The sequence below is a fragment of the Actinacidiphila sp. bgisy160 genome, from assembly GCF_057707815.1.
Genome location: NZ_JBYIQW010000005.1, coordinates 166,978 through 211,639 on the forward strand (window position 1 = coordinate 166,978; position 44,662 = coordinate 211,639).

The window sequence follows — 44,662 nt, forward strand, 5'->3', positions numbered from 1 at the left end:
GCGGCGCATGTCACCGGACGGCGTGGCGAGTCCCACGCCCCCGGAGACGGGGAAGCCCGGGAAGGGCCCCCGCGGGTAGGGGAGGGTCCGGTAACGGTCCTCGTTGAACATGCTGCCCCCAGGTCGGGCCTTCGGCAGGGACGGAGCGGTTGCGTGCCGAAGAGAAGGTAAAGCTACTGGGCGGTTCGGAGGCCTGTCAGCGGGGAACGCTCACAAATTTCGCACAGGATGTCGGATCCTCCCGGGATCCTGTGTTCAGCCGCCCTCTGCCCTCATCATGACGCGTCGTAGCAGGTCGGAGAGGTACCGGCGTTCGCCGGCGTCGAGCGCGCCCAGCAGCCGGTACTCCTCGTGGCCGAGGACGTCCATGGCGCCGAGCCAGATGGCGCGGCCGTCGTCGGTGAGCTCGACGTCGACGCGCCGGCGGTCGGCGGTGGAGTGGGTGCGCCGGACGTGGCCGCGCGCCTCCAGCGTGTCGAGGCGTCCGGTGACCGAGGCGGGGGCCAGGTCGAGGTCCGCGGCGAGTTCGGACGGGGCGGCGCGGCCGCCGCGGCCGGCGAGGGCGTGCAGGGTGTCGAACTCGTGCCGCTGCAGGCCGAAGTCGACCAGCGACTGCTCGCGGACCTTGCGCAGGTGGCTGGTGACGAGCTTCATGCGGGTGACGGCGCCCTCGATGTCGGGGTCGAGGTCCGGGAGAACGGGCAGCCAGCGCTCCACGTGCCCGTCGGTCCAGTCCCGTTCCACCGTGACGCCCTCGGTGTTCGTGTCGGTGTCGGTATCGGCGTCCGCTTCCATGGCCGAATCCTACGGCGGGATATATTTCGGTGGCGAATGATTCGGTGCCGAAATACATTGCGGTGCCATGACGCCCACACATCCCCTCCGGCTCCATGGCTTCCGGCTGCTGTTCGCCGGACGCACGCTGTCCCTGCTCGGCGACGGGGTCGTACCCGCCGCGCTGGTCATCGCCGTGACCCGGGCGACCGGTGACGTCTCGGCCCTCGCCCTCGTCCTGGGCTGCGCGATGGTGCCGAGGCTGCTGCTCCTGCCGTTCGGCGGGGTGGTGGCGGACCGCTTCGACGCCCGTCGCGTGGCGCTCGCCACCGACCTCGTACGCTGCGCCGCCCAGCTCTTCGTCGGGCTCGAACTGCTGGGCGGCGACCCGTCGCTGGCCCCGATCGCGCTGGCCGAGGCGGTGGGGGGCACCGCCTCGGCGTTCGCGATGCCGGCCCAGTCGCCGCTGGTCGCCGGCACGGTGACCGAAGGGGCGGCGCGACAGCGGGCCAACGCCCTGATGGGCGTGGCGAACAGCGCGACCCGGCTGTGCGGCCCCGCGCTCGCCGCGGCTCTGATCTGGGCCGCCGGCCCCGGGCCGGCCTTCGTGCTGGACGCGGCCTCCTTCGCGGTGAGCGCCGCGCTCCTGGCAGCGCTGCGGGTCGAGCGGACGCCGCTGCCGCGCGCGTCGATGCTCGCCGACCTCAAAGAGGGCTGGAGCGAGGTCCGTTCCCGGGACTGGTACTGGACGAGCCTGGTCGCGCACGCCACATGGAACGGCTCCGCCGCGGTCCTGACCACTCTCGGCCCGGCCGTCGCGATCCACCGGCTCGGCGGCGAGGGCGTGTGGTTCTGGGTGCTGGAGGCCGGGGCGATCGGCCTGGTCCTCGGCTCCCTGCTGGCCGCGCGAGCGCGGCCCCGGCGCCCCGTGCTCGTCGCCAACCTGGGCCTGGCGACGTACGCGCTGCCGCTGGCCCTGCTGGCCCTCGCCGCCCCGGCCCCGCTGCTCATCGCGGCGTACGGGCTGGCGCTGACCGCGCTCGGCTATCTCAACCCGGTCTGGGAGACGGTCGTCCAGCAGCAGGTGCCGCCGGGGGCGCTGGCCCGGGTGACGTCGTACGACTGGCTGCTGTCGCTGGCCGCGATGCCGGCGGGCTACGCGCTGGCCCCGCTCGCCGAGCGGCTGTGGGGCCCGGCGGTCCCGCTGGCGGTTTCCGCGGCGCTGGTGGCCGCCGCCTGCCTGGCGACGGCGGTGGTGCCGGGGGTGCGGACGATCGGCACGGCCCGCGCGGATCCGGCCGCGCCCGCCCCGGCCACCGGCCGGACGGCGAAGGGCTGACGGCCCAGAGGGGGCGGCGCAGAGGGAACGGCCGGGGCGGTGGCGCACCCGCCCCACGGCCCTTGTGTGTCAAGGAACTTCTCGCTTGAACATGTTCAAAAACAGGTCTACAGTCATCGGCAACGGGTTTTGAACACGTTCGAAAAGGGTGGGACCCATGGACCTCACGGTCGTCGCGTACGTCATCTACCTGCTCATCAGCGTCGCGCTGACGGTGTGGGTGGCCCGGACCCTCAGCCGGGCCGGCAAGGTCTTCCTCGAAGACGTGCTCCACGGCAACGAGAAGCTGGCGGAAGCCGTCAACCACCTCCTGGTGGTCGGCTTCTACCTCGTGAACCTCGGCTTCGTGGCGCTGTACCTGAAGAACGCGGATCCGGTCGGGGACGCCCGCGAGCTCTTCGAGGCGCTGTCGGTCAAGCTCGGTGTCGTCCTGCTCGTCCTCGGGGTGCTGCACCTGGGCAACGTGTACGTCCTCAACAAGATCCGCCGCCGGGGCGTCATGGACCGCGAGCAGATCCCGCCCGTCCGCCCGCAGGGCTGGACCGCCCCCGCGCAGCCCGGAGCGTGACGGCGATGGACCGCACCCCAGTGACCGGGGCCGCTCCGGCGGCTCCGGTGCCGGTCCGCCAGCTGACCGTCCTGTACGACCCGGACTGCTCGCTCTGCTCCTTCGTCCGCCGCTGGCTCGAACGCCAGCGGCAGATGGTGCGGCTGGACCTCGTCCCGGCCGGCTCCGACGAGGCCCGGCGCCGCTTCCCGGAACTGGACCACGCCTCGACCCTGCGCGAGATCACCGTCGTCGGGGACTCGGGTCAGGTCTACCGGGACGACGCCGCCTGGCTGGTCTGCCTGTGGGCCCTGGCCGAGTACCGGCCGATGGCGCACCGCCTCAGCACCCGTGCCGGCGCGCCCGTCGCCCGGGCAGCCGTGCTCGCCGCCGCCCGATACCGCGAGGCGCAGTGGGGCCGCGGGGCCGCCGCGACGGGCTGGGGCGGCCGGGTGTACCACGGCGCCGAGGGCTGGTCCTACGACCCCAGGGAGGGCTGGACGCACACCACCCCGCGCACCGCCCCGCACACCGCCCCGGACGCCTGCGCGGACGGCTGCGCCCCGCCCGGCTAGGCTCACGGACGTGGAAGAAGCACCCCCTGGCACGACCCCCGGCACCCCCCGGCCCCCCAAGAGCGAGCAGACGCGCGCCCTGATCCTCGAAACGGCCATGCGGCTGTTCGAGGAACGGGGCTACGACAAGACGACGATGCGCGCCATCGCCAAGGAGGCCGGGGTCTCGGTCGGCAACGCCTACTACTACTTCGCGGGGAAGGAACACCTCGTCCAGGGCTTCTACGACCGCCTCGCCGCCGAACACGCGGCCGCTGTCAAGGGCCTCCTGGACGGCGGCGGGGACCGGGACCTGGCGACGCGGCTGCTCACGGTGATGACCGCCTGGATCGACGTGGCCCGTCCCTACCACCAGTTCGCCGCGCAGTTCTTCAAGAACGCCGCCGACCCGGCGAGCCCGCTCAGCCCCTTCTCCCCAGAGTCGCACCCGGCCCGCGACGCCGCCATCTCCATCCACGAACAGGTGCTCTCCGGCTCCGACATCAAGGTCGACGCGGAACTCGCCGAGGTGCTGCCCGAACTGATGTGGATGTACCAGATGGGCATCGTCGTCTACTGGGTCTTCGACCACTCCCCCGACACCGAGCGCACCCGCCGGCTGGTCGCGCGCACCGCGCCGCTGGGCGCGCGGATCCTCAGGCTCTCCCGTTACCGACTGCTGCGGCCGATCGTGCGGGAGATCCGCGAACTGCTCTCGGAGTTCCTCTTCCGGCGCTGAGCCGGCCCACCGCCCCCGCCGTGCGCGGCCCGCCCCGTCAGCCCACGGCGGGCTCGGCCAGCACCGCCCAGACCGTCTTGCCGTACCGGCCGCGCTCCCGGACGCCCCAGGTGTCCGAGAGCGCCTGCACCAGCCGCAGCCCGCGCCCCGACTCGTCGCCGTCCCCCGCGTCGCGCGGCACGGGACGGGCCTGGGCCCCGCCGTCGGAGACCTCCACGACACACGAGCCGTCGGAGTGGACGGTCACCGCCACCTCGAACTCCCGCTCCAGCAGCGGGCTGTGCCGTACGGCGTTGGTCGCCAGCTCCGACACGACCAGGACGACGGACTCGACGGTCTCGCCCTCCTGCTCCCAGCCCTCGAGGTGGTCACGTACCCGGTGCCGGGCCAGCCCGACGGACGTCGGGTGCCGGGGCAGCCGGAACGCACTGCGCCTCAACAGGTCACTCTCCCCATGAGCGAACGCCCCCCTTCCGTTGCGCCATCCCTTACCAGTTTCGACGCGGGGAATGCGCTCCGTGTCAGATTGTTCGCACTCGGTGAGAACTTTCCGGCCAAATTCAGGCGCGCGGTGAGGCGAGGGTCACGATCGTGATGTCCGAGGGCGCACCCACACGGACCGGCGGGCCCCAGGCCCCCGCGCCCCGGGTCACGTACAGCTGGGTGTCACCGTACGCTTCCAGACCGGCCACCGTCGGATTGGCCAGCTCCGCGAGGTAGTTGCCCGGCCACAGCTGCCCGCCGTGGGTGTGCCCGGACAACTGCAGGTCGACGTGGTGCCGGACCGCCTCGTGGATGGTCACCGGCTGGTGGGCGAGGAGCACGACCGCTCGCGAGGTGTCGCGGCCGCCGAGCGCCTTGGTGTGGTCGGGGGCGTGGCCGTGGTCCGCGCCGCTGATGTCGTTGACCCCGGCCAGGTCGAAGCCGGCGAGTTCGGTGCGGGCGTTCTCCAGCGGGTGGACGCCCAGGTCGCGCACGAAGTCGATCCAGGGCGCGGCCCCGGAGAAGTACTCGTGGTTGCCGGTGACGAAATAGCTCCCGTCCCGCGCCCGGAGCCGGGCCAGCGGCTCGGCCGCGGCGCCCAGATCCGGCACCGAGCCGTCGACCAGGTCGCCGACGATGGTCACGAGGTCAGGGCGGGCCCCGTTGATCGTGTCCACGATCCGCTGGGTGTGCGCCCTGCCGAGGATCGGGCCGAGGTGGATGTCGCTCACCACGGCGATCCGGTAGCCGTCCGCGCTCGCGGGGAGCTTGGCGAGCGGCACGGTGACGTACTTCAGGCGCGGACCTCGCAGCACGCCGTACGTGCCCTGGCCGACCGTCACCCCCGCGGCGACGGCCGCCGCGGCGCCGACCGTACGGGCCACGAACAGCCGCCTCGTCGGCTCGGCGGACGCGGGCTCCGCCGGCGGCTCCGACGAGGTCACGGGCTCCGCGGTCTCCCCGGCGGCCCCGGCCGGCTCGGCGGCCCCGGCCGGCTCGAAGGCCCTGGACGGTTCGAAGGCCCTGGACGGCTCGGCGGCCCGCGCAGCACGGGACCGCTCCCTGCGCTCCAGCGCGCCCCGCAGCAGCGGCCGTACGGCCTCGCCGGCCAGCACCGCCAGCGTGAGGTAGAGCAGCGCCGCCAGCCACAGGAAGCCCGGCCAGGCCACCCACCGCTCGGCCGCCGACGGCAGCGCCCGCCCGCCCGCCAGGGCGCCCACGCTCAGCAGTGGCAGAACGACCGCCAGGACCGTCCCCGTCCGGCGCCACCAGCCGCCCGCCGCGGACACGTCACGGACCAGCCGGCGCCACAGGTAGTAGTGCACCCCGCCGAAGAGGGCCAGGACGGCCGCGACGACGGCGACCGCCACGAGGATCACCGGGTCGCCCGCAAGGCTCTCAGGCCGCGCACGCCGATGACGCCGATCGCGGTGCCGAGCACGAGCGAGGTGACCGCCAGCGTGAGGTGCACCCAGAAGTACGGGGTGGGCGAGCCGTGGTCACCGCCCTCGAAGGCGAGCCCGCCGGCGTCCTTCCACAGATTCTTGACGAACGTCGTCCATACGATCCAGCTCCACACCCCGAAGGCGGTCAGGAACCAGGACACGGGGCGGCTGAGCTTCATGCGACCAGTATGCGGGCCGCCGCGCGGTCCCCTGCGCCGGGGTCGCTCCCGGCCCCGGCATCACGGGCCGCCGCCCAAGACGCCCCTGGACACCGCACGGTTGCGCATCGGGGACGTGGGATCGGTCACGGCCCCGATCCGCCCACCACGCCTGCCGCAGGCCCCGGGCGGCCTGTAACTTCTCATCGTGCCGAACTCCTCCCCCCGCGCCGCGCGCCGTTCCGCCCTGGTGCTGTCCGCCCTCGCACTCGCCGGCGGTACGGCCCTGACCACCGCACCTGTCGCGCACGCGAAGACCCCGTCCCCGTCCGCCACGCCGACGCCGCCCGCGCAGATGTCGACGGTCGGCGGGGAACGGCTGGGACAACCGGGCACCCAGATCAGCCCGCTGACCGGCGCTCCCGCCCTGCCGCAGAAGCTCACCTCACGGTCGTGGATCGTCTCCGACGCAGAGACAGGGCAGGTGCTGGCCGCCCACAACGCGCACTGGAAGCTGCCGCCCGCCAGCACGCTCAAGATGCTGTTCGCGGACACGGTGCTGCCGAAGCTGGACAAGTCGCAGACCCACAAGGTGCTCCCCTCCGACCTCGACGGCGTCGGCGCGGGCAGCAGCCTCGTGGGCGTCAAGGAGAACCTGACCTACACCGTCCACGACCTGTGGCTCGGTGTCTTCCTCCGCTCCGGGAACGACGCCGTCCACGTCCTGTCCTCCATGAACGGCGGCGTGGACGCGACCGTCCTGGAGATGCAGCGCAAGGCCGAGGACCTGCAGGCGGACGACACCACCGTCATCTCCCCGGACGGCTACGACATGCCCGGCCAGGTCTCCTCGGCGTACGACCTGACCCTCTTCGCCCGCGCCGGCCTGCAGAACGCGGACTTCCGCGAGTACTGCTCGACGGTGCGCGCCAAGTTCCCCGGCGGGTGGAAGACGGTCAAGGGGAAGAACGGCAAGAAGAGCACGAAGAAGCGCAAGACCTTCGAGATACAGAACACCAACCGGCTGCTCTCCGGCGACTACGACCTCTCCACCTACCAGGGCATCGCGGGCGTGAAGAACGGCTACACCACCAACGCGGGCAACACCTTCACCGGTGTGGCGCAGCGCGGCGACCGCACGCTGCTGGTGACCGTCATGCACCCCGGCGACGGCCACAACATGGCCTACAAGGAGGCCGCGAAGCTGCTCGACTGGGGCTTCAAGGCGGACGGGATGGTCACCCCCGTCGGCACCCTGGTGCCCCCGAAGTCCGCCATCGCGTCGGCCTCCCCCTCGCCCTCCGCCTCCCCCACCAAGCAGGCGCGGCAGCAGGCAGCCGCGGCCGCCTCCTCCGGTGGCGGCGGGGCGTGGACCGCCCTCGCGCTCGCCGGGGGCTCCGCCCTGGTCGTCGCCGCCCTGGCCTTCCTCGTCCGGCGCCGCTGGCCGCTGCCGCAGCGGACGGCCAAGGCCACCATCCCCGCCCCGGCCAAGCCTAATGACGACGCGTCCGCGAAGCCGATGGAAGCCGTGGAGGCCGTGGAGGCCGTGGAGGCCGTGGAGGCCGTGGAGGCCGTGAAGGCCGTGAAGGCGGACACGGACGCGGACGCCGCGAATACGGACGGCGAGAAGACCGACGCCGCGAAGTCCGAGGCGGGGGCCGGGCCGAAGGAGGCCACGGCGGACCGCCCGGTCTGACCGCCGGGGGACGTGGCCTGATCCGCCACGTCCCGCTTCGCCGGCCGGCGGCGCCCCAGTACGGTCGGCCCGAGCCGGAAGACCGTTCCCGTCGGTCCTGCGGCCAGACTGCGGCCGGTGGCTCCCGCCACCGGCCGCAGTCGTGTCGTGCCACGCGCACATGCCCCCGGCCAGGGGGCGCTCGACGGCGCACGTGCGGCTCGTGCGCCCACCCCGCTGCGACCGCCCCCTGCCGCGCGGGCGCCCCGACCAAGTACCCAGGAACCACGAACCGGTACGGGAAGGGAGCACGCCATGGGCATGTTGTCGGTCATCGGGCTCGTCCTGGGCCTCGTCGCGGTCGCCTACTGTCTCCGCTCGGCCTTCCGGGCCAAGACCCCCGCCGGACGCGCCGGCTGGATCATCGCCGCCCCGGCGGCCGTGCTCACCGGGGTCTACCTGGTGGGCTACATCCTCGTCACCGTGCTGGTGCTGGCCGCGGCGTGGTTCACCGTCGCGCATTTCCTGCGCTGAACCGCTGAGCCGATGAGTTCCGGACGGCCCGACGGTCCACCTCCGCGTACACCCGACACCGGAGGAGACCACGATGACCGCCACCGCCACGACCGCCCCGTCCCACGACCGCAGCCGCGCCGACACCGCCGTGTGGGCGCTCCAGATCCTGCTCGGCCTCTTCTTCGCGATCGCCAGCGCGACGCCGAAGCTCGTCGCGCACTCCTCGGCCGTCGAGAGCTTCGACGTCATCGGCTACGGCAGCTGGTTCATGTACCTCATCGGGGCGCTGGAGCTCGCTGGTGCCATCGGCCTCGTCGTCCCGCGCCTGGCCGGGATCGCGGCGGTGGCCTTCATCGGCCTGATGGTCGGCGCGTTCACCTTCCAGGTCGTCTACTTCGACGGGCGGAACGCGGCCACGCCGATCGTCATCGCGGCCCTGCTGGGCGTCATCGCCTGGCGTCGTCTGCGCCGCGCGTGACCGCGTACGCCACGAAGTCCGCCCACGCGCCGGGCGTGAAGGTCAGCCGAGCCCCGGCCCGGTCCTTGGAGTCCCGCACCAGGACCGCGCCGGGGCCGAACGCGACCTCGACGCAGTTGCCTCCGCCGGTGTCGCTGTAGGTGGACGTGAACCACGTCAGCTCGCCGGTCATGGCCGCAGCTCCTCCGCAAGCTTCCCGATGAACGCTTCCGACTCCTCCGGGCCGAGCGCCCGCCGGAGGATCATGGCATGCCGCTGAGCGATGATGCTGACCTTCTCCGAATCCGAGTGCAGCACACCGGTCTCGTGTCCCTCGACGTAGGCGAGGTGGAGGTGTTCCGCCGTCTCCAGCAGGACGAAGGGGCCGTTGAGGCCCGGATGCGCCCCGCCGAAGGGCATCGCCTGGATGTTCACGTTGCGACGGGCCCCGGCCTCCAGCAGACGCTCCAGCTGGCGGACGTGCGCCTCCCCGCTGCTCACCGGGTAGCGCAGCGCCGCCTCCCCGATGGTGAAGCTGAACGCCCGTGTCTGCTTGTCCAGTAGGGCCTGCCGCGCCATGCGCGCGGCCACGCGCTCCTCAATGGTCTCGTCGTCCAACGGGGGCCAATGGGTGCGGAACAGCGCGAGCGCGGTCTCCTCGGTCTGGAGCAACCCCGGGATGAACTGGGGCTCGTACGTGTTCAGGGCGATCGCCTCGGCCTCGTAGCGCATGAAGTCGCGGGCGTACGACAGGAACCGCTCGGGTTTGAGGAACGCCTCCGCCGCCGTGAGCTTGCCCTGCGCCCCGCACAGCCCGTCGGCGACCTGGAGCAGCCGCTGCGTCGGGCGGCGCCGCCCCTGCTCCATCGACTTGACGGTCTCGTAGCCGTACCCCGCCTCGTCGGCCAACTGCTCGCGCGTGACGCCCGCGTGTTCGCGCCAGAGCTTGACCTGGTTGCCGCAGTACCGCCACGCCATCGGGGGCGGGGACACATCACTGGCCACTGGGGTACAACCACCCTCCGTACTCGCGCCGCTACTTCCGACGGTACGCCGCGACCTGCACTTTTGAGCCATGAACGAGACAACTCCCCCTGCCGAGTGGTGGTTTTCGCGCCACCCGCGCAGCGTCGGCCGGGCGCGGGCCAGGCTGCGGGAACAGGCCCTGGTGTGGGGCCTGCCCGCCGAGGCGACGGACACCGCGGTCCTGCTGCTCAGCGAGCTGATGAGCAACGCCGTCCGTCACGCACGGGCCCCGCGGGACCGGAGGATCGCCGCGCGGGCCGCCCTGGGCCCGGGGATCCTGCGGGTGGAGGTCTGCGACGCCGGCGAGGACCCGCCCGTACCGCGGCAGGCGTCGGAGACGGACGAGTCGGGACGCGGGCTGGCGCTCGTGGAGATACTGGCCGACGCCTGGAACGTTCAACCTCGGCCGTACGGCATCGGTAAAACGGTCTGGTTCGAACTCAGAGTGACAAAACCCTGCGTAAACAGTAGTGACCAGTGGCCGGATCCCGACGTAAGGTTCGCGCCATGGACAGTGACCTGGGACTCCTGAACGTCATCGACGTCGAGGCGACGTGCTGGGACGGCGAGCCGCCGCAGGGCTCCGCGAGCGAGATCATCGAGATCGGGCTGACCGTCGTGGACCTCGTCGCGGGTGAGCGCGTCGCCCGCCACCGCGTCCTCGTGCGGCCGGCGCGCTCCGCCGTGAGTCCCTTCTGCACCCAACTGACCGGTCTGACGCAGGCCGAGGTGGACTCCGGCCTGGACTTCGCGGACGCCTGCAAGCTGCTCGCCGTCGAGCACCGGGCGGGGTCGCGTCCGTGGGCGAGCTGGGGCGACTACGACCGCCACCAGTTCAACCGGCAGTGCCGGGCCACCGACACGACGTATCCCTTCGGCAGCCGGCACACCAACGTCAAGACGCTCTTCACCCAGGCCCACCGCCTCACCAAGCGCCCCGGCATGGCCGAGGCGCTCCGGCTTGTCGGGCTGCCCCTGGAAGGCCGCCACCACCGCGGCGAGGACGACGCGTGGAACGTCGCCGCCCTCGTCGTCGACCTGACGCGCCGGGGCGCCTGGCCGACGACACCGGCCTTCTGACGGCGGGGACGCTCCCCGGCGTCAGGCGGTCTCCGGCCGCTCGGGCCGCCCACGCTCCGGCTCGGGCGGCCCGGCCGGCTCGTCCTCACCACGGGCGGCGAGTTCCGCGCTGTGCGGGGTGGCCGTCCAGGCCGCGCAGTACAGCAGCAGCTTCGCCGTGAAGTTGATCCACAGCAGCAGCGCGATGGGCACCCCGAAGGCGCCGTACATGCTCTTGGTGGCCACGCTCTGCAGGTAGCCGCTGATGAGCAGCTTCAGCACCTCGAAGCCGATCGCACCGATGAGGCTCGCCACGACGACGTCGCGGCGGTTCGGCGTGACCCCGGGCAGCAGGGTGAGCAGGTAGGCGAGGATCAGCAGGTCCACGAGGACGGCGATGCAGAAGCCCGCCAGCGACAACAGCGCCCGCCCGGGCCCGTGCCGGTCCAGGCCGAGGGCGTCGCCGAGACGGCCGACGGCCGTCCCGGCCAGGGCCGAGCAGACGGCGGAGAGCAGCGCCACGGCACCCAGTCCGACCAGGACGCCGAAGTCCTTGAGCTTCTGGACGAGTGGGTTCGCGGGCTCGTCGTCCTTGTGCCAGACCGCCCTGAGGCAGTCGCGCAGAGAGCCGACCCAGCTGACGCCGGTGAGGACCAGCAGGATGGCGGCGATGGCGCCCACCGTGCCCGCGTTGTCGACGAGCCCGCCGATGTCGAGCTGGTCGGCGATGCCGGGAACCTGCTCGGCCAGCTTGTCCTCCAGCTCCTTGAGCCGGCTGGGGGACAGCAGGGCCGCGCCGACGGCGGCGCCGACGGTCAGCAGCGGGAAGAGCGCGACGAAGCTGACGAAGGTGATGGCGGCGGCGAGCCGCGTCCAGTGCACGCTCTCCAGATGCTCGTAGGTGCGCCAGGCGTGGGTGCGCATGAGCCGCGCGATCCACGGTCCGATCACTGGGAGCCGAGTCAGCCATTCCATAGCGCGCGCCTACCCTCCGTCACCACGTGCACTCTAGGTGGCGGTTCCCGTCGCGGCGGTGATCGCGTCCAGGACGCGGTCCGTGTCGGCCCCGGATGTACGCCAGTTGCTGAAGGCGGCCCGCACGAGCGGGCACGCCGTGGAGCACCCTCGGGGTGAGGAAGGCTCCCCGGAGGCGGCGACCCCACGGCCGAACGCGTCGACGCGCTCGGCCGTGGGGTCCTGAGCGCGGGCCCGCGGCGGGCGGCCGGGGGTCGTCGACGGCGGCCGGCTCACGGTCGGCCAGGTCCCTTACCGCCTGGAGGAGTTCGGCAAGGTGTGCGCGGTCCGCGGCGAGTGGGGGGTGCATGGGGGCAGCGAGGGCGTGCCGTCGCGCGCGGCTCCGCCCGACGCGCTCAGGCGTGCGGGGGGCCTCCTGCGGGAGCCGGGCTGAGCGGCTCGCAGGCACCCGGCTGGTGCGGCACGAGGGATTGCCCGGCGCCGCCGAAGGGGTAGTCCCGCACACTGCGCCAGACGCCCTCGTCGTCCTGCTCGTACAGCGAGAAGCAGCTGACGGTCCAGGTGGCGACGAAGTCGGCGAGCTCCGTCTCGGCGCGGTCCAGCGCCTCGTCGGGGATGCCGTGGCCGATGGTGACGTGCGGGTGGTACGGGAACTGGAGCTCGCGCCGGACCGGGCCGGAGCGGACCCGCTCCTGCAACTCGGCGCAGTCGGGTCCGCCCTGGACGAGCTCGACGAAGACGACCGGGGTGACCGGCCGGAAGCTGGCCGTGCCCTGCAGCCGCATGGGGAAGGCGCGGCCGGTGGCGGCGACCTCGGCGAGGTGCTCCCGGAAGGCCGGGAGCTGTGCCGTGTCCACCTCGGTGGGCGGGAGCAGCGTGACGTGGGTGGGGATGCAGTACGCCAGCGGGTCTCCGTAGCCGGCACGGCGCTGCTGCAACAGGCTGCCGTAAGGCTCGGGGACCGCGATCGACACGCCGATCATGCGGTTTCCCACGCGTTCACCCCTTCCCCGGGTCGGTTCGCGGCATCGTACGCACGCCGTACGACACCACTGCGTCAGCTGCCAGTGTGACGCGCGCGCGGCCTCTCGCGCGAGCGTCGTCCGTCACACCTGCGCGGGACTTAAGGCCCCACTTTCCGGGCGTTTCCCGGCGCGGAAGGAGCCGTCAGTGCTTGGCGGGCAGGAAGCCGATCCTGTCGTACGCCTTCGCCAGGGTCTCCGCGGCGACGGACCGGGCCTTCTCGGCGCCCTTGGCGAGGACCGAGTCCAGCGTCTCCGGGTCGCCCAGGTACTCCTGGGTGCGCTCGCGGAACGGCGTGACCCATTCCACGAAGACCTCCGCAAGGTCGGTCTTGAGCGCACCGTAGCCCTTGCCCTCGTACTTCTGCTCGAGTTCCGGGATTCCGGTTCCGGTGAGGGTGGAGTAGATGGTCAGCAGGTTGCTGACGCCCGGCTTCTCCTGCTCGTCGTAGCGGATCACGGTGTCGGTGTCGGTCACCGCGCTCTTGATCTTCTTCGCCGAGGTCTTGGGCTCGTCCAGGAGGTTGATCAGACCCTTCGGGGACGCCGCCGACTTGCTCATCTTCGACAGCGGTTCCTGCAGGTCGTAGATCTTCGCCGACTCCTTGACGATGTACGCGTCGGGGATGGTGAAGGTGTCGCCGAACCGGCTGTTGAAGCGCTCGGCGAGGTCGCGGGTGAGCTCGATGTGCTGGCGCTGGTCCTCGCCGACGGGGACGGCGTTCGCCTGGTACAGCAGGATGTCCGCGACCTGCAGGATCGGGTACGTGAACAGGCCGACGGTGGCCCGGTCGGCGCCCTGCTTGGCGGTCTTGTCCTTGAACTGCGTCATGCGGGACGCCTCGCCGAAGCCGGTGAGGCAGTTGAACACCCAGCCGAGCTGCGCGTGTTCGGGGACGTGGCTCTGGACGAACAGGGTGCAGCGCTCCGGGTCGAGACCGGCGGCCAGCAGCTGGGCTGCGGCGAGCCGGGTGTTGGCGCGCAGCTCGGCCGGGTCCTGCGGCACGGTGATCGCGTGGAGGTCGACGACCATGTAGAAGGCGTCGTGGGACTCCTGCAGGGCCACCCACTGGCGGACCGCGCCCAGGTAGTTGCCCAGGTGGAACGAACCTGCGGTGGGCTGGATGCCGGAGAGCACACGGGGACGATCGAGAGCCATGGCACTCATTCTCTCAGGTCCGCGCGGATTCCATGGCCGCGGTGGGAACCCGGGGGCGGGCAGCGGTGTAGAAGGGGTGACGGGGGCCGCACGGGGGCGGCGCCGGGCAACGGGAGGGGGTCCGCCACGGAGGGGGAGGCGGCGGTGATCGCGCGCGTACGCGCCGGTGAGCGGGAGGCGTACGCCGAGCTGGTGCGCCTGCACGCGGACGTCGCGCACCGCACCGCCGTGCTGCTGGGCGCGGGCTCCGACGCGGAGGACGTGGTGCAGGTCTCGTTCGTCAAGGCGTACCGCGCGCTCGCGACCTTCCGGGAGGGGGCGGCCTTCCGGCCGTGGCTGCTGCGGATCGTCGCCAACGAGGCGCGGAACGCCGGGCGGGCGGCGCGCCGCCTGCGGTCGGCGGTGGAGCGCAACGCCGCGCTGGAGGCCCTGCCCCCCGCGGCGGACGACGACCCGGAGTCGCTGGCGGTGTCGCGGGAGCGCCGGGCGGAGCTGCTGGCCGCCGTGCAGGCGCTGAGCGAACCGCACCGGATGGTGGTCACCTGCCGCTATCTGCTGGACCTGGACGAGGAGGAGACGGCGACGGTGCTCGGCTGGCCGCGTGGCACGGTGAAGTCCCGGCTGCACCGGGCCCTGGCCCGGTTGCGGGCGGGGCTCGGCGAGCCGGTGCTGGCCGCCCGGTGCGACGACGGGGGGCGGCGCCCATGACCGACCGGCTCCCGGAGGAGCTGCGCGAGGCGGGCCGGCGGCTGGAGATCCCGGCGCCGTCACCCGACTCCGTCGCCGAGCAGGTGCTGGCCCGGCTGCTGGCCGAGGCGGTGCCGGCCCCGGCCGTCCCCGCACCCGGCCGCGGCGCTCGGGCGCGCGCGTGGGCCGCGGCCCGGTGGCGGACCCTGACGGCGGCGCTGTGCGGGCTGCTGGTGGTGCTCGTGCTGACCCCGCCGGTGCGGGCCGCGGTCTCGGACTGGTTCGGCTTCGGCGGTGTGGTCGTGCACCGGGAACCTGCCGCCCGCCCCGGCACGGGCGCCCCGCCGCCGGTAGGGGGGGACGCGCCGCTGGACGGGGCGTACGTACCGGCGGAGCTGGGCGAGCCGGACGGGGTGGCGGTCGTCGACGGGGGGCGGGTGCTGTCGATGAGCTGGCAGGTGGACGGGCGCACGGTACGGCTCGACCAGTTCCGGGCCACGCTCGACGCGGTCTTCCTCAAGAAGGTCGCGGGGGCGGCCCAATGGGTCGAGCTGGGCGCCGGGGCCGACTACGGGGTGTGGTTCGCGGAGCCCCACTACGTGCAACTGATCGACCCCGAAGGCCGTACCCGCCGTGCGGCCCCCCGGACCGCCGGGCCGACCCTGGTCTGGCAGTACGGGCAGACGACGCTGCGCCTGGAGGGCCTGCCGGACCTGGCACGCGCGGTCGCCGTCGCGAACTCCGCCCGGCGGCGTCAGGCCCTGTCTCCTCACGTCTCCTCACGTCTCCTCACGTCTCCTCACGCGGACGGGAACCTCGCGGGCCCGGGCGGTGTAACAGGAGCAGGACCGAGCGAGAGGGGGACCGGATGCGGGTAAGAGGGTTCGTCACCTGGGCCGGAGTCACCGTGACGGCGGTCACCGCCGTGATCGGCGGGTCGGGGCCGGCCGCCGCGGGTGGGCCGACCAGCGTGATGCTGGTCGCTCCGGCCAGCGGCAAGGCGGCGGGCATCTACACCAGTTCACCCGACTACCGGGAACTGGAGCAGTCCATCGGGAACGAGCCGAAGGAGAAGGCGCCGAAGTCGCTGTCGGACGTGATGAACGACCAGCATCGCCAGGTCACCCTCACCTGGCTGATCCACGACGTGTCGGTCTGGAAGGTGGACTACGTCTACCCGGACGGCCCCGGCGGCGTCTGGGTCCACTCCCTCCCGCTGACGGCAACGGATCTGCCGGAGGAGGGTGTGTGGCGCAAGGCGGCCCGCTCCGAGGACCTCCGCCGCCTTCTCGGCCGGCTGGGCCTGATGGGCGCCGACAAGGGCCTCGGCGTGAGCGCCCCCGGCTACCTGCCCGGCCCGGACGACGCCGCGGTCGTGGAGGAGACCCCGGTGGCGGCCCCGCAGGCCGCGGCGGCCGGTGACGGCGGCGGAGCGGACGGCTGGTGGCTCTCCCTGGCGGGCCTCGGCGTCGGCCTGGCCGCCGGCTGCTCCGGCACCGTGCTGGCCCTGCGCCTGATATCCCGCCGGACGCCCCGTGAGCCGGGCCCACGCCAGGAGTTGGTCGACGTATGAGACGTCTTCTGCGCGTGTCGCTCGCCGCGTTCGCCGCGCTGATACCGGCCGTGCTGCTCGCAGCCGGTCCGGCGGCCGCCAAAGTGCCCAGCGATGTGGTGCTGACCTCGGTGGCGACGGGCCGCACGGTGGCACTGGGCGGGTCGGCGCCGGAGTTCATGCCGCTCGCCATGACCCTGGTTCTCGCCGAGTACGACGGCACACTGGACCCGCCGGAGCCCATCAGCGACGCGGCCGTGGCGGCCGGCGTGACCGTTCGCTGGCACTTCGCCCCCGACGGCCCCCTGTCCCAGATCGACCAGGTGTTTCCCGGCGCCACGGGGGACAGCGTCTGGGTGCGGACGGACCCGGCGCCCTACACCGCCGACGACTACGTGCTGTGGCATCGCGCGTCCGCGTCCCTCGGCCCGCTGCTCGCGAGGCTCGGCCTGTTCGAGCCGGGCGGGCTGAAGGGGACGGCGGGGCGGGGTGAGACCCCGGCTGGCGGCGACGGTCCCGTGGACGGCTGGTGGTGGGCCCTGGCGGGTCTCGCCGCCGGGTCGGGAGCGACGGCGCTGGGATGGCGGTGGCGCCGTGGCGCCACCGCCGGCTGAGGCCCTAGCAGCTCACGTCGATCCCGGGGTAGAGCGGGAAGCCGGCCAGCAGATCCGCCGCGCGCTGCGCGATCTCGTCGGAGACCTTCTCGTCGAGCACGTGCTTCGCCTTGGACGGCTTTCCGGCCGAGGTGACGCCGGCCCTCGTGGCCGTGAGCACCCGGTCGATGAGCCCGGCGATCTCGTCCATCTCATCCGTACCGAGACCGCGCGTGGTCAGCGCCGGGGTGCCGATGCGGATGCCGGAGGTGTACCAGGCGCCGTTGGGGTCCTGGGGGATGGAGTTGCGGTTGGTGACGATGCCCGAGTCCAGGAGCGCGGCCTCGGCCTGCCGGCCGGTGACCCCGTAGGAGGACTCGACGTCGATCAGGACGAGGTGGTTGTCCGTGCCGCCGGTCACCAGCGTGGCGCCGCGCCGCAGCAGCCCCTCGGCCAGGGCGCGGGAGTTGTCGACGATGCGCTGCGCGTAGTCGTGGAAGTCGGGGCGGCGGGCCTCCGCGAGGGCCACCGCCTTGGCGGCCATGACGTGCGGCAGCGGGCCGCCGAGCACCATGGGGCAGCCGCGGTCGACCTGCTCGGCGAGCGAGGAGTCGCACAGCACCATGCCGCCGCGCGGGCCGCGCAGCGACTTGTGCGTGGTGGTCGTGACGATCTGCGCGTGCGGCACGGGGTCGAAGTCACCGTTGAGGACCTTGCCGGCGACCAGGCCCGCGAAGTGCGCCATGTCGACCATCAGCGTGGCGCCGACCTCGTCGGCGATCTCCCGCATGATCCGGAAGTTCACCAGCCGCGGGTAGGCGGAGTAGCCCGCCACGATGATGAGCGGCCGGAACTCGCGTGCCGTCTTGCGCAGCGCCTCGTAGTCCAGCAGCCCCGTGGCGGGGTCGGTGCCGTAGCTGCGCTGGTCGAACATCTTGCCGGAGATGTTGGGCCGGAAGCCGTGCGTGAGGTGGCCGCCCGCGTCCAGCGACATGCCCAGCATCCGCTGGTCGCCCAGCTCCTGGCGCAGCCGCGCCCAGTCCTCCTCGGTCAGGTCGTTGACCTGCCGGGCCCCGGCCCGCTCCAGCGCGGGTGCCTCGACCCGGGCGGCGAGCACGGCCCAGAAGGCGACGAGGTTGGCGTCGATGCCGGAGTGCGGCTGCACATAGGCGTGCTCGGCGCCGAAGACCTCGCGCGCGTGCTCGGCGGCGAGCGCCTCGACCGTGTCGACGTTGCGGCAGCCGGCGTAGAAACGGCGGCCGACCGTGCCCTCGGCGTACTTGTCGCTGAACCAGTTGCCCATGGCCAGCAGCACGGCCGGCGAGGCGTAGTTCTCGCTGGCGATGAGTTTGAGCGAGGCGCGCTGGTCCTCGATCTCCTGGCCGATGGCATCGGCCACGCGCGGCTCGACACCCCTGATCACCTCAAGGGCACTGCGGAAGGCGGTGGATTCGGTGGAACCACTCGGCATGTCAGACCTCCTGCTGCACGGCACGGCATACGGGACGGCCCAGGCGCACGGCACACAGTTCACGGGCCGCTCCCCGATGGTCAGTCCCATCCCAGCGCGCCAGTCACGACCCGTGGCCAGCCTAGCAACGCCCGTCGGGGCGCCGCCCGACGCGAGGTTTCTTCGCATCCCGGGCGAGCGACGATAGAAAGGGGCCCCACCGGGCCCAGCGCCACATCTCCCGACGTACCACGAACGGAGCACTCACGTGTCGACCGCCGCCGAGCACATCGCCGCCACCGAGGCGCACAGCGCCCACAACTACCACCCCCTCCCGGTCGTCGTCGCCTCCGCCGAAGGCGCCTGGGTGACGGACGTCGAGGGCCGCCGCTACCTCGACATGCTCGCCGGCTACTCGGCGCTGAACTTCGGGCACCGCAACGCCCGTCTCATCGAGGCCGCCAAGGCCCAGCTCGACCGTGTGACGCTCACCTCGCGGGCGTTCCACCACGACCGCTTCGCCCGCTTCTGCACGGAGCTGGCCGAGCTGTGCGGCATGGAGATGGTGCTGCCGATGAACACCGGCGCGGAGGCCGTCGAGACGGCGGTGAAGACGGCCCGCAAGTGGGGCTACAAGGTCAAGGGCGTGCCCGACGGCCAGGCCAGGATCGTCGTCGCGGCGAACAACTTCCACGGGCGGACGACCACCATCATCAGCTTCTCCACCGACCCCGAGGCCCGTGCGGACTTCGGCCCGTACACCCCCGGCTTCGAGGTGGTCCCGTACGGCGACCTGGCGGCGCTCGAGGCGGCCCTGGACGACCGCACGGTGGCCGTGCTGATGGAGCCCATCCAGGGCGAGGCGGGGGTCCTGGTGCCGCCGGCCGGGTACTGGGCGGGCGTGCGCCGGCTCACCGGGGAGCGCGGGATCCTCTTCATCGCCGACGAGATCCAGTCGGGACTGGGCCGCACGGGCCGGACCTTCGCGTCGGAGCACGAGGGCGTCGTCCCGGACATGTACGTGCTGGGCAAGGCTCTCGGTGGCGGTGTCGTCCCCGTCTCGGCGGTCGTGTCCTCCGCGGAGGTGCTCGGGGTCTACCGGCCCGGGGAGCACGGCTCCACCTTCGGCGGCAACCCGCTGGCCTGCGCGGTGGCGCTGGAGGTCCTCGCGATGCTGCGCACCGGGGAGTACCAGCAGCGGGCCACCGAACTCGGCGACCACCTGCACCACGAACTGGCTCTGCTGACCGGCAGCGGGGCCGTCACACAGGTCCGCGGCCGCGGGCTGTGGGCGGGCGTGGACATCGCCCCCGGGCACGGCACCGGGCGGCAGGTCTCCGAACGGCTCCTGGAGCGGGGCGTCCTGGTCAAGGACACCCACGGCTCCACGATCCGGCTCGCGCCGCCGCTGGTCGTCTCCAAGGAGGACCTGGACTGGGGTCTCGACCAGCTGCGGGCCGTGCTGTCGGTCTGAGAACGGAGGCCCGGGGTCCGGTGTCCGGACCCCGGGGAGGGCTGCGTCCCGGCGGTCAGACGCCGTCGGGGCGCGCCGCGGGGGACATCACCGGATCGAGGCCGCCGGCCGCCGCCGCGTCCAGGGCCGTCATCGCCTTGTGGAAGTCGGGGGCGGCCTTGCCGAGCACCCTGCGGGGCGCGTGGGCGGGGACCAGGTCGTGCGGACCGAGGCCGGACGGCGCGACGGCGGAGGTCGTGATCACCGTCATGCGGGCAAACTTGGTGACGAGGTGGCCTCGGCCCGTGGTCCACTTGGAGGGTGAACGAGTGGGCCATCTCAGGAGTCGACCTTCATCTGGACCTCACCGGCGGCACCGGCGCGCGGGCCGGGCTGGAGGACGCGCTGCGTGAGGCCGTACGCGACGGCAGGCTCGCCCCCGGCACCCGGCTGCCGTCCTCCCGGACGCTCGCCAAGGACCTGGGCGTCGCCCGCAACACCGTCGCCGACGCCTACGGGCAACTGGTGGCCGAGGGCTGGCTGACCGCCCGGCAGGGCTCCGGCACAAGCGTGGGCGACGGCTGGCGCCCGGCCGTCCCGCCCCGCGGCGGCCGCGCCCGCATCACCGCGCCGCATGCGAACGGCGCCGTGGCGCCCGCCGGCACCCCGGAGCCGGCGAGGCCGCCGTGGCACCGGGAACACGCCGCGTACGACCTGCGGCCGGGCTCTCCCGACCTCGGCTCGTTTCCCCGTGCCGCGTGGTCGGCCGCCGCACGCCGCGCCCTGGCGGCCGCCCCCAACGAGGCCTTCGGCTACACCGACCCGCGCGGCCGCCCCGAGCTGCGCGAGGCCCTCGCGGCCTACCTGGGCCGGGCGCGCGGCGTGCGCACCGCCCCGGAGTACGTCGTGGTGTGCACGGGCTTCGTCCAGGCAGCCGGGCTGATCGGCCGTGTCCTGCGGGCGCGCGGTGCCCGCCGCGTCGCCGTCGAGGCGCTCGGCTACTCGCACACCCTGCGCATCCTGCGGAAGGCCGGGCTCACCACCGTCCCGCTGCCCGTCGACGACGACGGCGCGCAGGTCGGCGCGCTCGACGCCGGCGTCGACGCCGCGCTGCTCACGCCCGCGCACCAGTTCCCGTACGGCACCTCGCTCTCCCCCGCGCGGCGCACGGCGGCCGTGTCCTGGGCCCGCGACACCGGCGGCGTGGTCGTGGAGGACGACTACGACGGGGAGTTCCGCTACGACCGGCAGCCGGTCGGCGCCCTGCAGGGCCTCGCGCCCGAGCACGTCGTCTACGCCGGAACCGCCAGCAAGAGCCTCGCCCCCGGACTGCGGCTGGCCTGGCTCGCCCTGCCGCCGGCCCTCGTGGAGCCGGTACTCGCCGAGAAGGTCCTCGCCGACCACCAGTCCCCCGTCCTCGACCAGCTGACCCTCGCCGAACTGATCGCCTCCGGCGGCTACGACCGCCATGTGCGCCGGATGCGGCTGCACTACCGCCGCCGCCGCGACCGCCTCGTGACCGCGCTCGCCACCCGCGCCCCCGCCGTACGCGTGTCGGGCATCGCCGCCGGCCTGCACGCCGTACTCCGGCTGCCGCCCGGCACCTCGGCCGAGGCGCTGGTCGCACGGGCGTGGGAGCACGGTCTCGCCCTGGAGAGCCTCGCCGACTTCGGCGGCACGGAGAGCGACGCGATCGTCGTCGGCTACGGCGCCCCGCCGGAGCACGCCTTCGCCGGCTCCCTGGACGTACTGTGCGCGCTGCTCGCGGCGCACACGGGCTGAGCACACGCAACGGCCCCCCGCCGCGCCCGTGCGGGGCGGCGGGGGGCCGGTCGTGGGGCTTCGCGTCCCGGGCTCAGATGAGGCCGAGGCCGCGGACCGCGTCGCGCTCCTCCTCGAGCTCCTTGACCGAGGCGTCGATGCGCGCACGGGAGAACTCGTTGATCTCCAGGCCCTGGACGATCTCGAACTTGCCGTCCTTGGCGGTCACCGGGAAGGAGGAGATGAGGCCCTCCGGCACCCCGTAGGAGCCGTCGGAGACGACACCGGCGGAGGTCCAGTCACCCTCGGCGGTGCCGTTGGTCCAGGTGAAGACGTGGTCGATCGCGGCGTTGGCGGCCGACGCGGCGGAGGAGGCGCCACGGGCCGCGATGATCGCGGCACCGCGCTTGGCGACGGTCGGGATGAACTCCTCGGCCAGCCACTTCTCGTCGCCCACGGCCTCGGCGGCGTTCTTGCCGGCGACCTCGGCGTGGAAGATGTCCGGGTACTGGGTGGCGGAGTGGTTGCCCCAGATGGTGAGGCGGCGGATCTCGCTCACCGGCACGCCGGTCTTCTTCGACAGCTGCGAGACGGCGCGGTTGTGGTCCAGGCGGGTCATCGCGGTGAAGCGGTCGGCCGGGACGTCCGGGGCCGAGGACTGCGCGATGAGCGCGTTGGTGTTCGCCGGGTTGCCGACGACGAGGACGCGGATGTCGTCCGCGGCGTGGTCGTTGATGGCCTTGCCCTGCGGGCCGAAGATGCCGCCGTTGGCCTCCAGCAGGTCGCCGCGCTCCATGCCGGCGGTGCGGGGGCGGGCGCCGACGAGCAGGCCCACGTTGGCGCCGTCGAAGGCGACGTTCGGGTCGTCGGAGATGTCGATCCCCTGGAGCAGCGGGAACGCGCAGTCGTCCAGCTCCATCGCGGTGCCCTCGGCGGCCTTCAGGGCCGGGGTGATCTCCAGCAGGCGCAGCTTCACCGGGACATCGGGGCCGAGCAGGTGCCCGGAGGCGATGCGGAAGAGCAGCGCGTAGCCGATCTGGCCGGCCGCTCCGGTTACGGTGACGTTGACGGGAGTGCGAGTCATTGCCTTCTCCTGGCCTTCTCCTGCTGGATCCCTTGCCGCCCCGGCAGCGTCCCTTGCCCCGGAACGGGGATCTCTCGGCGTCAAGAGACCCACGCCAGGCTATACCCGCGCCGTCGTGGCGGATGCCACCACCAGTGTGGCCCCGGTCACCGCCCCGCACACATCCCCGGACGACCCGGCGGGCCGCTCCGGGGTGGGCCGTCGCGGTGCGAGACACGCGACCGAGCGCGGCGCCGGCTGACGCGAACCTCACGCGCTCGTCAGCCCGGGCGTGGGCGTGGCGCGGCTGCGTGGGCCCGTGGTGAGGGTGGCGCAGGCGCGGGCGGCCCCCGGGGGGGCGGACGGCCGGCATCGAGGTGTACACGGCGGGGCCCCGGCCGATGCGGCACATCGTGGTGAAGTGCGCCGGGTCGGCACCTGTCGCCCCGGCGGGGGCGACCCCGGCGTAACGGGGCGGAAGCAACCGCTCGTTGAGATACCGCTCCCACGACCTCCTGCTGTACCCGGTCGCCTCGGCGAGCGCCGCGACGCCCAGGCCGTGGCGGTCGGCCTGGCGCCGCGGCTGCCCGGTGAACTCCCGTACCCACCGGTCCAGGTCATCTGTCGGTGACCGCCGGGGGGCCATCTCCCCTCCTCCCTCGCGTTGTTGCCGTCCCGTCCCGGAAGGCTACCGATGGGGGATGCTTCGGGCGGCCCGCCCGGTCGCGCCCGTCATCCGATGCAGATGCCCAGGATGATCAGGCCCAGGCAGAGCCCCTTGCCGCGGCTGCGGCTCGGGGAGGCGGAAGGCGAGGGCGCCGCCGGGGCGATCGTCGGGGGCGGCGGTGCCTGGGTGGTGGGGACGCCGCCGGGTGCCGTCGTCGTCGCCCCGCCGGTGCCGGGCGCCGTGTGCGGGCCCCGTCCCGGGGCGGAGGACACCGCGCCGGTCTCCGCCACCTGCGCAGCGGGCGTGCCGCCGTCCGGGGACATGGCGCCCGCGGTCCGTGAGGCCTTCGTGTCCGTCGCCTTCGCCGCGGGTGCCGATCCGGGCCAGGAGGTGGCGGCGGAGCCGGCGGAGCCGGCGGAGCCCGTGGCGGAGGGCGCCGGGCCGGCCGGCACGCTGGCCGTGGGGCGGGCCGACAGCGGCGCCTCGGCCCGCCCGGTCCCGTCCGTGGCCACCCCGGTCGCCACGAGCAGCGCGAACACCCCGCCCAGCACCAGCCCGCCCGCGGCCGCCAGCAGCGCCTTGCGCCGCCGCCGCAGGGCGTGCCGGGGCATCCCCTCGACGGGGGCCAGCGGGTCGAGCGGGTCGGCGTACGGGAAGCCCTTCATGGTGTCGGCGACCCCACGGTCGGCCAGTTCCCACAGGGCGATCAACCGGTCGTAGTCGGCGCCGCTGAGCTGCCCCAGCACCTCGACCGCGTCACGCGGGGGGATCCTCACGCCGTTGAGGTACTGCTCCCACGCCCCGGTGCTGCTCGCCGTACGCGCGGCCAGGGCCGGGACGCTCAGCCCGCTGCGGTCCTTCATGCGGCGCAGATGCACGGCGAGACGGCGCGCCGCGCCGTCCAGTGTCTCGGGCAATGGCTCCCATCGTGCCACCACGCACCCCCCGGCTCCCTTGGTCAACCCACGGTAGCGACGCACATACGCTCGATGCATGAAATCCGAAGAATCCTCATGCCCCCTCGCGGGGTGACGAGTCCGGTCTCATAGGCGGGGACGACGGCCTGGGCGCGGCTGCCGAGGCCGAGCTTGGCCCTCGTGCGGTACAGGTGGGTCGCGGCGGTCGCCTCGGAGATGGACGGCAGGTCCGCGATCTCCGGGTGCGACAGGCCGCGGGCGCTCCGCCGCAGCAGCTCCCGTCCCCGCGCCGTCAGCGCCGCCGGTTCGGCGGGCGGTGCGCGGTCGGCGCCGGCGGGCGGGGCACGCTCGGGGCGAGGACGGCCGCGACCAGGTTCGGGGGCGCCCTTGAGCAGGAAGAACGGAGGCCCGGGCGCGCGGCGCGGTGTGGACGTCCGCGTCGAGGTCGGAGGTGGTGAGGACGAGGATCGGCGGCGGCGGGTCGGCCACTGCGGCCAGGATGCGCTCGGTGACGACGACCACGAGGGGGCACCGCCAGCGACGGGGGAGGACGGACACCGGGTCGTGCGCGTGCCGCGCGGCGGCGGACGTCCGCCTCAGACGGACATGCGCTTGCGCAGGTTCTCCTCGAGGGCGGCGAGGAACTGTTCGGTCGTCAGCCACGGCTGCTCCGGGCCGACCAGCACCGCCAGGTCCTGGGTCAGCCGGCCGGACTCGACGACCTCCAGACAGGCGCTCTCCAGCGTCCCCGCGAACCGGGCGAGCTCGGGGGTGTCGTCCAGCCGGGCGCGGTGGGCGAGGCCGCGGCTCCACGCGAAGACCATGCCGATGGGGTTGGTCGAGGTCGGCCGTCCGGCCTGGTGCCTGCGGTAGTGGCGGGTGACCGTGCCGTGCGCCGCCTCCGACAGCACGGTCCTGCCGTCGGAGGTCATGAGGACCGAGGTCATCAGCCCCGGCGAGCCGACACCCCGGGTGAGCACCCCGGACAGGATGTCGCCGTCGTAGTTCTTGCACGCCCAGACGTAACCGCCGGCGCCCTTCAGGGCCGAGGCCGCCATGTCGTCGACCTGCCGGTGCTCGTGGCCCAGGCCCGACGCCTCGAACTCGCGCCGGAACTCGGTGTCGAAGACCTCCTGGAAGAGGTCCTTGAAGCGGCCGTCGTACTTCCTGAGCACCGTGTTCTTCGTGGACAGGTGGACCGGGAGCCCGCGCGCCAGCCCGTAGCGGAATGCGGCGCGCGCGAACTCGCGGATCGAGTCGTCCAGGTTGACCATGCCGAGCGCCACGCCGGCGCCCGGGAAGTGGTGGACCTCCAGGTCGACCGGGTCGGAGCCGTCGGCCGGGGTGAAGCTCAGGGCGAGGGTGCCCGCACCGGGGATCCTCAGCTCGGTGGCCCGGTACTGGTCGCCGAAGGCGTGCCGGGCGATCACCACGGGCCGGGTCCCGCCGGGCACGGCCCGCGGCACGTTCCGCAGGGCGACGGGTTCGCGGAAGATCCCGCCGCCGAGGCGGTCGCGGATGGTCGCGTTCGGGGAGCGGTACATCCCCTTGAGGCCGAACTCCGCGACCCGCGCCTCGTCGGGCGTGACGGTGGCGCACTTGACGCCGACACCGTGCCTGCCGACCGCCTCCGCCGCTTCGGCCGTCACCCGGTCGCCGGTGGCGTCCCGGTGCTCGATGCCCAGGTCGAAGCGGACCAGTTCGATGTCGAGGTACGGCAGGACCAGCTCGTCCCTGATGAAACGCCAGATGATCCGCGCCATCTCGTCGCCGTCGAGCTCGACGACCGGGTTCCTTGCCTTGATCTTGGCCATGGGAGTCGTTCTCCCTCTCACGCCGTGACGTGTGCCCGGGGTACACGTCGCACGTCAGGACACTCGCCACACAGCGTAACCGGATCAACGCACGGAGAAACGGACGACATCCTCCAGGAAGGGAATCTCGAGCACCGGGTTCGGCTGCGCCATCAGCGCCAGCAGCACGATCAGGACGCCCAGCACCCCGTAGGTGATCATGTCGGTGAAACGGCTGCGGACCGCCAGCATGCCGACCGAGGGCAGCAGCCAGCGCATCAGCGCGCCCAGGAGCAGCGCCGAGCCGACCAGCACCAGGCCGGCCCGGGCGACGTCCGCCGCCACCAGCACCAGGCCGAGCAGCACCAGGCCGGAGACCATCAGGATCGGCCACTGACGCGCCGGGGCCGGGGCGTGCGCGCCCATGGCCCTGCCGCCGCCCTCGGGGCGCGCGGTACCGCGGGTCAGCACCTGGAAGCGGCGGCTGCGGCCGGCGTCACCGGCCTCCTCCTGCGCCTCCGCTCCCGTACGGGGGCCCGTCCCGGTCATGCGTACCGGCCCTCCGCGGCCTCCACGACGTTCGCCAGCAGCATGGCCCGGGTCATCGGGCCGACGCCGCCGGGGTTCGGCGAGATCCAGCCGGCGACCTCGGCCACGCCCGGGTGCACATCGCCGACGATCTTGCCGTTCTCGTCGCGGCTGACGCCGACGTCCAGCACGGCCGCGCCCGGCCGCACGTCCTCCGGCTTCACCAGGTGCGGCACGCCCGCGGCGGCCACGATGATGTCGGCCTGGCGCAGCTGGACGGACAGGTCGCGGGTACCGGTGTGGCAGAGGGTGACGGTGGCGTTCTCGGACTTGCGGGTCAGCAGCAGCCCGATCGACCGGCCGACGGTGACGCCGCGGCCGACCACGGTCACATGCGCCCCGTTGATCTCCACGCCGTGCCGCCGCAGCAGTTCCACGATGCCGTTCGGGGTGCAGGGCAGCGGGCCGCGCTCATTGAGCACCAGCCGCCCGAGGTTCGTCGGGTGCAGTCCGTCGGCGTCCTTGGCCGGGTCCATCAGCTCCAGGACGCGGTTGGTGTCGATCCCCTTGGGCAGCGGCAGCTGGACGATGTAGCCGGTGCACGCCGGGTTCTCGTTCAGCTCGCGGACGACCGCCTCGATCTCCTCCTGGGAGGCGGACTCCGGCAGCTCGCGCTGGATGGAGGCGATGCCGACCTCCGCGCAGTCACGGTGCTTGCCCGCGACGTACCAGCGGCTGCCCGGGTCGTCGCCGACCAGCAGCGTCCCCAGCCCCGGGGTGACACCCCGTTCCCTGAGCGCCTGGACGCGGGTGGACAGTTCTGACTTGATCGCGGCGGCAGTGGCCTTGCCATCGAGAATCTGGGCGGTCATACCTCCATCCTCTCAGGTCCGCACACCAACGCTGGACAGCGGATGACGCCGCCCACGACGATGTGGGCCGTCCCCAGTCCCATCCGCTCGAAAGAAGCCAACGTGAGCTACCCGCCCGGTCCCGGCAATCCGTACGGCCAGCAGCCCCCGCAGCAGCCCTACGGATACCCGCAGCAGCCCCCGGCCCAGCCCGGTTACGGCTACCCGACGCAGCCGCAGCCGCCCTACGGCGCCGTTCCGCCGCAGGCCCAGGGCCCGTACGGCTACGGCTACGGCTACCCGGGGGGTCCCGCCGGTCCCGTCCCGGGCATGCCCCCGTTCGCGAGCTGGGGTGCGCGCGTGGGCGCGACGCTGATCGACTTCCTGGTCGTCGGGCTCGTGCCGATGATCCTCATCGGCATCGGCTACGGGCAGTTCATCTCCGTGGTGATCGACGCGGCCCGGGACTGCGACCAGAGCGGCGCCTACTCGTGCCCCGCGCCCGCGATGCCGGGCGGCGCCCTCGCCCTGATCGGCCTGGGCTTCCTGCTGTCCCTCGCCGGCAGCCTGTTCCTGTGCTACCGCGAGGGCAAGACCGGCCAGACGCCGGGCAAGAAGGCCCTCGGCATCAGCGTGCTGCGGGAGTTGGACGGCCGTCCGCTCGGCTTCGGCATGGCCTTCGTCCGCCGGCTGTGCCACGGCCTGGACGGCGCCGCCTGCTACATCGGCTACCTGTGGCCGCTGTGGGACGACAAGAAGCAGACCTTCGCCGACAAGATCCTCAACACCGTCGTCGTCAAGGCCCGGTAGGCCCGGCAGGCCCCGGCGAGAATGAGCCCACATCCCCGGTCCCGTCCCCGCGAAGGAGGTCACAAGTGAGCTATCCGCCCGGCCCCGGCAATCCCTACGGCCAGCAGCCACCGCAGCAGCCGTACGGACACCCGCGGCAGCCCCCGGCCCAGCCGGGCTACGGCTACCCGGTACAGCCCCAGCCCCAGGCGCAGCCGCCGTACGGATACCCCCAGCAGCCCCAGCAGCACACGCCGTTCGCGGCGTACCCCGGCGGGCCCGAGGTGCTGCCGTCGTCGGCGAAGGCGGCCCGGACGATGCTCTTCGTGCTGGGCGTGATGCAGGTCCTGGCCGGGTTGTCGCTGCTCGTCGCAGCTCTCACCCTGAAGATCGCCGACGGCAGCGAGTCACTGAACATGTTGCCCATCTGGCTGGTGGGCGCCCTGGGAATCCTCTTCCTTGCGTTCGCCGTCCTGTCGTTCTCCCTGGGCGCCAGGTACAGGACGGGCGGTCATGGCACCCGTGTCGGCTCCATCCTGACCGGCGCGCTCTTCGCACCGAGTTGTGTCGTCGCCATGGCCACCGGCGCCTTCGTGCTGCTTGTGCCGGTCGTGCTGTGCGTGCTGCTGATCGTCTTCGCGGCGCGCGCCGAGACGGCGGCCTGGTTCAAGCGCCCGCGGTACTGAGCGGGCCCGCCCGCAGGCCGAAGGCCCCCGCGCGAGCGGGGGCCTTCGGCGTTCCGGCACAGCGGTCGGTCAGTGGAAGAAGTGCCGCGTCCCCGTGAGGTACATGGTCACGCCGGCCTTGCGCGCGGCCTCGACCACGGCCTCGTCGCGCACCGAACCGCCGGGCTGCACCACGGCCTTGACGCCCGCTCCGGTGAGCACCTCCAGCCCGTCAGGGAAGGGGAAGAAGGCGTCGGAGGCGGCGTAGGAGCCCGCCGCCCGCTCCTCGCCGGCCCGCTGGACGGCGAGCCTGGCGGAGTCGACGCGGTTGACCTGGCCCATGCCGACGCCCACCGTCGCGCCGTCCTTCGCCAGCAGGATGGCGTTGGACTTCACGGCCCGGCAGGCCCGCCAGGCGAACGCCAGGTCGGCCAGCTCATCGGCGGTCAGCGGCTCGCCGGTGGCCAGCGTCCAGGTGGCCGGGTCGTCGCCGGCGGCCTGCAACCGGTCCTTCTCCTGCAGCAGCAGGCCGCCCTCGACGGGACGGAACTCCGTCTGCGCGACGGGCGCCTCGGGGCAGCGCAGCACGCGGATGTTCTTCTTGCGGGCGAGGACCTCGACCGCGCCCTCCTCGAAGTCCGGCGCCACGATGACCTCGGTGAAGATCTCGGCGACCTGCTCGGCCATGGCCACGCTCACCGGCCGGTTGACGGCGATGACGCCACCGAAGGCCGACAGCGGGTCGCAGGCGTGCGCCTTGCGGTGCGCCTGCGCGACATCGTCACCGACCGCGATGCCGCAGGGGTTGGCGTGCTTGATGATCGCGACGCAGGGCTCGTCGTGGTCGTACGCCGCCCGGCGCGCGGCCTCGGTGTCGACGTAGTTGTTGTAGGACATCTCCTTGCCGTGCAGCTGCTCGGCCACCGCCAGGCCGGCGCCGCCGTCGGTGTAGAGCGCGGCGGCCTGGTGCGGGTTCTCGCCGTAGCGCAGCACGTTCTTGCGCTCGTAGGTGGCGCCCATGAAGTCCGGGAAGGGGCTGTCGTCGGCGGGGGCGTACGAGCTCGCGAACCAGCTCGCGACCGCGACGTCGTAGGCCGCGGTGTGCTGGAACGCCTCGGCCGCCAGGCGCTTGCGGGTGCCGAGGTCGAAGCCGCCCTCACGGACGGCGGCGAGAACGTCCGCGTACCGCTCGGGGCTGGTCACGACCGCCACGGACGGGTGGTTCTTGGCGGCGGCGCGGACCATCGAGGGGCCGCCGATGTCGATCTGCTCGACGCACTCGTCCTCCGAGGCGCCGGAGGCGACCGTCTCACGGAAGGGGTAGAGGTTGACCACGACCAGGTCGAAGGGCTCGACGCCCAGCTCCTCCAGCTGCCGGCGGTGGTCCTCCAGCCGCAGGTCGGCGAGGATGCCGGCGTGCACCTTCGGGTGCAGGGTCTTGACCCGGCCGTCCAGGCACTCGGGGAACCCGGTCAGCTCCTCCACCTTGGTGACCGGCACCCCGGCGGCGGCGATCCGCCCGGCCGTCGAGCCGGTGGAGACCAGCTGGACGCCCGCCTCGTGCAGGCCGCGGGCCAGCTCCTCCAGACCGGTCTTGTCGTAGACGCTGACCAGTGCGCGACGGATCTCCCGCTTGGTACTCACGGCAACAGAACCTTTCGTCCCTCAATGCGATAGCCGTCGCGGGACAGCCGCCCCACGACGTCGACGAGCAGCGTGCGCTCGACTTCCTTGATGCGCTCGTGGAGCGCTTCCTCCGTGTCGTCCTGCCGGACCTCGACCGCGCCCTGGGCGATGATCGGGCCGGTGTCGACGCCGTCGTCGACGAAGTGGACGGTGCAGCCGGTGACCTTCACGCCGTACGCGAGGGCGTCACGCACCCCGTGGGCGCCCGGGAAGCTGGGCAGCAGCGCCGGGTGCGTGTTGACGAAGCGGCCGCCGAACCGGGCGAGGAACTCCTTGCCCACGATCTTCATGAATCCGGCCGAGACCACCAGGTCGGGCTCGTGTGCGGCCACCGCCCCGGTCAGCGCGGCGTCCCACGCCTCGCGGTCGCCGTGGTCGGTCACCCGGCAGACGAACGTCGGCACCCCGGCGCGCTCGGCGCGCTCCAGGCCGGCGATGCCTGACCGGTCCGCGCCGACGGCGACGACGTGCAGTCCCGCGTCGAGCAGCGCCTGCAGGTTCGTACCCGAACCGGAGACGAGCACGACGAGTCGTGCGGGGCGGGAAAGGGGCGGGAAGACAGTGGCCACTGCGGGTCATCTCTCGGGGAGCCGGCGCTTTGGAGGATCGTACGACTCGAAGATCGCCGGAATTCCGGGGAACTCTACGAGGCCGTCGACCGTCAGCAACGATACCGGCACACCCACCGGGCCCCCACGGGACGGGGAAGCGCGCGGGCGGTAGCGTCTGGGGTGAGAACGGCGAAGTCACGCGTCCGACAACACGAGGAGTCGACGGCAAGGGGATGACCCAGGCAAACATGAGCGGTGGCCGAGGCCACGAGCAGGACAACCCGTTCGCCCCGCCGCCGGAGAACGCGCCCGAGCAGCCCTGGCAGCCGCGCCGGCCGCAGCAGCCGTCCGACTCCGGGGACGAGCCGCCCACTCCCACTCCGCCCCCGCCGCCTCCCGGATGGGGCGGCCAGTGGAGCGAGCGGCAGCCCGGCCGGCAGGACGGCGGCTACGGCGACCGCCCCGATGGCGGGTACGGCGGGCGGCGCCCGGACGCGCCGCGCTTCGACCCCACCGACCCCGCCCAGCGGCGTGCCCGCTACGCCCTGATCTGCGGCATGTGGGGGCTCTTCTTCGCGCTCTTCCTGGGATGGACGTACGCGGGGCTGCTGCTCGGCGCCCTGGCGCTGTACTGGAGCATCAACGCGCTGCGCATGAAGCCCGAGGAGCGGGCCAAGGCCCGCGCCGAGGCGGCCGCCCTGCTGGCCGAGGGCGGCGCCACCCCTCCGCCGCCGCGGCCCACCGACCCCCGCGGCAAGCCGCAGCGCCCGGCCGCGCTCGGCGGTCTGATCATGGGCGGGCTCGCCCTGTGCGTCGTCGCGACGGCCTTCACGACCCAGCTGGTCTACCAGGACTACTACTCCTGCACTCGCGACGCCCTGACCTCCTCGTCGCGCGACGCCTGCCAGCAGCTGCTGCCGACGCCGCTCCGCGACGTGCTGCACACGCCCTGACGCACCTCCGCGCCGGCCCGCGGCGGAGGCTCAGGCCTCCGACGGGGCGGCGTCGGGCACCACGTCACCCTCCGGTTCCGCTGCCTGCGCCTGTGCGCCTTCCACCGCCTCGCGCTCCGCTTGCTCGCGTTCCGTCGCGGCGGCCGCGCGGCGGACCCGCACCCAGCGCACCAGCAACGCCGTCGGCGTGCCGGCGGCCGCCGTCCACCCCGTCGCCGCGGCGGCGGTGAGCCACCAGGACGGCCCGAAGTCCTCCAGTGCCCCGGTGCCCAGCGGCCCCGCCGCGAGTTCGGTGAGCAGCGCCATGGCGATCCCGCACACCAGTCCGCCCAGGGCGGCGTGCGCCGCGGTGCGACCGAGGCCGTACGGCTCCCGCCGGCCGACGGCGAGCACCCCCACCGCCACCCCGGCGAGCACCGGAACGACCAGCGCCACCCAGGTCAGCGACGTCCCGGGCCCCGGCTGGGGCAGCGCCGCCAGGAGCGGGAAGTCCGGCAGCACCGGTTCCCCCACCACCCCGGCCGGACGCACCGCGGCCTGGGTGCCGAGCGCGAAACCGGGCCCGAGCGCGTAGGCCGCGCCCCACACGGCGGCGTTCGGGATGAGCGCGATGGCCACCGCCAGCACCGCCAGCCGCCCGGACAGCGCCTCGCTGAGCCGGGTGAACGACGCCCCGGCGGCACCGGGGTGCAGTGCCAGGGTCACCGCCGTCAGGGCCGCGCCGCCCGCGACGAGGACGCAGACCCCCGCCCCCGCCGAGCGCAGCACGGCCGCGACCTCCTGCGGCGGCACCGTCACCGGCACGGCCACCCGGGACAGCCGGGCGGGCAACGCGATGCGCGGCCGCCCCCGCTCCGCCCAGGCCCCCGCGGCCGCCGCGAGGCCGGCGACGACGGGCAGGTGCAGCGCGGCGCCGAGGAGGTCGCTTCTCACCGGCCCGTACGAGGTGTAGACGACCACCCCGGCGCCCACCGCGAGGTAGCCGCCGATCAGCCACGCGACGGCGGACCGCGCGACCTTGCCGTCCGAGGCGGGCGCGACGGCGTCCGCCCCCGCCCGGTAGAGCAGCCACACCGGGAACGCCATGGTCAGCAGCGGTGTGACGCCGACGGGAGCGGCGACACCGGAGAGGGTCTCGGTGCGCACGAGGCCGCCGCCGTGGGCGAGCAGCCAGCAGTCCGCGGCAACGTGGAGGGCGCCGTCCAGCCCGCTGTCGGGGAACGGCGAGATGACCCACAGGCAGAGCACGAGCATGGCGAAGCCGCCCAGGCCCAGGCCCGCGGCGACCACGCCGCCGGTGAAGGCGGGGGCGGATTCGGAGCTGCGCAGGGTCTCGTGGGCGCTCCGGATCCGGCGCACGGCGTGACTCAGGGCGCTTGCGGCACTCACGGAACTCATGCTGCCAAGAACATCCCCTTTCGCCGTGGCAGCATGCGAATGCCCGTCGTGTCGCGGAATATGGCGTTATGCGTTTCTTCATTCGATCCGAGTGGCCGATCGCATGAGCCGCACCTCCACGACGAAGGCCGGGAAGGCCATCGGGAAGCGACGGCGTCCCCGGCAGGCGAAGGCCTCCGGGGCGGCGCAGGCCGGGAACGCCGCGCAGGACCGGCAGGCCGCGCGGACGGTCGCCCTGGGGCCATCCGATGTGCCCGCGGAACAGGTGGCGCCCACGGAGGCCGGCGGCCCCCACGCGCCCGCGCCCCCGTCCCCGTCCGCGTCCGCTCCGCCCGGCGGGCGGGCGGCCCCGGAACCGAAGGCGCAGGACCCGGCGGCCGAGGCCGTACGGATCGCGAAGGCGGCCCAGGCCGCCTTCGACGGGCTGTACACCCGCAACGCCCCGGCCCTGCTCCGCCAGGTCGAACTGCTCACCGGCAACATGGAGCTGGCCCGGCACGCCGTGCACCGCGCCTTCGACCTGGCCTGGCAGCGGTGGCCCGAGGTCGCCGTCGACCCCGACCCGGCCGGGTGGATCCGCGCGGAGGCGCACCACCACGCCCTCGCGCCCTGGCAGCAACTGCTGCCCTGGTTCCGCACCCCGCCACGCGAGCGCAGCGCCTTCCAGCGACTGCCGCGCGGCACCCGGCACGCGGTGCTGCTCCACGACGGGCTGGGGCTGAGCCTGCGGCGCACGGCGGCGGAGAGCATGGCCACCACCTCCATGACCAGGCGGCGCATCGTCCGGGGGCGTGAGGCCCTGGGCGAGGGGGCGGCGGCCCGGCTGGGCGACCTGCTGGACGAGCAGCCGCAGCCGGAGTACCCGGCGGCCATGGTGCGCGAGCTGAGCGAACAGTGGCTGCGCATCCGCACGGTGGGCGCCGTGGCGGCGACGGTGGTGATAGCGCTGGTGACCGCGGTCGGGCTGGTCTTCGGGCCGCTCAGCGACCGGGTCGCGGCCGATCACGACCCGGTCGGGCAGGGCACCTCCGCGCCCGCGCCCTGAGCGCGCCCCGCCCTTCCCCGCGCACGCGCACGGGCCCGCCCCCCGGAGGGAGCGGGCCCGTGCGCGTGCCTCCGCGGGGGAGGCGGGGATCAGCCCTGCAGGATGGCGCGCGCGAGGCGGGCCGTCTCCGACGGGGTCTTGCCGACCTTGACGCCGGCGGCCTCGAGGGCCTCCTTCTTCGCCTGGGCGGTGCCGGAGGAACCGGAGACGATGGCGCCGGCGTGGCCCATGGTCTTGCCCTCGGGCGCGGTGAAGCCCGCGACGTAACCGACGACCGGCTTGGTGACGTGCTCGGCGATGAAGGCCGCGGCACGCTCCTCGGCGTCGCCGCCGATCTCGCCGATCATGACGATCAGGTCGGTCTCGGGGTCGTCCTGGAACGCCTTCAGCGCGTCGATGTGGGTGGTGCCGATGATCGGGTCACCGCCGATGCCGACCGCCGAGGAGAAGCCGATGTCACTGAGCTCGTACATCATCTGGTAGGTCAGCGTGCCGGACTTCGACACCAGGCCGATGCGGCCGGAGGTGGTGATGTCGGCCGGGATGATGCCCGCGTTGGACTGGCCGGGGGTGATCAGGCCGGGGCAGTTGGGGCCGATGATCCGGGTCTTGTTGCCCTTGCTGCCGGCGTAGGCCCAGAAGGCGGCGGTGTCGTGCACCGCGATGCCCTCGGTGATCACGACCGCCAGCGGGATCCCGGCGTCGATGGCCTCGATGACCGCGTCCTTGGCGAACTTCGGCGGGACGAAGATGACGGTGACGTCGGCACCGGTCTTCTCCATGGCCTCGGCGACGGAGCCGAAGACCGGCACCTCGGTGCCGTCGAAGTCCACGCTGGTGCCGGCCTTGCGCGGGTTCACGCCGCCGACGATGTTGGTGCCCGAGGCGAGCATGCGCCGGGTGTGCTTGGTGCCCTCGGAACCGGTCATCCCCTGGACGATGACCTTGCTCTCCTTGGTCAGGAAGATAGCCATGATGTGGTGACCTGTCCCTTACTTCGCAGCCAGCTCGGCGGCGCGCTCGGCGGCGCCGTCCATGGTGTCGACCTGCTCGACCAGCGGGTGGTTGGCGTCGGTCAGGATCTGCCGACCCAGCTCCGCGTTGTTGCCGTCCAGTCGGACGACGAGCGGCTTGGTGACCTCTTCGCCCTTGGACCTCAGCAGCTCCAGGGCCTGGACGATGCCGTTGGCGACCGCGTCGCAGGCGGTGATGCCGCCGAAGACGTTGACGAACACGGACTTGACGTCCGGGTCGCCCAGGATGATCTCGAGGCCGTTGGCCATGACCTCGGCGGAGGCGCCACCGCCGATGTCGAGGAAGTTGGCGGGCTTGACGTTGCCGTGGCCCTCACCGGCGTAGGCGACGACGTCCAGGGTGCTCATGACGAGACCCGCGCCGTTGCCGATGATGCCGACCTCGCCGTCGAGCTTGACGTAGTTGAGGCCCTTGGCCTTGGCCGCGGCCTCCAGCGGGTTGGCGGCGGCGTGGTCGACCAGCGCCTCGTGCTCCGGCTGGCGGAAGTCGGCGTTCTCGTCCAGGGAGACCTTGCCGTCGAGCGCGATGACGCGGCCGTCGGCAACCTTGGCGAGCGGGTTGACCTCGACGAGGAGCGCGTCCTCGGAGACGAAGGTCTTCCACAGGGTCTGCAGGATCTCGGCGACCTGGTCGGCGACGTCGGCCGGGAAGGCGGCCGCCTCGACGATCTCGCGGGCCTTCTCCGCGGTCACGCCCTCGATGGCGTCCACCGGGATCTGGGCGACGGCCGCGGGGTTGGTCGCCGCCACCTCCTCGATCTCCATGCCGCCCTCGACGGACGCGATCGCCAGGAAGGTCCGGTTGGCGCGGTCCAGGAGGAAGGAGACGTAGTACTCGGAGGCGATCTCCGGGGCCAGCTCGGCCAGCATCACCTTGTGGACCGTGTGGCCCTTGATGTCCATGCCGAGGATCTGGCCGGCCTTGGCGACCGCGTCCTCCGGGTCCGACGCCACCTTCACGCCGCCGGCCTTGCCACGGCCACCGGTCTTCACCTGCGCCTTGACGACAGCCTTGCCACCGAGCCGCTCCGCGACCTCGCGCGCCGCCTCAGGCGTGTCGATGACTTCACCGGCCAGCACCGGTACACCGTGCTTGGCGAAGAGGTCCCTCGCCTGGTACTCGAACAGGTCCACGCGCGTCCGTCCTTGGTAATCGCGGTTCGTTGTCTGCGTGCGTGCCGGGGGCGGTCGTCGCTGACGTCTTCGTAACGAACCCTACGAACGGTCGTACGGGGGGCGCACACGTCGGCCGAGCACGCGGCATGTCCGTCTCGCAGGTTATCGCCGCGCGGGCGGCACGGGTAAATCGGAGCTGCCGCGAGAGCGGTGAGAACAGTCACAGACCAGCCGAACGGGCGGTCCGGCCACGGCCGCGGAGGTGGGCTCGCCCGGGTGAGCCCGCTCACCCGGGGTGACGACGCCGCTCCGCCCATCCGGGTCCCGGCGTCACCCGCCGGAGGCGGGCACGGGCAGCGGCCGCTTCTCGATGGCGGCCGCCATGACCTCGGGGAAGAGATCCGGGGTGCAGGCGAAGGCGGGCGCCCCCAGCGCCGCGAGCGCCGCGGCGTGTTCGCGGTCGTAGGAGGGCGCGCCCTCGTCCGACAGCGCCAGCAACGCCACGAACTGGACTCCGGACGCCTTCATCGCCGCGACCCGCTTGAGCATCCCGTCGCGTATGCCGCCCTCGTACAGGTCGCTGATGAGGACGACGACGGTCTCGGCGGGCCTGCTGACGAGGGACTGGCAGTAGGCCAGCGCCCGGTTGATGTCGGTGCCGCCGCCGAGTCGGGTGCCGAACAACACGTCGACGGGGTCGTCCAGATGCTCCGTCAGATCGGCGACCGCCGTGTCGAAGACGACGAGCCGGGTGCCGATGCCGCGCATGGAGGCGAGCACTGCGCCGAACACGGATGCGTAGACCACGGACGCCGCCATGGAGCCCGACTGGTCGATGCAGAGCACGACGTCCTTCCGCACCGCCCGCGAGGCGCGGCCGTGGCCGATCAGCCGCTCGGGCACGACGGTGCCGTGCTCGGGCAGGTAGTGCCGGAGGTTGGCACGGATCGTGCGGTCCCAGTCGATGTCCCGGTGGCGGGGGCGGTTCACCCTGGCCGAGCGATCCAGCGCGCCGGTGAGGGTGGCCCGGGTGCGGGTCGCCAGACGCCGCTCCAGGTCCGCGACGACCTTGCGGACGACCGCCCGAGCCGTCTCCTTCGTCGTCCCCGGCATCACCTTGTTCAGCGAGAGCAGCGTGCCGACCAGGTGGACGTCGGCCTCGACCGCCTCCAGCATCTCCGGTTCCAGCAGCAGCGCGGACAGCCCGAGCCGGTCGATGGCGTCGCGCTGCATCACCTGCACGACGCTGCTGGGGAAGTATCTGCGGATGTCCCCCAGCCAGCGCGCCACCTGGGGCGCCGAGCCGCCCAGGCCGGCGCTTCGCGGGGGCGGCGCGCCGGCACCGCCGTGCGGGGCGCTGCCGTACAGGGCCTCCAGGGCCTGGTCCATCGCCGCGTCCCGGCCGGTGAGCCGCCGTCCCGTGCCCTCGGCGGGCCCGCCGCCGAGCACCATCCGCCAGCGCCGCAGCCGCTCGTCGGCGTCCGTGCCGGTGTTCGTGTCCGTGTTCGTGTTCGTGCGGGTGTTCGTGTCCGTGTCCGTCATGTGTCCTGACCCCCGTCCTGTCCGCCGGGCCCGAGCAGCAACCGCGCGGTGGACAGCGCCGCCTCCACCCGCTCCTCGTCGAGCCGTGGGGCGAAGCCCGGCAGGCCCTCCCCCATGGCACCCTCGCCCGTTCTCCCGCCTCCCGGGCCGCGTCGCACCAATTCCCCCACCGTGCGCCGCACCCCCGGGTCGAAGCCGCCGAAGGTGCGCCGGAGCAACGGCAGCACATCGTCGAAGGCGGCCGCCGGCACCGCGGACAGCCAGCCGTCGACCAGCGCCAGCAGCCGTTCGTCGTGGACCAGCAGCATCCCGCCGCCGGCGAGGAAACCCTCCACCCAGGCCGCCGCCTCCTGCGGCGCCGTGCCGTGCGACAGGGCGAGCCCCATCAGCCGGGCCACCTCCCCGGGCTCCAGGCGCGCGTCGTCGAGGAGCAGCCGTGCGGCGCTGCCGCGCAGTAGCCCCGGTACCCCGCGGTCGCGCACGGCCAGCCTCCGCAGCACGCCCGCCCAGCGGTCGCGCAGCGCGTCGTCACCGAGCAGGACCAAGGCCTGCTGCACCTGCGCGACATGACCGCGCATCTCGGCGGCGCCGGCCGCGTCGAGCCCCGCGCACGCGGGCGGCAGTCCGACGCAGACCCGCTCCGCGAGCCCCTCGGCGACCTCGCGCAGCGCCCGCGCGTCCGTGCCCCGCACGTCGCCGTAGCGGAGCGAGCGCACGAGCGCCGGCAGTGCCTGCGCGAGGTGCGCGACGTCCACGTCGAGCGCCGCGCGATCGGCGAGCACCCGCATCACCGTCGGCAGGGCGTCGCGCAGCCCGGCGAGCAGGCAGCGTTCGGCGAGGCCCGTCACCTCGGCGAGCACCCTCGTGTTCACCGCCGCGTCCTGGGCCCGGGCGGTCGCGGCGGACTCCACCGTGGTGCCCCACACCCCGGCCTCCGCGACCGCCACCGCGAGTTCCGGCTCCCAGCGCAGCCGCCAGCTCTCCCGGAAGGTGCCGGTGGCGGCCGTACGGGACCGGCCCGGCTCGCCCCAGCCGATGCCGAGCATCCGCAGCCGGTGCAGCAGGCGACTGCGTCCGGCGTCGGTGTCCTTGCGCAGGTCCAGGTCCACCTCCTTCTCCAGGGCCTCCGGCTTCATCCGCAGTCTGCGCTGCTCGCGTGCCAGGTCGCGGGCGAGGGGCACGGCCGGCGCGGCTTCCGGGACCTCGCCCAGCACGTCCCCCACCACCAGCCGGTCCCGGATCAGCGCCAGCGGCACCTCGGAGCCGTCGCACATCACCGCGCGTACCGCGTCCGTGGTCTCGCCGAGTCCGGGCAGCGGGCGGCCGCGCAGGGTCGCGAGGGTGTCGGCGAGCCGTACCGCCTCGATCACGTGCGCCGAGGAGACCGGGAGGTCCTCCTCGCGGAGCAGGCCCGCGACCTTGGTCATCCACCGGGCGACGGGCCGGTCGGGCGAGGTGAACAGATGGCGGTACCAGCCGGGCGAGTCGATGCCCGCGCCGTAGCCACTGGCCCGGGAGAGCCTGCGGTGCGTCCAGGGCACCCAGGTGACCTCGACCTTCGCCTTGGGCAGGCCCTTGAGCAGGGCCCGGTCGGCGGTGACCCCGCCGCCCCGGGCGAGCGCGGGCACATGCCAGGCCCCGCACACCACGGCCACCTCCTCGTGTGTGCGGCGTGCCTCCCGTATCCGCAGCCGCATGTGGGCCTCGCGCACCACGTCCTGCGGATGGCCCCCGTCTCCGTAGGTCTCGCGCAGCGCGCCCATCGCCTCGGCGAGCGCCCCGAACGCGGCCAGCGGATCGCCATCACCCTCACCGGCCCGGCCGCGGTGCTCGACGGCGTCCTCCCACCAGCGCTCCGGGTCGTCGTGGCCGGCCGTGCGCGCCAGCACGGCGAGCGGGTCGATGCGCGCGTCCGCGGCGCCGGCCTCCCCCGCACCCCCGTCCCCTGCCTCTCCTTCTCGTCCTCCTTCTCGTTCCCTGTCCGCTCCCGCCGGTACGTCCCCCTGGTCCCCGTCACGGAGCAGGAGCGAGTGCGCGGCGGGCAGGTCGATGAAGCGCACCGGCACGCCACGGCCGGCCGCCCACCGGATCGCCTCCCACTCGGGGGAGAACTCGGCGAAGGGCCAGAAACCGGCCCGGGACGGCTCGTCGACGACGTGGGCGAGCAGCGCGACCGGCGGCCGCATCCCGGGATCGGCGGCCAGTGCCAGCACCGCGTCCGCCTCCGGCGGGCCCTCGACGAGCACGATCCGCGGCTCCAGCCGGTCCAGCGCGGCCCGCACGCCGCGGGCCGAGCCGGGGCCGTGGTGCCGCACCCCCAGTAGCGCCACCCCGTCCGCGGCTGTCACGGCGTCACCTCGCGGCAGGCACGGTAGAAGTCCTTCCAGCCCTCCCGCTCACGGACCACGGTCTCCAGGTACTCCTGCCACACCACGCGGTCGGCGGCCGGGTCGCGGACCACCGCGCCGAGGATCCCGGCGGCGACGTCCCCGGCGCGCAGCACGCCGTCGCCGAAGTGCGCGGCCAGGGCGAGCCCGTTGGTCACCACGGAGATCGCCTCCGCCGTGGAGAGCGTGCCGGAGGGCGACTTCACCTTCGTGCGCCCGTCGGCGGTGACCCCGCCGCGCAGTTCCCGGAAGACGGTGACCACCCGCCGGATCTCGTCCGCGCCCTCCGGGACGGCCGGCAGCTCCAGCGAGCGGCCGAGCTGGCCGACGCGGCGGCCGACGATGTCGACCTCCTCCTCCACGGTCGCCGGCAGCGGCAGCACGACCGTGTTGAAGCGCCGGCGCAGCGCGCTGGACAGGTCGTTGACGCCGCGGTCCCGGTCGTTGGCGGTCGCGATCAGGTTGAACCCGCGCACCGCCTGGGTCTCGGTGCCCAGCTCCGGTATCGGCAGCGTCTTCTCCGAGAGGATGGTGATGAGGGTGTCCTGCACGTCCGCGGGGATTCGGGTGAGCTCCTCCACACGGGCGACGCGCCCCTCGGCCATGGCCCGCATGACCGGGCCCGGGACCAGGGCCTCCCGGCTCGGCCCGCCGGTGAGCAGCCGGGCGTAGTTCCATCCGTAGCGGATGGCCTCCTCCGAGGTGCCCGCGGTGCCCTGCACGAGAAGCGTGGAGTCGCCGCTGACCGCGGCGGCGAGGTGCTCGGAGACCCAGGTCTTCGCCGTGCCCGGGACGCCGAGCAGCAGCAGCGCCCGGTCGGTCGCGAGCGTGCTGACCGCGACCTCCACGATCCGCCGAGGACCCACGTACTTGGGGGTGACGACGGTGCCGTCGGGCAGCTCGCCGCCCATCAGGTACATGGCGACCGCCCACGGCGACAGATTCCACCGGGCCGGGCGCGGCCGGTCGTCGGCCGCCGCGAGAGCCTTGAGCTCATGGGCGAACGCGTCTTCGGCGTGCGGCCGGAGTGCGGTGTCCACGGACATGGTTCTCCCCTGTTCTCACGTGGAGCGAATGGCGCGGACGCCCCGTCAGCCCCCCGCGGGGCGTCCGCGTCCCCACCATCGCGCACCCCACTGACAATCCGGCTTCCCGTCAGGAAGCCGCAGCTCAGGGCGGTTTGTCAGTGCCTGCCCGTAGCGTCGTGGCCATGGACGGGATGGACGAACAGCGCGCCGAGCGGTGGACCGCCGACCAGGTCCTGGCACTCGCGCCCGACGCGTCGTCGCGCAAGGCCGGGACGGTCCTGGCGGCGGCCGCCCGCTGGTCCGGGACGGGGGTCTCCGGCACGGCGGTGTGGGGGCTGTGCGCGGGCAGCGGCAGCGTTCCGTACCAGGCGGTGGTCGACACGGCGGGGCCCGCCTTCCGGTGCAGCTGCCCCAGCCGCAGGTTCCCGTGCAAGCACACACTCGCTCTGCTCCTGCTCTGGGCGGGGGGCGAGGTCGGGTCGGCCGCGCACGGGGGCGGCCGGCCCGGCTGGGTCACCGAGTGGCTGGACGCGCGCCGCGCGCGCGGGGAGCGGACGTCCCCGGGCCGGCGCGGCGCGTCCGGCGGTGGTGACCCGGAGGCGGCACGCAGGCGGGCCGAGCGCCGGGCGGGACGGGTGGCCGCCGGGGCCACAGAGCTGGAACAGCGGCTGGCGGATCTGCTGCGGGGCGGCCTGGCGGGCGCGGACCGCGAGGGGTACCGGCAGTGGGAGGAGACGGCGGCGCGCATGGTGGACGCCCAGGCACCCGGGCTCGCCTCACGGGTGCGGGAGCTGGGCGCACTGGCGGGATCCGGGGGCGACTGGCCGTCGCGGCTGCTGGAGGAGACGGCGTTGCTGCATCTGCTGGCCCGGGGCTGTCTGCGGCAGGAGGCGCTGCCAGGACCGCTGGCGGCCACCGTCCGGTCCCGGGTCGGCTTCACCGTGGACTCGGCGGAGGTCCTCGCCGGTCCGAGGGTGCGCGACCGCTGGCTGGTCCTGGCGCGGCACGACGCCGCCGACGACCGCCTCACCACCCGCAGGACCTGGCTGCACGGGGAGAGCACCGGCCGTACCGCGCTGTTGCTGTCCTTCGGGGCGGGGGGCCGGGCACCGGAGCCGGCGCTGCCGGTCGGCCTCAATCTCGACGCGGAGCTGGCCTTCCACCCGGGGGCCCGTCCGCTGCGGGCAGCGCTCGGGTCGCGACACGGCGCGCCGCTGCCCGGCCGCGTGCCGCCGGGCGTGCCGGTCGCGGCGGCGCTCGGCGCCTACGGGGAGGCCCTGGCCGGGGATCCGTGGCTGGACGCCTGGCCGGTCGTGCTCGCCGGCGTCGTGCCGATACCGGGCGGGACGGTCTGGCAGGTGGCGGACGCGGACGGGAGCGACGCCGTCCCGGTCACGGCGGGCGGCGCCGGCGCCGGAGCGGGGCTGTGGCGCCTCGCGGCGGTCTCCGGCGGCCATCCGGTGACGGTGTTCGGCGAGCTCGGCCACCAGGGCTTCCGGCCGTTCACCGCCTGGGGTGGCGCGGGCGCGGAACCGGTGCCGCTGACGGTGTGATCCCGGCCGGGCCTGGCGGTCGGGCGCACGGAGACGACGAAGGAGGACCGATGACGACGACCTGGGCCGATCTGGTCGGCACCGCGCTCCTCGGCACCGACCGCAGGGGCGGCACGCCCGAGGAGCTGCTGGACTGCGCCGCGCTCGCCGTCGTACGGCGCCGCGCCGGCGTGCGTGCGGCCACGGCCGGGGCGCGGCCGGCCACGGCGCCGCCCGACCCGCGGCCACCGCTGCCCGAGGCGGCACGACGGCGGCTGTCCCTGCTGCTGGCGGACCGCTCGGTCGGGGGCGGTGGGGCCAGCCGGCGCGGCGCCGCTCCCAACCTCGCCGAGCTGCTGCCCCAGTGGCTCGCCGAGGCGAACGCCCGCGGCTGGGCGGCCCCGCCGGAGCTGCTGCCCGCGCTGCTGGACGCGGCCCGCGCACGCACCGACCTGCGACCGGACGCCCTGGCCCTGGCGGGACCGCGCGGGCTGTGGCTGGCGGAGCTGAACGCGGACTGGCGGTTCGCGCTGCGCGCCGGGGCGCCGGGCGTCGTGCCGGACACCGGTGACCCGGTCGCCGTGCGGACGCTGTGGGAGGAGGGGCTCTTCGCCGAACGGGTGGCCCTGCTGGCCCGGCTGCGGGCCCGCGACCCACGCCAGGCACGGGAGCTGCTGCGCTCGGGGTGGGCCGCCGAGCGTGCCGAGGACCGGCTGATGTTCCTGGACACACTCCGGGAGGGCCTGTCGCCGCAGGACGAGCCGTTCCTGGAGCAAACCCTCACCGACCGCAGCCGCAACGTGCGGGCCACCGCCGCCGAGCTGCTGTCGGCCCTCCCTGGCTCCGCCCTCGCCGCCCGGATGGCCGCACGGGCCAGAACGTGTGTCGCGTGGGATCCGGGGGGCGGCCGGATCGGCGTGGAGGCGCCGTACGAGTGCGACGCCGCCATGGAGCGCGACGGCGTGGTGGCGATACCGCCCGCCGGGCGCGGGGAGCGGGCGTGGTGGTTCGGCCAGGTGGTGGACGCGGCGCCGCTCGCCACATGGCGGGAGCGGTTCGCCGGCCGGACGCCGCAGGAGATCATCGCGCTGCCGGTCTCGGACGACTGGCAGGCGGATCTGCACGCGGCGTGGTGCCGGGCCGCGGTGCGCCAGGGGGACGCGGCCTGGGCCCGCGCCCTGCTGGGCCCCACCCCGGCGCCCGCGACGGCGGTCAGCCCCGTCGGGGACCCGGCGAAGCTGCTGTCGGTCCTCCCGGCCCCGGAGCGGGCGGAGTGGGTGGCCCGCTTCATCGCGGCGCACGGCCTGTCGGAGGCGTTCCAGATGCTCGCGGTCTGCGCCGTGCCCTGGGCCGAGCCGCTGGGCGCGGCGGTGGTGGACGCCCTGGACATCGCGCGGGACGCGGGCAGCTACCCCTGGAGCTTCAGCGGGGTGATGGGCCTGGCCGAACGCTGCATGGACCCCGCGGAGGCCGACCGGGCGGCGCCGCTGGCCGCGGTGCCGGCGGAGTCCGCCGACACCTCACCGGGCGCCGGGGCGTACTGGGCGGAGGCCTTCCAGCGGCTGCTCGGCACCCTGCGCCTGAGGGCCGCGATGCTCGCGGAGCTCGCCTGAGCGTCCGGCCGCGGCCGGACGGGGGGGGGGGGGGGGGGGGGGGGGGGGGGGGGGGGGGGGGGGGGGGGGGGGGGGGGGGG

At 73.8% G+C, this 44,662-nt stretch carries 47 protein-coding genes and 1 riboswitch (1 of these 48 cut by a window edge); of the genes, 21 read left to right on the forward strand and 26 right to left on the reverse strand.

Features of this window, described 5'->3' with window-relative positions; all coding sequences use genetic code 11:
- A protein-coding gene (locus AC3EUJ_RS07490; RefSeq protein WP_431960198.1) for a DUF4234 domain-containing protein crosses the window boundary here: on the reverse strand, window positions 1-111 show its start. The gene continues 333 nt to the left of window position 1, outside the view; the window shows 111 of its 444 coding nt (coding positions 1-111); the start codon lies at window positions 109-111; its stop codon lies off the left edge, out of view.
- 144 nt (window positions 112-255) lie between these two features.
- A complete protein-coding gene (locus tag AC3EUJ_RS07495) occupies window positions 256-795 on the reverse strand; it encodes a MarR family winged helix-turn-helix transcriptional regulator (protein ID WP_431960199.1) in 540 nt (179 codons plus the stop codon).
- Between the two features lie 67 nt (window positions 796-862).
- On the opposite strand from AC3EUJ_RS07495, the gene AC3EUJ_RS07500 reads away from it, so the two are divergent.
- The 4 genes from AC3EUJ_RS07500 (at window position 863) to AC3EUJ_RS07515 (ending at window position 3,953) form a co-directional block, all read left to right on the forward strand.
- On the forward strand, window positions 863-2,113 hold the full coding sequence (locus tag AC3EUJ_RS07500) for an MFS transporter (RefSeq protein ID WP_431960200.1): 1,251 nt from the start codon (window positions 863-865) through the stop codon (window positions 2,111-2,113).
- A 157-nt stretch (window positions 2,114-2,270) separates the two neighbouring features.
- Complete coding sequence (locus tag AC3EUJ_RS07505) at window positions 2,271-2,681, forward strand: hypothetical protein (protein ID WP_431960201.1); 411 nt, start codon at window positions 2,271-2,273, stop codon at window positions 2,679-2,681.
- Window positions 2,682-2,686: 5 nt separating this feature from the next.
- Entirely contained in the window at window positions 2,687-3,235 is a 549-nt protein-coding gene (locus AC3EUJ_RS07510) for a thiol-disulfide oxidoreductase DCC family protein (RefSeq protein ID WP_431960202.1), read from the forward strand.
- A 97-nt stretch (window positions 3,236-3,332) separates the two neighbouring features.
- Window positions 3,333-3,953, forward strand: coding sequence for a TetR/AcrR family transcriptional regulator (locus AC3EUJ_RS07515; RefSeq protein ID WP_431960254.1), 621 nt, complete (start codon window positions 3,333-3,335; stop codon window positions 3,951-3,953).
- A 37-nt stretch (window positions 3,954-3,990) separates the two neighbouring features.
- Here AC3EUJ_RS07515 and AC3EUJ_RS07520 read toward each other — a convergent pair whose 3' ends face one another.
- The 3 genes from AC3EUJ_RS07520 to AC3EUJ_RS07530 all read right to left on the reverse strand — a co-directional run bounded on the left by AC3EUJ_RS07520 (window position 3,991) and on the right by AC3EUJ_RS07530 (window position 6,060).
- Complete coding sequence (locus tag AC3EUJ_RS07520) at window positions 3,991-4,395, reverse strand: ATP-binding protein (protein ID WP_431960255.1); 405 nt, start codon at window positions 4,393-4,395, stop codon at window positions 3,991-3,993.
- Between the two features lie 118 nt (window positions 4,396-4,513).
- Window positions 4,514-5,815 carry a metallophosphoesterase gene (locus AC3EUJ_RS07525; protein WP_431960203.1) on the reverse strand — a complete coding sequence of 434 codons (1,302 nt, stop codon included), beginning with the start codon at window positions 5,813-5,815 and terminating at the stop codon, window positions 4,514-4,516.
- Window positions 5,812-6,060: an SCO4848 family membrane protein gene (locus AC3EUJ_RS07530; RefSeq protein WP_431960204.1), complete on the reverse strand. Its 249-nt coding sequence runs from the start codon at window positions 6,058-6,060 to the stop codon at window positions 5,812-5,814. The genes AC3EUJ_RS07525 and AC3EUJ_RS07530 overlap by 4 nt, the downstream gene beginning before the upstream one ends.
- A gap of 187 nt (window positions 6,061-6,247) precedes the next feature.
- On the opposite strand from AC3EUJ_RS07530, the gene AC3EUJ_RS07535 reads away from it, so the two are divergent.
- The 3 genes from AC3EUJ_RS07535 (at window position 6,248) to AC3EUJ_RS07545 (ending at window position 8,708) form a co-directional block, all read left to right on the forward strand.
- Complete coding sequence (locus AC3EUJ_RS07535; RefSeq protein ID WP_431960205.1) at window positions 6,248-7,735, forward strand: D-alanyl-D-alanine carboxypeptidase family protein; 1,488 nt, start codon at window positions 6,248-6,250, stop codon at window positions 7,733-7,735.
- A 294-nt stretch (window positions 7,736-8,029) separates the two neighbouring features.
- A complete protein-coding gene (locus AC3EUJ_RS07540; protein WP_431960206.1) occupies window positions 8,030-8,248 on the forward strand; it encodes a hypothetical protein in 219 nt (72 codons plus the stop codon).
- Between the two features lie 73 nt (window positions 8,249-8,321).
- The gene (locus AC3EUJ_RS07545) at window positions 8,322-8,708 is read left to right on the forward strand and encodes a DoxX family protein (RefSeq protein ID WP_431960207.1); all 387 of its coding nucleotides are present in this window, start codon (window positions 8,322-8,324) and stop codon (window positions 8,706-8,708) included.
- Here AC3EUJ_RS07545 and AC3EUJ_RS07550 read toward each other — a convergent pair.
- Together AC3EUJ_RS07550 and AC3EUJ_RS07555 are read right to left on the reverse strand one after the other, a co-directional pair.
- On the reverse strand, window positions 8,677-8,880 hold the full coding sequence (locus AC3EUJ_RS07550) for a DUF397 domain-containing protein (protein ID WP_431960208.1): 204 nt from the start codon (window positions 8,878-8,880) through the stop codon (window positions 8,677-8,679). The two genes, AC3EUJ_RS07545 and AC3EUJ_RS07550, sit on opposite strands and share 32 nt — an antisense overlap.
- Window positions 8,877-9,692: a helix-turn-helix domain-containing protein gene (locus AC3EUJ_RS07555; protein WP_431960209.1), complete on the reverse strand. Its 816-nt coding sequence runs from the start codon at window positions 9,690-9,692 to the stop codon at window positions 8,877-8,879. The genes AC3EUJ_RS07550 and AC3EUJ_RS07555 overlap by 4 nt, the downstream gene beginning before the upstream one ends.
- A 70-nt stretch (window positions 9,693-9,762) precedes the next feature.
- Between AC3EUJ_RS07555 and AC3EUJ_RS07560 the strand changes: the two genes are divergently transcribed.
- Window positions 9,763-10,245, forward strand: a complete 483-nt coding sequence (locus AC3EUJ_RS07560) for an ATP-binding protein (RefSeq protein ID WP_431960210.1) — start codon at window positions 9,763-9,765, stop codon at window positions 10,243-10,245.
- Window positions 10,221-10,793: a 3'-5' exonuclease gene (locus AC3EUJ_RS07565; RefSeq protein WP_431960211.1), complete on the forward strand. Its 573-nt coding sequence runs from the start codon at window positions 10,221-10,223 to the stop codon at window positions 10,791-10,793. The genes AC3EUJ_RS07560 and AC3EUJ_RS07565 overlap by 25 nt, the downstream gene beginning before the upstream one ends.
- A 21-nt stretch (window positions 10,794-10,814) precedes the next feature.
- Here the strand turns inward: AC3EUJ_RS07565 and AC3EUJ_RS07570 are convergent, their stop codons facing one another.
- The 3 genes from AC3EUJ_RS07570 to trpS form a co-directional block, all read right to left on the reverse strand.
- A complete protein-coding gene (locus AC3EUJ_RS07570; protein WP_431960212.1) occupies window positions 10,815-11,747 on the reverse strand; it encodes a YihY/virulence factor BrkB family protein in 933 nt (310 codons plus the stop codon).
- 395 nt (window positions 11,748-12,142) lie between these two features.
- On the reverse strand, window positions 12,143-12,742 hold the full coding sequence (locus tag AC3EUJ_RS07575; RefSeq protein WP_431960213.1) for a 2'-5' RNA ligase family protein: 600 nt from the start codon (window positions 12,740-12,742) through the stop codon (window positions 12,143-12,145).
- Window positions 12,743-12,914: 172 nt separating this feature from the next.
- Window positions 12,915-13,928 (reverse strand): tryptophan--tRNA ligase, encoded by a 1,014-nt coding sequence (gene trpS / locus AC3EUJ_RS07580; RefSeq protein WP_431960214.1) that lies wholly within the window; start codon window positions 13,926-13,928, stop codon window positions 12,915-12,917.
- 144 nt (window positions 13,929-14,072) lie between these two features.
- On the opposite strand from trpS, the gene AC3EUJ_RS07585 reads away from it, so the two are divergent.
- Genes AC3EUJ_RS07585 through AC3EUJ_RS07600 form a run of 4 tightly spaced genes read left to right on the forward strand, consistent with a single transcriptional unit; the run spans window position 14,073 to window position 16,781 of the window.
- Window positions 14,073-14,636, forward strand: coding sequence for an RNA polymerase sigma factor (locus AC3EUJ_RS07585; protein WP_431960215.1), 564 nt, complete (start codon window positions 14,073-14,075; stop codon window positions 14,634-14,636).
- Entirely contained in the window at window positions 14,633-15,493 is an 861-nt protein-coding gene (locus AC3EUJ_RS07590; RefSeq protein ID WP_431960216.1) for a hypothetical protein, read from the forward strand. Before AC3EUJ_RS07585 ends, AC3EUJ_RS07590 begins: the two co-directional genes overlap by 4 nt.
- Window positions 15,484-16,188 carry a hypothetical protein gene (locus AC3EUJ_RS07595; RefSeq protein ID WP_431960217.1) on the forward strand — a complete coding sequence of 235 codons (705 nt, stop codon included), beginning with the start codon at window positions 15,484-15,486 and terminating at the stop codon, window positions 16,186-16,188. Before AC3EUJ_RS07590 ends, AC3EUJ_RS07595 begins: the two co-directional genes overlap by 10 nt.
- Window positions 16,185-16,781 (forward strand): hypothetical protein, encoded by a 597-nt coding sequence (locus tag AC3EUJ_RS07600; protein ID WP_431960218.1) that lies wholly within the window; start codon window positions 16,185-16,187, stop codon window positions 16,779-16,781. Before AC3EUJ_RS07595 ends, AC3EUJ_RS07600 begins: the two co-directional genes overlap by 4 nt.
- A gap of 4 nt (window positions 16,782-16,785) precedes the next feature.
- Here AC3EUJ_RS07600 and AC3EUJ_RS07605 read toward each other — a convergent pair whose 3' ends face one another.
- Window positions 16,786-18,231 carry a glycine hydroxymethyltransferase gene (locus tag AC3EUJ_RS07605; protein WP_431960219.1) on the reverse strand — a complete coding sequence of 482 codons (1,446 nt, stop codon included), beginning with the start codon at window positions 18,229-18,231 and terminating at the stop codon, window positions 16,786-16,788.
- 30 nt (window positions 18,232-18,261) lie between these two features.
- Window positions 18,262-18,348, reverse strand: a riboswitch (ZMP/ZTP riboswitch).
- 130 nt (window positions 18,349-18,478) lie between these two features.
- Here AC3EUJ_RS07605 and rocD point away from each other — a divergent pair.
- On the forward strand, window positions 18,479-19,684 hold the full coding sequence (gene rocD, locus AC3EUJ_RS07610) for an ornithine--oxo-acid transaminase (RefSeq protein WP_431960221.1): 1,206 nt from the start codon (window positions 18,479-18,481) through the stop codon (window positions 19,682-19,684).
- A gap of 55 nt (window positions 19,685-19,739) precedes the next feature.
- Here the strand turns inward: rocD and AC3EUJ_RS07615 are convergent, their stop codons facing one another.
- Complete coding sequence (locus AC3EUJ_RS07615; RefSeq protein ID WP_431960222.1) at window positions 19,740-19,934, reverse strand: hypothetical protein; 195 nt, start codon at window positions 19,932-19,934, stop codon at window positions 19,740-19,742.
- 50 nt (window positions 19,935-19,984) lie between these two features.
- On the opposite strand from AC3EUJ_RS07615, the gene pdxR reads away from it, so the two are divergent.
- Window positions 19,985-21,445, forward strand: a complete 1,461-nt coding sequence (gene pdxR / locus AC3EUJ_RS07620) for a MocR-like pyridoxine biosynthesis transcription factor PdxR (RefSeq protein WP_431960223.1) — start codon at window positions 19,985-19,987, stop codon at window positions 21,443-21,445.
- Between the two features lie 73 nt (window positions 21,446-21,518).
- On the opposite strand, the gene AC3EUJ_RS07625 is transcribed toward pdxR, so the two are convergent.
- From AC3EUJ_RS07625 to AC3EUJ_RS07650, 6 genes are all read right to left on the reverse strand, one after another.
- Window positions 21,519-22,508 carry a malate dehydrogenase gene (locus tag AC3EUJ_RS07625; protein ID WP_431960224.1) on the reverse strand — a complete coding sequence of 330 codons (990 nt, stop codon included), beginning with the start codon at window positions 22,506-22,508 and terminating at the stop codon, window positions 21,519-21,521.
- Window positions 22,509-23,219: 711 nt separating this feature from the next.
- A complete protein-coding gene (locus AC3EUJ_RS07630) occupies window positions 23,220-24,071 on the reverse strand; it encodes a helix-turn-helix domain-containing protein (RefSeq protein WP_431960225.1) in 852 nt (283 codons plus the stop codon).
- Window positions 24,072-24,112: 41 nt separating this feature from the next.
- Window positions 24,113-24,466: a response regulator transcription factor gene (locus AC3EUJ_RS07635; RefSeq protein WP_431960256.1), complete on the reverse strand. Its 354-nt coding sequence runs from the start codon at window positions 24,464-24,466 to the stop codon at window positions 24,113-24,115.
- 201 nt (window positions 24,467-24,667) lie between these two features.
- Window positions 24,668-25,885, reverse strand: a complete 1,218-nt coding sequence (locus AC3EUJ_RS07640; RefSeq protein WP_431960226.1) for an NADP-dependent isocitrate dehydrogenase — start codon at window positions 25,883-25,885, stop codon at window positions 24,668-24,670.
- A gap of 84 nt (window positions 25,886-25,969) precedes the next feature.
- The gene (locus AC3EUJ_RS07645) at window positions 25,970-26,413 is read right to left on the reverse strand and encodes a DUF3017 domain-containing protein (protein ID WP_431960227.1); all 444 of its coding nucleotides are present in this window, start codon (window positions 26,411-26,413) and stop codon (window positions 25,970-25,972) included.
- Window positions 26,410-27,264, reverse strand: a complete 855-nt coding sequence (locus AC3EUJ_RS07650; RefSeq protein ID WP_431960228.1) for a bifunctional methylenetetrahydrofolate dehydrogenase/methenyltetrahydrofolate cyclohydrolase — start codon at window positions 27,262-27,264, stop codon at window positions 26,410-26,412. Before AC3EUJ_RS07650 ends, AC3EUJ_RS07645 begins: the two co-directional genes overlap by 4 nt.
- 102 nt (window positions 27,265-27,366) lie before the next feature.
- Between AC3EUJ_RS07650 and AC3EUJ_RS07655 the strand changes: the two genes are divergently transcribed.
- Window positions 27,367-28,053, forward strand: coding sequence for an RDD family protein (locus AC3EUJ_RS07655; RefSeq protein ID WP_431960229.1), 687 nt, complete (start codon window positions 27,367-27,369; stop codon window positions 28,051-28,053).
- 65 nt (window positions 28,054-28,118) lie between these two features.
- Window positions 28,119-28,718: a hypothetical protein gene (locus AC3EUJ_RS07660; protein ID WP_431960230.1), complete on the forward strand. Its 600-nt coding sequence runs from the start codon at window positions 28,119-28,121 to the stop codon at window positions 28,716-28,718.
- Window positions 28,719-28,787: 69 nt separating this feature from the next.
- On the opposite strand, the gene purH is transcribed toward AC3EUJ_RS07660, so the two are convergent.
- A complete protein-coding gene (gene purH, locus AC3EUJ_RS07665; RefSeq protein ID WP_431960231.1) occupies window positions 28,788-30,341 on the reverse strand; it encodes a bifunctional phosphoribosylaminoimidazolecarboxamide formyltransferase/IMP cyclohydrolase in 1,554 nt (517 codons plus the stop codon).
- Entirely contained in the window at window positions 30,338-30,952 is a 615-nt protein-coding gene (purN, locus tag AC3EUJ_RS07670; protein WP_431960232.1) for a phosphoribosylglycinamide formyltransferase, read from the reverse strand. The genes purH and purN overlap by 4 nt, the downstream gene beginning before the upstream one ends.
- A gap of 230 nt (window positions 30,953-31,182) precedes the next feature.
- On the opposite strand from purN, the gene AC3EUJ_RS07675 reads away from it, so the two are divergent.
- The gene (locus AC3EUJ_RS07675; RefSeq protein ID WP_431960233.1) at window positions 31,183-31,887 is read left to right on the forward strand and encodes a hypothetical protein; all 705 of its coding nucleotides are present in this window, start codon (window positions 31,183-31,185) and stop codon (window positions 31,885-31,887) included.
- Window positions 31,888-31,917: 30 nt separating this feature from the next.
- On the opposite strand, the gene AC3EUJ_RS07680 is transcribed toward AC3EUJ_RS07675, so the two are convergent.
- Window positions 31,918-33,276, reverse strand: a complete 1,359-nt coding sequence (locus AC3EUJ_RS07680) for a cell division protein PerM (protein ID WP_431960234.1) — start codon at window positions 33,274-33,276, stop codon at window positions 31,918-31,920.
- 112 nt (window positions 33,277-33,388) lie between these two features.
- On the opposite strand from AC3EUJ_RS07680, the gene AC3EUJ_RS07685 reads away from it, so the two are divergent.
- Window positions 33,389-34,330, forward strand: a complete 942-nt coding sequence (locus tag AC3EUJ_RS07685; protein ID WP_431960235.1) for an RNA polymerase sigma factor — start codon at window positions 33,389-33,391, stop codon at window positions 34,328-34,330.
- A gap of 89 nt (window positions 34,331-34,419) precedes the next feature.
- On the opposite strand, the gene sucD is transcribed toward AC3EUJ_RS07685, so the two are convergent.
- From sucD to AC3EUJ_RS07710, 5 genes are all read right to left on the reverse strand, one after another.
- Entirely contained in the window at window positions 34,420-35,304 is an 885-nt protein-coding gene (gene sucD, locus AC3EUJ_RS07690) for a succinate--CoA ligase subunit alpha (protein WP_431960236.1), read from the reverse strand.
- 18 nt (window positions 35,305-35,322) lie between these two features.
- On the reverse strand, window positions 35,323-36,498 hold the full coding sequence (gene sucC / locus AC3EUJ_RS07695) for an ADP-forming succinate--CoA ligase subunit beta (protein WP_431960237.1): 1,176 nt from the start codon (window positions 36,496-36,498) through the stop codon (window positions 35,323-35,325).
- Window positions 36,499-36,810: 312 nt separating this feature from the next.
- On the reverse strand, window positions 36,811-38,022 hold the full coding sequence (locus AC3EUJ_RS07700; RefSeq protein ID WP_431960238.1) for a VWA domain-containing protein: 1,212 nt from the start codon (window positions 38,020-38,022) through the stop codon (window positions 36,811-36,813).
- On the reverse strand, window positions 38,019-40,370 hold the full coding sequence (locus tag AC3EUJ_RS07705; RefSeq protein ID WP_431960239.1) for a DUF5682 family protein: 2,352 nt from the start codon (window positions 40,368-40,370) through the stop codon (window positions 38,019-38,021). The genes AC3EUJ_RS07700 and AC3EUJ_RS07705 overlap by 4 nt, the downstream gene beginning before the upstream one ends.
- On the reverse strand, window positions 40,367-41,455 hold the full coding sequence (locus tag AC3EUJ_RS07710) for an ATP-binding protein (RefSeq protein ID WP_431960240.1): 1,089 nt from the start codon (window positions 41,453-41,455) through the stop codon (window positions 40,367-40,369). Before AC3EUJ_RS07710 ends, AC3EUJ_RS07705 begins: the two co-directional genes overlap by 4 nt.
- Before the next feature lie 164 nt (window positions 41,456-41,619).
- Here AC3EUJ_RS07710 and AC3EUJ_RS07715 point away from each other — a divergent pair, with 164 nt between their 5' ends.
- Entirely contained in the window at window positions 41,620-42,990 is a 1,371-nt protein-coding gene (locus AC3EUJ_RS07715) for an SWIM zinc finger family protein (protein ID WP_431960241.1), read from the forward strand.
- A 50-nt stretch (window positions 42,991-43,040) separates the two neighbouring features.
- Window positions 43,041-44,582, forward strand: a complete 1,542-nt coding sequence (locus AC3EUJ_RS07720; protein WP_431960242.1) for a DUF5691 domain-containing protein — start codon at window positions 43,041-43,043, stop codon at window positions 44,580-44,582.
- Window positions 44,583-44,662 lie beyond the last annotated feature (80 nt).

Bases quoted from the DNA above. Each gene is read 5' to 3' on its own strand.
- AC3EUJ_RS07495 (WP_431960199.1), bottom strand. From the start codon at position 795: ATGGAAGCGGACGCCGATACCGACACCGACACGAACACCGAGGGCGTC.
- AC3EUJ_RS07500 (WP_431960200.1), top strand. From the start codon at position 863: ATGACGCCCACACATCCCCTCCGGCTCCATGGCTTCCGGCTGCTGTTC.
- AC3EUJ_RS07505 (WP_431960201.1), top strand. From the start codon at position 2,271: ATGGACCTCACGGTCGTCGCGTACGTCATCTACCTGCTCATCAGCGTC.
- AC3EUJ_RS07510 (WP_431960202.1), top strand. From the start codon at position 2,687: ATGGACCGCACCCCAGTGACCGGGGCCGCTCCGGCGGCTCCGGTGCCG.
- AC3EUJ_RS07515 (WP_431960254.1), top strand. From the start codon at position 3,333: ATGCGGCTGTTCGAGGAACGGGGCTACGACAAGACGACGATGCGCGCC.
- AC3EUJ_RS07530 (WP_431960204.1), bottom strand. From the start codon at position 6,060: ATGAAGCTCAGCCGCCCCGTGTCCTGGTTCCTGACCGCCTTCGGGGTG.
- AC3EUJ_RS07540 (WP_431960206.1), top strand. From the start codon at position 8,030: ATGGGCATGTTGTCGGTCATCGGGCTCGTCCTGGGCCTCGTCGCGGTC.
- AC3EUJ_RS07545 (WP_431960207.1), top strand. From the start codon at position 8,322: ATGACCGCCACCGCCACGACCGCCCCGTCCCACGACCGCAGCCGCGCC.
- AC3EUJ_RS07550 (WP_431960208.1), bottom strand. From the start codon at position 8,880: ATGACCGGCGAGCTGACGTGGTTCACGTCCACCTACAGCGACACCGGC.
- AC3EUJ_RS07560 (WP_431960210.1), top strand. From the start codon at position 9,763: ATGAACGAGACAACTCCCCCTGCCGAGTGGTGGTTTTCGCGCCACCCG.
- AC3EUJ_RS07565 (WP_431960211.1), top strand. From the start codon at position 10,221: ATGGACAGTGACCTGGGACTCCTGAACGTCATCGACGTCGAGGCGACG.
- AC3EUJ_RS07570 (WP_431960212.1), bottom strand. From the start codon at position 11,747: ATGGAATGGCTGACTCGGCTCCCAGTGATCGGACCGTGGATCGCGCGG.
- trpS (WP_431960214.1), bottom strand. From the start codon at position 13,928: ATGGCTCTCGATCGTCCCCGTGTGCTCTCCGGCATCCAGCCCACCGCA.
- AC3EUJ_RS07590 (WP_431960216.1), top strand. From the start codon at position 14,633: ATGACCGACCGGCTCCCGGAGGAGCTGCGCGAGGCGGGCCGGCGGCTG.
- AC3EUJ_RS07595 (WP_431960217.1), top strand. From the start codon at position 15,484: ATGCGGGTAAGAGGGTTCGTCACCTGGGCCGGAGTCACCGTGACGGCG.
- AC3EUJ_RS07600 (WP_431960218.1), top strand. From the start codon at position 16,185: ATGAGACGTCTTCTGCGCGTGTCGCTCGCCGCGTTCGCCGCGCTGATA.
- AC3EUJ_RS07605 (WP_431960219.1), bottom strand. From the start codon at position 18,231: ATGCCGAGTGGTTCCACCGAATCCACCGCCTTCCGCAGTGCCCTTGAG.
- AC3EUJ_RS07615 (WP_431960222.1), bottom strand. From the start codon at position 19,934: ATGACGGTGATCACGACCTCCGCCGTCGCGCCGTCCGGCCTCGGTCCG.
- AC3EUJ_RS07625 (WP_431960224.1), bottom strand. From the start codon at position 22,508: ATGACTCGCACTCCCGTCAACGTCACCGTAACCGGAGCGGCCGGCCAG.
- AC3EUJ_RS07640 (WP_431960226.1), bottom strand. From the start codon at position 25,885: ATGGCCAAGATCAAGGCAAGGAACCCGGTCGTCGAGCTCGACGGCGAC.
- AC3EUJ_RS07645 (WP_431960227.1), bottom strand. From the start codon at position 26,413: ATGACCGGGACGGGCCCCCGTACGGGAGCGGAGGCGCAGGAGGAGGCC.
- AC3EUJ_RS07650 (WP_431960228.1), bottom strand. From the start codon at position 27,264: ATGACCGCCCAGATTCTCGATGGCAAGGCCACTGCCGCCGCGATCAAG.
- AC3EUJ_RS07675 (WP_431960233.1), top strand. From the start codon at position 31,183: ATGAGCGGTGGCCGAGGCCACGAGCAGGACAACCCGTTCGCCCCGCCG.
- AC3EUJ_RS07685 (WP_431960235.1), top strand. From the start codon at position 33,389: ATGAGCCGCACCTCCACGACGAAGGCCGGGAAGGCCATCGGGAAGCGA.
- sucD (WP_431960236.1), bottom strand. From the start codon at position 35,304: ATGGCTATCTTCCTGACCAAGGAGAGCAAGGTCATCGTCCAGGGGATG.
- AC3EUJ_RS07700 (WP_431960238.1), bottom strand. From the start codon at position 38,022: ATGACGGACACGGACACGAACACCCGCACGAACACGAACACGGACACG.
- AC3EUJ_RS07710 (WP_431960240.1), bottom strand. From the start codon at position 41,455: ATGTCCGTGGACACCGCACTCCGGCCGCACGCCGAAGACGCGTTCGCC.
- AC3EUJ_RS07715 (WP_431960241.1), top strand. From the start codon at position 41,620: ATGGACGGGATGGACGAACAGCGCGCCGAGCGGTGGACCGCCGACCAG.
- AC3EUJ_RS07720 (WP_431960242.1), top strand. From the start codon at position 43,041: ATGACGACGACCTGGGCCGATCTGGTCGGCACCGCGCTCCTCGGCACC.